The sequence below is a fragment of the Streptomyces misionensis genome (assembly GCF_900104815.1).
Lineage (GTDB): Bacteria > Actinomycetota > Actinomycetes > Streptomycetales > Streptomycetaceae > Streptomyces > Streptomyces misionensis.
Genome location: NZ_FNTD01000004.1, coordinates 3,822,355 through 3,878,573, shown reverse-complemented (window position 1 = coordinate 3,878,573; position 56,219 = coordinate 3,822,355). Strand labels below are relative to the sequence as shown.

At 72.2% G+C, this 56,219-nt stretch carries 52 protein-coding genes and 1 tRNA gene (1 of these 53 running past the window's edge); 34 read left to right on the top strand and 19 right to left on the bottom strand.

Going from position 1 to position 56,219, the window contains the following annotated elements; genetic code table 11:
• On the top strand, positions 1-650 hold the 3' portion of the coding sequence (locus BLW85_RS19210; RefSeq protein WP_074992693.1) for a lysozyme family protein. 31 nt of this gene lie to the left of the window's left edge; the window shows 650 of its 681 coding nt (coding positions 32-681); its start codon lies beyond the left edge, outside the window; the stop codon is at positions 648-650.
• Between the two features lie 124 nt (positions 651-774).
• Complete coding sequence (locus tag BLW85_RS19205; protein WP_244174884.1) at positions 775-1,041, top strand: hypothetical protein; 267 nt, start codon at positions 775-777, stop codon at positions 1,039-1,041.
• A 143-nt stretch (positions 1,042-1,184) separates the two neighbouring features.
• Here BLW85_RS19205 and BLW85_RS19200 read toward each other — a convergent pair whose 3' ends face one another.
• Positions 1,185-1,565 carry a MerR family transcriptional regulator gene (locus BLW85_RS19200; protein WP_070024269.1) on the bottom strand — a complete coding sequence of 127 codons (381 nt, stop codon included), beginning with the start codon at positions 1,563-1,565 and terminating at the stop codon, positions 1,185-1,187.
• A 64-nt stretch (positions 1,566-1,629) separates the two neighbouring features.
• On the opposite strand from BLW85_RS19200, the gene BLW85_RS19195 reads away from it, so the two are divergent.
• The 4 genes from BLW85_RS19195 (at position 1,630) to BLW85_RS19180 (ending at position 7,162) form a co-directional block, all read left to right on the top strand.
• Positions 1,630-2,757, top strand: a complete 1,128-nt coding sequence (locus BLW85_RS19195; protein ID WP_070024267.1) for an alkene reductase — start codon at positions 1,630-1,632, stop codon at positions 2,755-2,757.
• Positions 2,758-2,846: 89 nt separating this feature from the next.
• Positions 2,847-4,271 carry a hypothetical protein gene (locus BLW85_RS19190; protein ID WP_074992691.1) on the top strand — a complete coding sequence of 475 codons (1,425 nt, stop codon included), beginning with the start codon at positions 2,847-2,849 and terminating at the stop codon, positions 4,269-4,271.
• A gap of 189 nt (positions 4,272-4,460) precedes the next feature.
• Positions 4,461-5,738, top strand: coding sequence for an AAA family ATPase (locus BLW85_RS19185; protein WP_074992690.1), 1,278 nt, complete (start codon positions 4,461-4,463; stop codon positions 5,736-5,738).
• A gap of 191 nt (positions 5,739-5,929) precedes the next feature.
• On the top strand, positions 5,930-7,162 hold the full coding sequence (locus BLW85_RS19180; RefSeq protein WP_074996127.1) for a DUF2201 family putative metallopeptidase: 1,233 nt from the start codon (positions 5,930-5,932) through the stop codon (positions 7,160-7,162).
• A gap of 60 nt (positions 7,163-7,222) precedes the next feature.
• Here BLW85_RS19180 and BLW85_RS19175 read toward each other — a convergent pair whose 3' ends face one another.
• From BLW85_RS19175 to BLW85_RS19165, 3 genes are all read right to left on the bottom strand, one after another.
• Entirely contained in the window at positions 7,223-8,701 is a 1,479-nt protein-coding gene (locus tag BLW85_RS19175; RefSeq protein WP_074992689.1) for a DEAD/DEAH box helicase, read from the bottom strand.
• Positions 8,702-8,914: 213 nt separating this feature from the next.
• Positions 8,915-9,118 carry a cold-shock protein gene (locus BLW85_RS19170; protein ID WP_007383480.1) on the bottom strand — a complete coding sequence of 68 codons (204 nt, stop codon included), beginning with the start codon at positions 9,116-9,118 and terminating at the stop codon, positions 8,915-8,917.
• Positions 9,119-9,843: 725 nt separating this feature from the next.
• Entirely contained in the window at positions 9,844-10,188 is a 345-nt protein-coding gene (locus BLW85_RS19165; RefSeq protein ID WP_074992688.1) for a helix-turn-helix domain-containing protein, read from the bottom strand.
• Between the two features lie 643 nt (positions 10,189-10,831).
• On the opposite strand from BLW85_RS19165, the gene BLW85_RS19160 reads away from it, so the two are divergent.
• Entirely contained in the window at positions 10,832-11,206 is a 375-nt protein-coding gene (locus tag BLW85_RS19160; RefSeq protein WP_070024257.1) for a hypothetical protein, read from the top strand.
• 185 nt (positions 11,207-11,391) lie between these two features.
• Here BLW85_RS19160 and BLW85_RS19155 read toward each other — a convergent pair whose 3' ends face one another.
• From BLW85_RS19155 to BLW85_RS19135, 5 genes are all read right to left on the bottom strand, one after another.
• Entirely contained in the window at positions 11,392-11,739 is a 348-nt protein-coding gene (locus BLW85_RS19155) for a CBS domain-containing protein (protein ID WP_403421782.1), read from the bottom strand.
• Positions 11,740-11,806: 67 nt separating this feature from the next.
• A complete protein-coding gene (locus tag BLW85_RS19150) occupies positions 11,807-13,297 on the bottom strand; it encodes a DEAD/DEAH box helicase (protein ID WP_208624863.1) in 1,491 nt (496 codons plus the stop codon).
• Between the two features lie 190 nt (positions 13,298-13,487).
• A complete protein-coding gene (locus BLW85_RS19145; RefSeq protein WP_070024256.1) occupies positions 13,488-13,691 on the bottom strand; it encodes a cold-shock protein in 204 nt (67 codons plus the stop codon).
• Between the two features lie 457 nt (positions 13,692-14,148).
• Positions 14,149-16,260, bottom strand: coding sequence for a protein kinase domain-containing protein (locus BLW85_RS19140; protein WP_074992687.1), 2,112 nt, complete (start codon positions 16,258-16,260; stop codon positions 14,149-14,151).
• Positions 16,261-16,854: 594 nt separating this feature from the next.
• A complete protein-coding gene (locus tag BLW85_RS19135; protein ID WP_070024253.1) occupies positions 16,855-17,622 on the bottom strand; it encodes an SDR family oxidoreductase in 768 nt (255 codons plus the stop codon).
• Positions 17,623-17,697: 75 nt separating this feature from the next.
• Between BLW85_RS19135 and BLW85_RS19130 the strand changes: the two genes are divergently transcribed.
• The gene (locus tag BLW85_RS19130; RefSeq protein ID WP_074992686.1) at positions 17,698-18,309 is read left to right on the top strand and encodes a TetR/AcrR family transcriptional regulator; all 612 of its coding nucleotides are present in this window, start codon (positions 17,698-17,700) and stop codon (positions 18,307-18,309) included.
• Positions 18,310-18,880: 571 nt separating this feature from the next.
• On the opposite strand, the gene BLW85_RS19120 is transcribed toward BLW85_RS19130, so the two are convergent.
• Positions 18,881-19,219, bottom strand: coding sequence for an ASCH domain-containing protein (locus BLW85_RS19120; RefSeq protein WP_074992684.1), 339 nt, complete (start codon positions 19,217-19,219; stop codon positions 18,881-18,883).
• 184 nt (positions 19,220-19,403) lie between these two features.
• A tRNA-Gly gene (locus BLW85_RS19115) sits at positions 19,404-19,474 on the bottom strand.
• A 282-nt stretch (positions 19,475-19,756) separates the two neighbouring features.
• On the opposite strand from BLW85_RS19115, the gene BLW85_RS39440 reads away from it, so the two are divergent.
• From BLW85_RS39440 to BLW85_RS19105, 3 genes are all read left to right on the top strand, one after another.
• A complete protein-coding gene (locus BLW85_RS39440) occupies positions 19,757-19,918 on the top strand; it encodes a hypothetical protein (protein WP_167381418.1) in 162 nt (53 codons plus the stop codon).
• 100 nt (positions 19,919-20,018) lie between these two features.
• Positions 20,019-20,594 carry a dCTP deaminase gene (gene dcd, locus BLW85_RS19110; RefSeq protein WP_070024243.1) on the top strand — a complete coding sequence of 192 codons (576 nt, stop codon included), beginning with the start codon at positions 20,019-20,021 and terminating at the stop codon, positions 20,592-20,594.
• 13 nt (positions 20,595-20,607) lie between these two features.
• Positions 20,608-21,105, top strand: coding sequence for a phosphoribosyltransferase (locus BLW85_RS19105; RefSeq protein ID WP_070024241.1), 498 nt, complete (start codon positions 20,608-20,610; stop codon positions 21,103-21,105).
• An 83-nt stretch (positions 21,106-21,188) separates the two neighbouring features.
• On the opposite strand, the gene BLW85_RS19100 is transcribed toward BLW85_RS19105, so the two are convergent.
• A complete protein-coding gene (locus BLW85_RS19100) occupies positions 21,189-22,298 on the bottom strand; it encodes a Yip1 family protein (protein WP_208624862.1) in 1,110 nt (369 codons plus the stop codon).
• A 54-nt stretch (positions 22,299-22,352) separates the two neighbouring features.
• On the bottom strand, positions 22,353-23,834 hold the full coding sequence (locus BLW85_RS19095; RefSeq protein ID WP_074992682.1) for an FG-GAP and VCBS repeat-containing protein: 1,482 nt from the start codon (positions 23,832-23,834) through the stop codon (positions 22,353-22,355).
• Between the two features lie 255 nt (positions 23,835-24,089).
• Here BLW85_RS19095 and BLW85_RS19090 point away from each other — a divergent pair, with 255 nt between their 5' ends.
• A complete protein-coding gene (locus BLW85_RS19090) occupies positions 24,090-24,413 on the top strand; it encodes an antibiotic biosynthesis monooxygenase family protein (protein ID WP_070024235.1) in 324 nt (107 codons plus the stop codon).
• A 157-nt stretch (positions 24,414-24,570) separates the two neighbouring features.
• Here the strand turns inward: BLW85_RS19090 and BLW85_RS19085 are convergent, their stop codons facing one another.
• Positions 24,571-26,853, bottom strand: a complete 2,283-nt coding sequence (locus BLW85_RS19085) for a (Fe-S)-binding protein (protein WP_074992681.1) — start codon at positions 26,851-26,853, stop codon at positions 24,571-24,573.
• Positions 26,854-27,072: 219 nt separating this feature from the next.
• Here BLW85_RS19085 and BLW85_RS19080 point away from each other — a divergent pair, with 219 nt between their 5' ends.
• The 7 genes from BLW85_RS19080 to BLW85_RS19050 all read left to right on the top strand — a co-directional run bounded on the left by BLW85_RS19080 (position 27,073) and on the right by BLW85_RS19050 (position 35,040).
• Positions 27,073-28,104, top strand: a complete 1,032-nt coding sequence (locus BLW85_RS19080) for an MraY family glycosyltransferase (protein ID WP_074992680.1) — start codon at positions 27,073-27,075, stop codon at positions 28,102-28,104.
• A 94-nt stretch (positions 28,105-28,198) separates the two neighbouring features.
• Positions 28,199-30,034: a molecular chaperone DnaK gene (dnaK, locus tag BLW85_RS19075; RefSeq protein ID WP_074992679.1), complete on the top strand. Its 1,836-nt coding sequence runs from the start codon at positions 28,199-28,201 to the stop codon at positions 30,032-30,034.
• Complete coding sequence (gene grpE / locus BLW85_RS19070; RefSeq protein ID WP_070024227.1) at positions 30,031-30,705, top strand: nucleotide exchange factor GrpE; 675 nt, start codon at positions 30,031-30,033, stop codon at positions 30,703-30,705. Before dnaK ends, grpE begins: the two co-directional genes overlap by 4 nt.
• A gap of 36 nt (positions 30,706-30,741) precedes the next feature.
• A complete protein-coding gene (dnaJ, locus tag BLW85_RS19065; RefSeq protein WP_070024225.1) occupies positions 30,742-31,914 on the top strand; it encodes a molecular chaperone DnaJ in 1,173 nt (390 codons plus the stop codon).
• 5 nt (positions 31,915-31,919) lie between these two features.
• On the top strand, positions 31,920-32,375 hold the full coding sequence (locus tag BLW85_RS19060) for a heat shock protein transcriptional repressor HspR (protein ID WP_070024515.1): 456 nt from the start codon (positions 31,920-31,922) through the stop codon (positions 32,373-32,375).
• A gap of 292 nt (positions 32,376-32,667) precedes the next feature.
• A complete protein-coding gene (locus BLW85_RS19055; RefSeq protein WP_074992678.1) occupies positions 32,668-33,774 on the top strand; it encodes a sugar ABC transporter substrate-binding protein in 1,107 nt (368 codons plus the stop codon).
• A gap of 246 nt (positions 33,775-34,020) precedes the next feature.
• The gene (locus BLW85_RS19050; RefSeq protein ID WP_070024221.1) at positions 34,021-35,040 is read left to right on the top strand and encodes a helix-turn-helix transcriptional regulator; all 1,020 of its coding nucleotides are present in this window, start codon (positions 34,021-34,023) and stop codon (positions 35,038-35,040) included.
• On the opposite strand, the gene BLW85_RS19045 is transcribed toward BLW85_RS19050, so the two are convergent.
• Positions 35,035-36,045, bottom strand: a complete 1,011-nt coding sequence (locus tag BLW85_RS19045) for a helix-turn-helix transcriptional regulator (protein ID WP_074992677.1) — start codon at positions 36,043-36,045, stop codon at positions 35,035-35,037. The genes BLW85_RS19050 and BLW85_RS19045 overlap by 6 nt on opposite strands.
• Before the next feature lie 4 nt (positions 36,046-36,049).
• Positions 36,050-37,060 (bottom strand): helix-turn-helix domain-containing protein, encoded by a 1,011-nt coding sequence (locus BLW85_RS19040; protein ID WP_071828468.1) that lies wholly within the window; start codon positions 37,058-37,060, stop codon positions 36,050-36,052.
• Between the two features lie 105 nt (positions 37,061-37,165).
• Between BLW85_RS19040 and BLW85_RS19035 the strand changes: the two genes are divergently transcribed.
• Positions 37,166-37,447 carry a hypothetical protein gene (locus tag BLW85_RS19035; protein ID WP_244174882.1) on the top strand — a complete coding sequence of 94 codons (282 nt, stop codon included), beginning with the start codon at positions 37,166-37,168 and terminating at the stop codon, positions 37,445-37,447.
• Position 37,448: 1 nt separating this feature from the next.
• Positions 37,449-37,784, top strand: coding sequence for a Rieske (2Fe-2S) protein (locus BLW85_RS19030; protein ID WP_070024214.1), 336 nt, complete (start codon positions 37,449-37,451; stop codon positions 37,782-37,784).
• Between the two features lie 240 nt (positions 37,785-38,024).
• Here BLW85_RS19030 and BLW85_RS19025 read toward each other — a convergent pair whose 3' ends face one another.
• A complete protein-coding gene (locus BLW85_RS19025) occupies positions 38,025-38,438 on the bottom strand; it encodes a pyridoxamine 5'-phosphate oxidase family protein (RefSeq protein WP_070024212.1) in 414 nt (137 codons plus the stop codon).
• A gap of 121 nt (positions 38,439-38,559) precedes the next feature.
• Between BLW85_RS19025 and clpB the strand changes: the two genes are divergently transcribed.
• The gene (gene clpB / locus BLW85_RS19020; protein WP_070024210.1) at positions 38,560-41,157 is read left to right on the top strand and encodes an ATP-dependent chaperone ClpB; all 2,598 of its coding nucleotides are present in this window, start codon (positions 38,560-38,562) and stop codon (positions 41,155-41,157) included.
• 237 nt (positions 41,158-41,394) lie between these two features.
• Complete coding sequence (locus tag BLW85_RS19015; RefSeq protein ID WP_070024208.1) at positions 41,395-41,937, top strand: YbjN domain-containing protein; 543 nt, start codon at positions 41,395-41,397, stop codon at positions 41,935-41,937.
• A 13-nt stretch (positions 41,938-41,950) separates the two neighbouring features.
• Here BLW85_RS19015 and BLW85_RS19010 read toward each other — a convergent pair whose 3' ends face one another.
• Entirely contained in the window at positions 41,951-43,135 is a 1,185-nt protein-coding gene (locus BLW85_RS19010; protein WP_070024206.1) for a mannosyltransferase family protein, read from the bottom strand.
• A gap of 70 nt (positions 43,136-43,205) precedes the next feature.
• Entirely contained in the window at positions 43,206-44,390 is a 1,185-nt protein-coding gene (locus BLW85_RS19005) for a pyridoxal phosphate-dependent aminotransferase (RefSeq protein WP_074992676.1), read from the bottom strand.
• A gap of 768 nt (positions 44,391-45,158) precedes the next feature.
• Between BLW85_RS19005 and BLW85_RS18995 the strand changes: the two genes are divergently transcribed.
• From BLW85_RS18995 to BLW85_RS18945, 11 genes are all read left to right on the top strand, one after another.
• Positions 45,159-45,713: a DUF2617 family protein gene (locus BLW85_RS18995; protein WP_070024200.1), complete on the top strand. Its 555-nt coding sequence runs from the start codon at positions 45,159-45,161 to the stop codon at positions 45,711-45,713.
• 79 nt (positions 45,714-45,792) lie between these two features.
• Positions 45,793-47,430 carry a polyamine aminopropyltransferase gene (locus BLW85_RS18990; RefSeq protein ID WP_074992675.1) on the top strand — a complete coding sequence of 546 codons (1,638 nt, stop codon included), beginning with the start codon at positions 45,793-45,795 and terminating at the stop codon, positions 47,428-47,430.
• Between the two features lie 70 nt (positions 47,431-47,500).
• Positions 47,501-48,301: an SRPBCC family protein gene (locus BLW85_RS18985; RefSeq protein ID WP_074992674.1), complete on the top strand. Its 801-nt coding sequence runs from the start codon at positions 47,501-47,503 to the stop codon at positions 48,299-48,301.
• A gap of 104 nt (positions 48,302-48,405) precedes the next feature.
• Positions 48,406-49,194: an aldose epimerase family protein gene (locus BLW85_RS18980; protein ID WP_074992673.1), complete on the top strand. Its 789-nt coding sequence runs from the start codon at positions 48,406-48,408 to the stop codon at positions 49,192-49,194.
• 10 nt (positions 49,195-49,204) lie between these two features.
• Positions 49,205-49,753, top strand: a complete 549-nt coding sequence (gene pyrE / locus BLW85_RS18975) for an orotate phosphoribosyltransferase (RefSeq protein WP_070024192.1) — start codon at positions 49,205-49,207, stop codon at positions 49,751-49,753.
• Positions 49,754-49,935: 182 nt separating this feature from the next.
• Positions 49,936-50,958: a class II fructose-bisphosphate aldolase gene (gene fbaA / locus BLW85_RS18970; RefSeq protein WP_070024190.1), complete on the top strand. Its 1,023-nt coding sequence runs from the start codon at positions 49,936-49,938 to the stop codon at positions 50,956-50,958.
• A 70-nt stretch (positions 50,959-51,028) separates the two neighbouring features.
• Complete coding sequence (locus tag BLW85_RS18965; RefSeq protein WP_070024188.1) at positions 51,029-52,519, top strand: MFS transporter; 1,491 nt, start codon at positions 51,029-51,031, stop codon at positions 52,517-52,519.
• A gap of 53 nt (positions 52,520-52,572) precedes the next feature.
• A complete protein-coding gene (locus BLW85_RS18960; RefSeq protein WP_070024186.1) occupies positions 52,573-52,986 on the top strand; it encodes a DUF3151 domain-containing protein in 414 nt (137 codons plus the stop codon).
• Positions 52,987-53,136: 150 nt separating this feature from the next.
• Positions 53,137-53,982 carry a tryptophan 2,3-dioxygenase family protein gene (locus tag BLW85_RS18955; protein ID WP_074992672.1) on the top strand — a complete coding sequence of 282 codons (846 nt, stop codon included), beginning with the start codon at positions 53,137-53,139 and terminating at the stop codon, positions 53,980-53,982.
• Positions 53,975-55,159 (top strand): kynureninase, encoded by a 1,185-nt coding sequence (kynU, locus tag BLW85_RS18950; RefSeq protein WP_074992671.1) that lies wholly within the window; start codon positions 53,975-53,977, stop codon positions 55,157-55,159. Before BLW85_RS18955 ends, kynU begins: the two co-directional genes overlap by 8 nt.
• Before the next feature lie 168 nt (positions 55,160-55,327).
• Positions 55,328-56,209 carry an alpha/beta hydrolase family protein gene (locus BLW85_RS18945; RefSeq protein WP_074992670.1) on the top strand — a complete coding sequence of 294 codons (882 nt, stop codon included), beginning with the start codon at positions 55,328-55,330 and terminating at the stop codon, positions 56,207-56,209.
• Positions 56,210-56,219: the final 10 nt, after the last annotated feature.

Genomic DNA, 56,219 nt, shown 5'->3' with positions numbered 1-56,219 from the left:
GATGGCTGCTCCTGGTGGTCCTCGCGCTGGTGCTGTACGGCATCGTCCGGGCCACGGGCACCCCGTCCACGCCCGAGGCGCCGTCCCGCCCGAAGGCCGGCCCGTCCGCTTCCCGGGCGGCGCCGCGCACCTCGAGCCCGCCGCCCGCACCGGCGTCCGCCGGGTACGACCCCGCCGACTACGCCGCCCAGGTCCGGACCCGGGCCCGCGAGGCGGGCGTCAGCGCCCGGCTGGTGATGGCCATCCTCTACAACGAGTCGTACAAACCGCACGACCCGACCTTCGAGCGGGCCTGGCAGAAGTACAAGCCGGACGCCGCCTTCGGCATCGCCGACATGCACCGTGCCACCTTCGACGAGGTCAAGCGGGGCCGCCCCTTCGCCGGCCGCCGCTGGGAGGAACTGCCCGACGACCGCGACCTGGCGATCGAGGCCGAGGCCTGGTACCTGCGCGACCTGGCGGACCGGCTGCCCGCGCACTGGACGGGCCCCTACACGAAGGACGAGCTGCTGGCGCTCGGCTACAACACGGGCGCGGGCAACATGCTCGCGTTCGCCCGCGGCGCCACACCTGGCGGTCAGGCCCGCTCGTACCTGGACCGGCTGCACGGGAACTGGGCCGAGGCCGGGCGGGCCGTCGGCGCGCGCTGACACCCCCACACCGTCCCCTGCACCCCCGTGACTTGCGAAATTGCGCAATAATCGCAGCCGTCCGGGGTGCGTTCCGTGGCCCGGGGGAGGAAGGGCGTCCATGTCGCGCGGTGACATTCGGCGGGTGCGTGAGGCGAATCTGCGGCTGGGGGCCGCCCTGGCCGAGGTGGAGGGCCTCTACGCGGCACTGCTGAGAGCGGGCGCCTCGGCCCGACGCCGGGAGTTGCAGGCCGAACTGGCGCGCGCCGCCGCCCGTCTCGCCTCGGTGGCGAGCGCGTCGGCACCGGCTCCGTCCCTCGGTGTGCCACGCTCGCGACGGGCGCGGCGCAGGGTGCTGGCGCAGCGTGGTGCCGCCTGGATCATGGCGCGCTACGGTCGGGGCGGTCGCTGAGCGCGGCGTGGCCGAGGGGTCTGTACGGCCCAGGCCCGTGATTGCCGGATTGCGTCATCAGGCAACTGACATTCCTGTGCCGACCGGACCACCGGTGATCCCACCCATGCCCACATGCGGGCCTGGAGCAGCCGGAGCCTCCCTCAGGCGCCCTGCCGGGACAGCGGACCGGTCGACGCGGCCGCTATCGCTTCGTCCAGGACCTCCCGCGAGCGGACCAGGTCGGCGATCAAGCGGTCGATACGGTCGCGCTCCTCGGTCAGCTCGTCCACCAGCCGCGCCGTGGCGAACTCGTTCGGCCCGCCGTCCGCGTCCCGCATACAGGGCAGCAGCCGCGCGATCTTCTTGCTGTGCAGACCGGCCGCGTACAGCGCCTGGATGCGCACGACACGGTCGACGGCCCACTCCCCGAACTCCCGCTGCCCGCCGGGACTCCGCTCGGAGACCAGCAGCCCCTGACTCTCGTAGTACCGCAGGGAACGCTCGCTCACCCCGCTGCGCCGGGCCAGCTCACCGATCCTCATCCCTCACCTCGCATGCCGAAGCGGGCTTGAACCTGACACCGGTGTCAACTTCTACCGTACGGCCATGACGAACGCACCCGCCGATTCCGGCCTCTTCGAGCCTGCCCGCCTGGGCCCCCTGCACCTGTCCAACCGCCTGGTGATGGCCCCCCTGACCCGCAACCGCGCCGCGGCGGACGGGGTCCCCGGACCGCTCATGGCCACCTACTACGCACAGCGCGCGTCCGCCGGGCTGATCATCGCCGAGGCCACCACGCCGAACGCCGTGGGCCGGACGTACCCCAACATCCCCGCCATCCACGACGCGGCCCACGTGGCCGGCTGGCGCCGGGTCACCGACGCGGTACGGGCCGAGGGCGGCCGGATGTTCCTGCAGCTCCAGCACGGCGGCCGGGTCGGCCACCCCGACAACAGCGGGCTGACGCCGATTGCCCCCTCGCCCGTCCCGCTCCCCGAGACGATCCACACCCCCACCGGCCGCCAAGAGGCCGTCGTACCGCGCGAGATGACGCTCGCCGACATCGAGACCACCGTCGCCGACTTCGCCGCGGCCGCCCGCAACGCGATCGAGGCGGGCTTCGAGGGCGTCGAAGTGCACGCGGCCAACGGCCACTTGCTGCACCAGTTCCTGGCGGCGAACACCAACCACCGCACCGACGCGTACGGCGGCCCGGTCTCCGGCCGGATCCGCTTCGTGGTCGAGGTGGTGCGCGCCGTCGCCGCCGCGATCGGCCCCGAACGCGTGGGGCTGCGCATCTCCCCCGGGAACACCGTCAACGGCATCGAGGAAGGGGCCACCGGGGACATCTACCCGGCACTCGTCGAGGCCCTGGCGGACACCGGACTCGCCTATCTGCACCTCGTGTTCGCCGACCCGGACCAGCCCCTCTTCCACGAACTGCGCGGGGCCTGGCCGGGCACGCTGATCGCCAACCCGGCGCTGGGCTGGGGCGAACCGCTTCCGCACGACGGCGGCCGGAGCGCGGGCGAGCGGCTCCTCGCCGCGGGCGCCGACCTGATCGCCCTCGGCCGCGCCTTCCTCGCCAACCCCGACCTCGTCGAACGACTGCGCATCGGCGCACCGCTCAACCAGGTGCGGGACGAGTACGCGATGTACACGGGCGGAGCGACCGGCTACACCGACTACCCCACCCTGGCCGCCGCCGGCTCCCCGGTCGCACAAATGAACTGACAGCACGGCCCGGTGGTGCCTATCATGCCCGCGATGAAGAACTTCTCCTCGCTCGGATTGGGGGACTCGTTCGCGCAAGGTGAGTGCTGATGGCCCACCACGTCGCGAACGACCTTCCGCCCCACCTGTCGATGTGGCAGCGCGTACGCGAGTACGCCGTGCCACCGTCCATGATCGAGACCGCGACCGCCCGCCGCGCGGTCGGTGACTGGGCGGGGGCCTGCGCCGCCGCCCGGATCGACGTCGACCTCGATCTGCGCGCCGTGCGCGACCGCCACGGCACCGGCCTCGTCACCCGCCTCCGCGCGGATCTGCGTCGGCTGGCACCCGACCTGCTCCGCTGGCACATGCCCCGGATCGCCCCCGACGGACGCCTGCGGCCCGGCCTCACCCTCTCCCTCGCCCGGTACGGCGATCCGGGCACCCCCGTGCACCTCGTGGTGCGGACACCACCGGCCTGGGCGGACGCCGGACAGCGCATGTCCCTGTCCCTGTGGACGGGCCCGGGGGACGGCGCTCCCCGCCACCATCCGCACCCGCACCCCGACCGCCGTTTCCGCCTCGACCTGCACCGGCACCTCTGGGACGCCACCCGCAGCGGCGAACTGGCGCGGCGCAGCGGCTGGACCGGCACCCCCGCGGTGTCGTCCGCCGACCCGCCGTGGGCCAAGGACCGCTGGGCCGCCGAGGCGGAGCTGCTGCTGCGCGCCGAGGGCCGGTCCCGAGGGGCCTTCACCGTACGACTGGCCGCGCGCAGCCGCCTCGTACTCGAACTCGTCGCTCCGGACGACGCCCACGTCCCGGTGCTCCGGCAGCCGCGTGCCGCCCCGCCGCCGCAGGAGGCCGCCGCGCTCCCGGTGCTGCCGGAGGCGGCGGCCCGGCTCCTGCCGGACCTGGAACTGCTGCGGGCCGGGCTGATCGCGCCCGAGCGGCTGCACCCGCTCGTCGCCGCGGCCCTGCCGGTGCCCGGGCCGGCACCGGCGGCCGCACCCGCGTCCGAGCCCGGCGATCCGCACCGGGTGGAGTGCCGGGGCGAGGTCCACCGGCTCGCGCTGCGCGACGGCGTGCTCACGGCCGTCGACCACGACCCGGACCAACTGCGCCGCGAGGAACTGCTGGTGGCGCTCGGTGGCCCGCCGCTGCCCTGTCTGCGGGCCATCGACGCGGTGCACCGCAACCCGGAGGCGCTGCCCGCGGTCCGGGAGCGGCTCGGCCACGGTGACGTCACCGGAGCGCTGGCCGTGGTCGAGGGCCTGCTCGGCCCCGGCGCGGTGCTGCGCGACGGACCGCTCCGGGCGGAACTGGAGTCGGCGGCCGCCCGCCGTGTCGACCACGGCCTGTTCCGCTCGGGGCTGGTCGCCGAGCACCCCGGGGCCCGCGCGGCCGGGGGCGGGGGCGTCGCGGACCCCTACCAGGGCCACCGCCCCCGGCTCGACCGCCGTAGCCGCCGTACGCCTCCCGCGCTGCTCGGCAAGCGGAACAGCCGCTCCCGCCCCCGCACCGGCCAGCCCTGAGCCCGACCGGCGCCCCGCCGGAACCCGGCCCCTCGCCGCGCCCGCCGACCGGCGGACCCGCCGGCATCCGTTGTCCGCGCCACCGGCACCTGTTTCCCGCCCCGCCGGCGCCCGTGTGCCGCGCCGCGCGCCCCAAGACGTCCGCGACGGCTCCTCGCCCGTCCCCTCCTCCCACCCCAGGTGATGCCCATGACCCCCAGCGCCCTCCTGCCCGCCCCGCCCGCCACCGGCTCCGCCACCGATGCCCAACTCGCCGTGGCCGACGACCTGTTGTCCCTGCTGCGGACGACCACCACCGAGCCGCGCCCCGACGAGCAGCTCGAAGCGCTCACGCTCGCCGTCGCCGCCGACCTGCCCGTGCTGCTCTGGGGCGAGCCGGGCATCGGCAAGACCGCGGCCCTCACCCAGCTCGCCACCTCCCTCGACCTGCCGCTGACCACCGTGATCGCGAGCGTCCACGAGCCGTCCGACTTCTCCGGGCTGCCCATCCTGGGCGAGGACCCGGCCGTCCAGGGGGTGCCGATGGCGCCACCGCAGTGGGCCGTGGAACTGGTCCGCGCGGGCCGTGGGTTGCTCTTCCTCGACGAACTCTCCACCGCCACCCCCGCCGTCCAGGCCGCGCTGCTCCGGGTCGTCCTGGAACGGCGGGTCGGCGCGCTCCAACTGCCGCCGGGCGTACGGATCGTCGCCGCCGCCAACCCGCGCGCGTCGGCCGCGGACGGGTGGGAGCTGAGCCCGCCGCTGGCCAACCGGTTCGTGCATCTGCACTGGGTGCACGACCGGGAGGTGGTGGTGCGCGGACTCGGCGGGGTCTGGCCCCGGGCGGAGCTGCCCCGGCTGGTGCCGGAGCGGCTGGCGGAGGCGGTGGCGTTCGCCCGGCGGGTGGTGTGCGGGTTCCTGGAGGCCAGGCCGACGCTGATCCACCGGCTGCCGAGCACCGAGGCCCGGCGCGGCGGCGCCTGGCCCTCGCCCCGCAGCTGGGAGGCCGCGCTGACGCTGCTGGCCTTCGGCACGGCCGCCGGTGTCTCCCGGGACGTGCTGGCGCTGCTGGTGCGGGGCGCGGTGGGGGACGGGCCGGGGCTCGAACTCCTCGCCCACATGGACCGGATGGACCTGCCGGACCCGGAGTCGCTGCTGGCCGACCCGCCCACCGCGGAGCTGCCGGTGCGGGGCGATCTGCGGCAGGCGGCGCTGGAGGCGGTGGTCGCAGCCGTCGGTGCGCGGCCCCGGCGGGAGAGGTGGGAGGCGGGCTGGGCGGTGCTGGTCCGCGCCCTGGAGACCGGCGCCCCGGACCTGGTGGTGGCCCCGGCGACGGCACTGGCCGCGCTGCGACGCGATGACTGGGAGGTGCCGGACACCGTGGAACGGCTGGCCGGAGTGATCGACCTCGTCCGGCGGGCGGACCGCTCGGTGGCCCGGGCCAAGACCCCGGCCACCGCCGGGCACCCGACGGGAACGGCCCGATGAACGGCCCCGCGAGTCCCCGGCGCCCGGCGCCGGGCCCCACGGACCAGGCGTCGCCACGCCCGCTGCCCGCACCTGCCAGGCCCCCGCTGCCGCGCCCGGTGCCCCGCCCGATGTCCCGGCCCGCTCCGCCCCGCCCGGTGCGGGCCGCCGCACCGGAGCCGCCGGGCGGCTCGGCCGCGCCGCCCCTGGACATGGAGAAGCTGCTGGCCGCCCGGCTCCACGCGGTCAAGGTCCGCCCCTACCTGGCCGACGCGCTGTTCGCGCTGCACGTCGTGGAGGACCGGTCGGTGCCGACGATGGCGGTGGACCGGTACTGGCGCTGCTACGTGTCACCCGCGTTCGTGGCGCGCACCCCGGTCGAGGACCTGGCGGGCGTGTGGGTGCACGAGGTCTCCCACCTGCTGCGGGACCACCACGGACGCGGCGAGCGCCACGCACGGGCACACGAGGAGCGGGGGCCGGGCGCCGGTGACCGCGCGGCCGAGGACCGGAGCAGGCTGCGCCGCAACATCGCGGCCGACTTCGAGATCAACGACGACATCTACGGCGACGGGCTGCCCCGGCCCGCCGGTGCGGTGCTGCCGTCGCTGCTGCGGCTGCCCCCCGGGCTGCTGATGGAGGAGTACCTGCGGACGGCGTCGATGACCGGGCTCACCGCGGAGCTGGCCTGGCTGGACTGCGGCAGCGGCGCCGACGGGCAGCACCGGCCCTGGGAACTGGGGCCCGAGGGAGCCCACGGACTGACCAGGCAGCAGCGGGACGCCGTCCGCTTCCGGGTCGCGGAGGGCATCAAGGGCCGGCCGGGCGACGCGCCGGAGGGCTGGCGCCGGTGGGCGGATGAGGCGTTCCATCCCCCGCAGCCGTGGCGGCAGCTGCTGGGCGCCGCGGTCCGCTCCGCGGCGGGGGCGCCGGGGGTGGGCGAGAACCACAGCTACCGGCGCCCGTCCCGGCGCTCGGCCGCTGTCCCCGGGGTACTGCTGCCGAGCCTGCGCCGCACGCCGCCCCGGGTCTGCGTGGTGATCGACACCTCCGGCTCGGTCAGCGACGCGGAACTGGGCGGCGCGCTGCTGGAGGTGGCGGCGATCTCGCGGGCGGTCGGCGGGCGGCGGGACCTGGTCTCGGTGGTCTCCTGCGACGCGGCCGCCGGCATCGCCGTCCCCCTCTGCCGCGCCGAGAGCATGACGCTGATCGGCGGCGGCGGAACGGACCTGCGCTCCGGCTTCGCCCAGGCCCTGCGCTCCCGTCCCCGCCCGGACGTCATCGTCGCCTTGACCGACGGCCAGACCCCCTGGCCCTCCGCCCAGCCGCCCTGCCGCACGGTCGTCGGCCTCTTCCCGCGTCCGGCCCGCGCCGTCCACGAGGAAGACCCCGACTACACCCCGGCCGGCCCGCCGCCGTGGGCGCGGGTGGTCACCATCGGCTGACGGGACCCGGCACGGCGGCACCGGCCAGGAGCGGACGGCGCCGGGCGAGGACCGTTTGCGTCAGTTGCTCCGCGGGGCGGAACGACGGGTCCGCGCGCCGGACCGCCCGCTCCCGCCACGGCCGGCGCCGGAGCCGCGCCGCCTGCGCCCGCCGGACCCCCCGCGCCCACCGCGCTCGGCGCCCTCGGCGACCGGTACGGCGATGACGACGGGCACCCCGGACGGGGTCCGGGCGCCGGTGATGCGCTGCAACTCGGCGTCGCCCGGGCGCACCATGGCGGTCCGCGGAGCGATGTCGGCGTCGGCCATCAGCCGGTCCATCGCGCGCCGCTGGTGCGGCAGCACCAGGGTGACGACGGTGCCGGACTCCCCGGCTCGCGCGGTACGGCCGCCCCGGTGCAGATAGTCCTTGTGGTCGCCCGGCGGGTCGACGTTCACCACGAGGTCGAGCCCCTCCACATGGATGCCACGCGCGGCGACATTGGTGGCCACCAGCGCCGTGACCTGCCCGTCCTTGAACTGGGCGAGGGTCCGGTTGCGCTGCGGCTGGGACTTTCCGCCGTGCAGGGCCCCGGCCCGCACCCCGACGGACAGCAGGTGCTTGACCAGCCCGTCCACCGCGTGCTTGGTGTCCAGGAACATGATCACCCGCCCGTCGCGGGCGGCGATCTCGGTGGCGGCGGTGTGCTTGTCGGCGTCCCGCACGTGCAGCAGGTGGTGCTCCATCGTGGTGACCGCCCCGGCGGACGGGTCGACCGAGTGCACGACCGGGTCGTCGAGGTAGCGGCGGACCAGCTGGTCGATGTTGCGGTCCAGGGTGGCCGAGAACAGCAACCGCTGCCCGTCGGCGGGCACTTGGTCGAGCAGCTCGGTGACCTGCGGCATGAAGCCCATGTCGGCCATCTGGTCGGCCTCGTCCAGGACGGTGACGGCGACCTCGTCCAGCCGGCAGGCATCGCGCTCGATCAGGTCCTTGAGCCGGCCGGGTGTCGCGACGACGACCTCCGCGCCGCCGCGCAGCACACCCGCCTGCCGGCCGATGGACACGCCGCCCACCACGGTGGCGAGCCGCAGGCGCAGGGCCTGGGCGTAGGGGGTGAGGGCGTCGGTGACCTGCTGGGCCAGTTCCCGGGTGGGGACGAGGACCAGGGCCAGCGGCTGCCGGGGCTGGGCCCGCTGTCCGTCGAGCCGGGCCAGCACGGGCAGGCCGAAGGCGAGCGTCTTGCCCGAGCCGGTACGGCCCCGGCCCAGGACGTCCCGGCCCGCCAGCGCGTTCGGCAGGGTGGCCGCCTGGATCGGGAAGGGCGTGGTCAGGCCCTGCTGGACGAGGGCCGCGGTCAGCCGGGCGGGCATCTCCAGTTCGGCGAACGTCTCGACCGCGGGGAGCGGCTCGGTGAGGGTGACCGGCAGGGCGAATTCCTGCCGGCGCGGGGCCGGGGACGTGCCCTGGCGGCCCGGCTTGCGGGAGCGGAAGCGGCCACCGCGGTCGGCGCCCGCCGAACGTGTGGGCCTGCCGCCGGTATGACGGGTGCGGTTCATGGAGGAACCCTCCTCGATGCGGCGTATCGAGGAATTCCGTCAGCGGAGGTGACCGCGCGAGATTCGCAAGAATGTGCCGAAGAAAAGTATGGAGAGGCGGCCCGTTCGGGAAACGGGCACAGCAATGGGCTGGGGCCCGCACCCCGAGGGCGCGGGCCCCAGCCGCATGATGCGCGAACCAGCGGCTCGCTAAGACTGGCGTCAGGCGTCAGTTCAGGCGGGAACGATGTTCTCGGCCTGCGGGCCCTTCTGGCCCTGCGTGACGTCGAAGGTAACCTTCTGGCCTTCCTGAAGCTCACGGAAGCCGCTGGTGGCGATGTTCGAGTAGTGGGCGAACACGTCGGCGCCGCCGCCGTCCTGCTCGATGAAGCCGAAGCCCTTTTCCGCGTTGAACCACTTCACGGTGCCAGATGCCATATTGAATCTCCCTTGAGGGGCAGTGCCGGACTCCGCACTTTACGGAGCCGAGTCGCCGCGATGATCACCCCTCCGGAAAGATCCGGAAAGTTTTGCAAAGAAAAAATCTCTGGCAACCAAAACTGCAACTGCTATCACGCTAACACAGGTCGGTTCGCCGCGCCCGGACGTTTTTCCGGGTGTCGCGAAAGTATCCCTCGTCACGGACCGTAATTCTGTACCGGCGAGACCAGATAATCGCGGTGCCCTCGCCCGGTGCCCGGTGCACTACCCGGTCCGGCGGGAGCGTGCCGTCCGGTTGGTCCTGGAGGATGACGATGCGGCACGCGGTCGCGACCGGGGGCTCTGGCCGGTCGGTGCACGGCGCGGGCGGCGATGTGCGGCGGGCTGCGCGCATACCGGCGGTGGACGCCGACCGGGCCACGGCGGGGTGATCGGCCTCACGCCACTGGATCAGAAAACATGCACTGGTCGCGACAGGTTTCCACACCGGTCGGCGAGACCGATGTCTCACCCCGGGGCGGCCGCATGAGAGGTGTCTCTCGTCCCGGACCGCGAGGTCCCGGGCGGAGCCGGCCCGCGCGCCGAGATGAGGGCGGGTCGGGGATCACGGGGGACGCGGCGGACCGTACGGGCGTCGGCGATCACCCGGCCCGGGCGGCCCCTGGCCGCGCACGACTCCGCCGGCCGGCGCGTGGCCACCCGGGGGCCTGCCGCGCGCGGGTTCAGCCGGAGCCGGGGCCGCCCGCCGACTGGCCGGCGGCACGGCGGTACTCGGCGTTGATGCGCTGCGCTTCCTCGAGCTGGTCCTCGAGGATGACGATGCGGCACGCGGCCTCGATCGGGGTCCCCTTGTCGACGAGCTCGCGGGCGCGCGCGGCGATCCGCAGTTGGTAGCGGGAGTACCGGCGATGCCCTCCCTCCGAGCGGAGGGGAGTGATCAGACGGGCCTCACCGATGGCTCGGAGGAACGCCGGGGTGGTCCCGAGCATCTCGGCTGCCCGGCCCATGGTGTACGCGGGGTAGTCGTCGTCGTCCAGACGATCATTCAGAGAGTTGTCCGATGTCATGTCACCTCGCTGTGCAACGCGTCGAGGGGCCCTGGCACCGAACGGCACCAGGGCCCCGAAGGAAATTGAACACCATCTGTCGGCGCCTACTGCCGTGCCGACCTTCTGTTTCCGCTACCCGGCCCGGCAGGGCGGAGCGGGGGATCGCAGCTGCGTGACCGGGGACCACCATCCATTCCGGGGTCTTGCGGTACCCGGGCCGAGTGCCTCTCGGACCGGGCGATCCTGATGGCGTCTGCTCCTCCATTCCTCTCTGAACCGCACCGGCCACCGAATGAGCCGGTGCCGCTGATGGCGGCTCCTCGTCGGACGAGCCGCCCAGTGCGGCTCCCGGTCCCGTCAGCGTGCCGGAACACCGGGCTTCGAGGCTGGGAGCCGCACTGACCTGCGTACTTCTCGTTCAGGCTTCCGCCAGTTCGTGTCTGGCGGATCTCGTTCGACCGTGTCTACGAGAAGAAGCGTACCCACGATGAGAATGAAAAGCTACTCCCACAAGAGTAGATTTCACTCTTCTGATGGAGAAGGAACGCTGGCCTGGGAGGGGGCGGGTCCTCACCGGTTGCCGGGAGCCGCCCGCCGGGGCGCGGCCGCCTCGGCTCCCGCCGGAGGTCGGGGTGCGGCGGGCCGCATAAGCTCTGCTGTCATGTCGAACCCTGATGAGCTGCTTGTCGCCCTCTCGGCCGCGGTGGAGGCCGAGCGAAGCAATCAGATGGTCCTGACGGTGGTTCTCGGCGGCACCGTCATCACCGGCCGGCTGGCTCCCGAGGCCGTGTGGAGGGAGCGGGTGGCGGAGGTCCTGAAGGACTCGGACCGTCTCGGCCCGTTCGCGGACGTCTTCGCCGGCGGTACGCGGGAGGACCGGCCCGGTCGCGGCGAGGCCCCCACGCATCTGCACTTTCATCTCGCCCGGATCGTGCAGGGCAGCATCGGAATCCCGGAGACGGGAGGCATGTACCGGGTCGCGATCAAGGACGTCAGCGCCTGGAGCGTGGGGGACCTGGTCCACTTCGACCGGTGAGACGTCGTCCGCGCCCCTCTCCCGGCCGCGGTTCGTGAACGGGCGGTGACATGGCGGTGGGGGCCCTGCCGACGCGCGTCGGCAGGGCCCCCACCGGGTTCCCGTGGCGGTCCCCCGCCTGTCCTGTTGTCCTCCCGGCCCGCGTCAGGGCGCCGGGGCGGCGGCGGTGGCCGCCGGTCGTGGTCTCAGCCGTGACCGATCGGGGCCCGGCGCCCTTCACCGAGGCGCCCCGCGCCGCCGGGGAAACCGCCGGGCGAGGGCGGCGATCCGGCGAGGACGTCCCGCAGGCGGATCCGGTCGGAGTAGGCGGCACTGGCGCGCAGGACGGCGAGCCGGACCCGGGTGATCGAGCCCGTGCTCTCGTCGTCCCCGTCGCACACGGTCAGGTACTCGACCCCGGCACCCGCCATGACGGCCAGGGCCACCTCGACGGTCATGTCGTCGCATACCCGGGGCCCGTGCCCCGCGCCGTCGTCGGCCATGGAGGCGGGGGCGTGGTCGGGCCTGCGGTACTGCGTCCGTGCCTGCGTCAAGGGTGGCTCCTTCGCTGAGGGTTGGTCGGCCCGACGGCCTGTGCGGTCCCGGTCCGAACGAGAGGACCTAAGCGGCCGAGTCGTTACCGGGCCGCCGCTGCGCCCCACGTCGCACCCCCGCGCCGGCGGTGCGGCCCCGGACGGTGCGGCCCCGGTGGCCGCGGGACGGCGAAGAGGCGCGCCGGGGACGTTCCGGGGCGGGCGCGGTGATGACCACCGGCACGCCGGAGGGCGCCTGGGCTCCGGTGATGCGGCTCAGTTCCGCCTCGCCCGAGCGGACCGGGGTGACGTGCGGGGTGATGCCGGCCGAAGCCATCAGCCGGGTCATGCCGCGGCGCTGGCCGGGCGTCACGAGGGTGACGACGCTGCCGGACTCCCCGGCGCGGGCCGTGCGGCCGCCGCGGTGCAGGTAGTCCTTGTGGTCGCTGGGCGGATCCACGTTGACGACCAGGTCGAGGCTGTCGACGTGGATGCCGCGGGCCGCGACGTTGGTGGCCACCAGGACGGTGACGTGGCCGGCCTTGAACTGCGCCAGGGTCCGGGTGCGCTGCGGCTGGGACCGGCCGCCGTGCAGGGCCGCGGCGCGGACACCGCTCTTCAGCAGGTGCGCGGTGAGCCGGTCCACGGCGTGCTTGGTGTCCAGGAACATGATCACCCTCCCGTCCCGGGCCGCGATCTCCGTGGTCGTGCGGTGCTTGTCCGCGTCGTGCACGTGCAGCACGTGGTGCTCCATCGTGTCGACGGCACCGGCCGACGGGTCGACGGAGTGCACCACCGGGTCGGTCAGATAGCGGCGGACGAGCAGGTCGACATTGCGGTCCAGGGTGGCCGAGAACAACATCCGCTGGCCTCCGGCACGGACCTGGTCGAGCAGGGCGGTGACCTGAGGCATGAAGCCCATGTCGGTCATCTGGTCCGCCTCGTCGAGAACCGTGATGCCGACGTCGGTGAGCCGGCAGTCGCCCCGGTCGATGAGGTCCTTGAGCCGGCCGGGTGTCGCGACGACCACCTCCGCGCCGGCGCGGAGCGCACCGGCCTGCCGGGTGACGGACATCCCGCCGACGACGGTGGCGAGCCGCAGGCTCACGGCGCGGGCGTAGGGCGCGAGCGCGTCGGTGACCTGCTGGGCCAGCTCACGCGTGGGGACGAGGACGAGGGCCAGCGGCCGGCGCGGCTCGGCGCGTCGGCCCGCCGTACGGGCCATCACCGCGAGGCCGAAGGCGAGGGTCTTGCCCGATCCGGTGCGGCCGCGGCCGAGTACGTCACGGCCGGCCAGGGAGTTCGGCAGGGTCGCCGCCTGGATCGGGAACGGCACGCTCACGCCTTCATGGCCGAGCGCGGCCAGCAACGGTGCCGGCAGGGCGAGATCGGCGAACGACTCGACGGCGGGCAGCGCGGGCGTGACCGTCTTCGGCAGGGCGAACTCGCCCCCCGCCTGCTGTCGCTTTCCGTAACCGCCGGAGCGGCGCGGAACACCGGAGCGGCTTGCGGTACCACTTCCCCCGAAGCGTTCGGACGGGCGATCGGCGCGTGTGCGGGTGGTACGTGTGCGGTTCATGCGGAACCTTCCTCGATGCGGGCGCGTATCAAGGAATTTCCGCAGCATGACGAGCGGCGCAGAGAATCGCGAGAACGGGCCGGAAATGACAGGGAACAATCACCCTGGAATGAAGCTGGAATGAAGCAGGCTGGGGCCCGCACCCCAAGGTGCGGGCCCCAGCCGTCAGGTGTGCGTCAGTGCCGGTGCATCAGGCGGGAACGATGTTCTCGGCCGTCGGGCCCTTCTGCCCCTGCGCGATGTCGAACGACACCTTCTGGCCTTCCAGCAGCTCACGGAAGCCGCTGGTGGCGATGTTGGAGTAGTGGGCGAAGACGTCGGCGCCGCCGCCGTCCTGCTCGATGAAGCCGAAGCCCTTTTCCGCGTTGAACCACTTCACGGTGCCAGTAGCCATTTTGTTTCTCCTTCGGAGGCGGTGTCAGGAACCCGCACTGTGCGAATCCTGTGTCGCCGTGATGATTACCCCGTCGGAAATGAACCTGCTGGCAACCACGACTGCAACTGGGATCGACAGTAGCACGGTGCGATCGGCCCTGCGCGGTCCGAAATTCCGATCCGCCCGACGGTCACGGAATACTTTCCGGGCCCCGCGTCTATATCTCATTTCGCGGATGCAGTTATTACTCTCCGTGTGGACCGATTTTCTGTCGCGCACGCCGCTCCCGGCTCCGTGACCTCCGTGAACGGGGAGTCGTGCCGCCGGCGGCGACAGCACGACGGCGACCGCGCGGAGACCCCCGTACGCGAGGAAGGTCACACTCCCCCGCGCTGACCGCGTCGCGCGGGCCCGACCGGTCCTCACCCACGACGCGCACGCCTCCCGGTCCGGCCGCGCCGCCCCGCTTACGGCGTCAGTTGGGTCCGCTCGGGCTCCGGGAGAAGGCCGTGTCGCCGGCCGTCGCCACGATCGCGTCCTTGACCAGCAGCACGCGCGGCGGATAGGCCTGCGTCTTGTCCCCGGGGTCGGCCAGCGCGGAGGTGCGCCAGATCTCCGCTCCGGTGCGGCTGTCGAGTGCCAGCAGACGGCCGAAGCGGTTGGAGAAATAGACCCGCTGGTACGTCGTCGACACGGCGGGCGCGGACAGACTCTCCATGTCCGTCGCCTTCTGCCACAGTCGCCTGCCGCTGTCCGCCGACACCGCGGTGACCGACCCGTCGGACCGGACGAAGTAGACGACGCCGTCGACGAGGGTGGCCGCGCCGGTCAGCGGATGCGCCAGTGGCATCCGGCGGACCCGCCCGGTTTCCGGGACCACGCGCAGCAGCGCGTTGTACGGCCGTTCGTACCCGGCTTCGTACACGTCCTTCGCGGTCTGGGGGGCGAGGAACAGGGGCTGCCCGCCGACCGCGCCGAGCGCTTCCGCCTTCTTGGGCAGCGTGGCGATCGCGGTCGCGTTGCCGGGTTCGAGCCTCATCAGCTCGACCGGGGCCTGGCCGGGCTCGGTGCCCTTCGAGCACAGGCCGTAGGGGACGCCTCCCAGCGCGGACGGAGTGCAGTACTCGGCCGGCGTCGGCGCCCGCCACAGCTCCCGGCCGGACGGCCCGTAGGCCACGAACGACGAGTAGTCAGGTGACAGGGTCAGCAGCCCGCCGTCGTAGAGGACCGCCTCCTCGGACTTGTTGATGTCGCGCTGCCACCGCCGGTGCCCGGTGGCCGCGTCCAGCGCCACCACGCGCCTGGTCGTGTCGTCCGGATCCTCGTACACATAGACCAGACCCCCGCGAACGCCGATCGGCTGCACCCCCTGAGGACGGGTGCCGGTCCGCCACAGGATGCGGCCGGAGGCCGCGTCGATCCGGGCGGCCGTGAAGCCCGTACCGCCGCAGAACAGGGCGCTTCGCTCGGTCACGCATCCAGGGTTGTCGTAGTCGAGCGGAACACCCTTCACGTCGTCCCGCAGCTGTGTGCGCCACGGCCGCCAGCCGTCGGGCAGCGACGCGGCACGGGTGCTTTCGGCGGCGGCGGTGGTGGTGTGCGCGTCGGACGCGAGGACACCCACCCCGACGACCAGCCCCGCAACGGCCAGCGCCGCGCCGAGGCCGGCGAGCAGCATCCGTGCCCGGCGCCGCCTGCCGGTTGCGTCACCTGCCGAGGCGGGGGCCGGGCCCGAAGAGGCGGGACGGCGCCGGGCGTTCGCGGTTTCGGCGGCGTCGGACTCCGGCAGCGCCTGGAGCATGCGGTGCAGCTCCGCCAGGTCCGGCCGCGCGGCCGGGTCCTTGTCCAGACAGCGTTCGACGATGCCCAGGAGCGCCCCGGGCACCCCGTCGAGGTCCGGGGTCCCGTACACCACCTGGTAGCCGGTTATGTACGGGCTGTCGGCGTCGAACGGCCCCGTGCCGACGGCCGCGAACACCAGCAGCGACCCCAGCGAGAACACGTCCGAGGCCGGGGTGACGTCTCGGGGAGCGGCCAGTTGTTCCGGCGACATGAAGGGCGGGGTGCCGATCATCCGCCCGGTCGCGGTGAGGTTCTGGTTGTCGGCGGCGCGCGAAATACCGAAGTCGATGACGCGCGGCCCGTCCTCGGTCATCAGCACGTTGCGCGGTTTGAGGTCCCGGTGCACCAGACCCGCCCGGTGGATGTCGCGCAGCGCCTCGGTGAGCCCGAGCCCCAGCGCGCGCAGTTCCCGCAGGCTCAACGGGCCGTCCCGCTCCACGACTTCGGCCAGGTTGAGCCCCGGCACGTAGAGCGTCGCCATCCACGGCCGTTCGGCGTCCGGGTCGGCGTCCACGACCGGCGCGGTGAAGGCACCGCTCACTCGGCGTGCCGCCGCGACCTCCTGCCGGAAGCGCGTCCGGAACTCCTCTTCCTGGGAGAGGGGCCCGTGCGCGAGCTTGACGGCGACCTGCCGCCCCGAGGCGGACACCCCCAGATAGACGACTCCCATGCCGCCCGCGCCGAGTCGGCCGAGAAGGGTGTACCCGCCGATGGCCTCCGGATCCCCGGTGCTCAGGGGCGTCATCGCCGATCGTCCTTCCGAGCGCCTGTCTGCCTGACGGGGATCAGCCTAGGGCCTGCGAGCGACGGGCCCCGCGCGGATCCGCCGGGAGCCTTCCGCTCCGCTCGAGTCCCGGTGCCGCCAGTGGATTCCGGTGACCGCCGCCCGCTCCGGCAGGAACCCGCGGAAGCGGTCACGACGAAAACGGGGACATCGGACGGCTTTTCTCCGGAGAGACGGGGGCCGGGTTCCGGCGATCACGGAGACGACGTCAGTGCTCGCGGCGGCCGCACTCGGCGGGACACAGGGCCGACCCCGGAAGGAACTCCGCAGACCCCGGCCTGAGTTGGACGCACGCGGCGCCCGAGGCGTCGACGGTCAACGCGTCGATCCGGACACCGGTTGCGGGACCTTCCAAGAGCCGGCTGTGCAGCTCGGCCTCGACCGGTGTCCCGAAGGGCGCGCCTTTGAGTTGGGTATCGCCGACCAGTCCACGGCGTTGACGGCGTCGAGTGACACGCGCGCATCGTGCCGGAGCGTGCGACGGGCACGGCCGGCGCGCCGGAAGCGAGCGCCGGCCGGGCGACGTCGTCGGAGTACAGGCAGAGGGGCTCCGGATCAGAGCTGCGAGCCGCCCGTGGCGTCGATGACCTGCCCCGTCACCCAGCGGGCGTCGTCCGAGGCCAGGAAAGCGACGACATCGGCCACGTCCTCCGGGCGGCCCACCCGGCCGAGTGCCGAGAGCTGCGCGGCGGACTGCTCGGCGGCCGCGTTGCCCCGGAGCCAGGAGGCGTTCATGTCGGTGTCGATGATGCCGGGTGCCACCGAGTTGACGGTGATGCCCCGATTGCCCAAGGCCTTGGCCAGGGTGAGGCTGAAGGTGTCGATGGCACCCTTGGTCATGCCGTAGGCGATGATGTCGATCAGGGCGATGCGCGTTGCCCCGGACGAGACGTTGATGATCCGGCCGCCGTCCCGAAGCCGCTCGAGCCCCTGCTGCACAAGGAAGAACGGGGCCCGCACATTGACGGCGAACACCTCGTCGAAGGCCGCGGGGGTGACCTCCTCGATGTGGCCGCGGGGCGTGATGCCGGCATTGTTCACGAGGATGTCGAGACCGGTTCCGTCGCCGTGCTCGGCGATCTGGCGGTCGAACTCGGCCCACAGGGCCTCCACGTCGCCAACCGCGCCCAGTTCGGCTCGTACGGCGAAGGCCGTGCCGCCCGCCGCGCGGATCGCCGCCACCACCTCGTCCGCGGCACTGGCGTTGCGCCCGTAGTGCACGGCCACGAGGGCGCCTTCCCTGCCGAGCCGCTCGGCGGTCGCACGCCCGATGCCGCGGCTGCCGCCCGTCACCAGAGCCGTCTTGCCCGTGAGTGAACCCATGACGTTCCAATCTGTAGCGGTCGCTATGGAAGACAGCCTAAGGCTATTCCGTAGCGATCGCTTTAAAATTCAGGCATGACAGTGACGAAGCGGGGACGACCGCGGGGTTTCGACCGCGAGGCGGCGCTCGCGCAGGCCACGCGGCTGTTCTGGGAGCACGGCTACGAGGGCACGTCCATCGCCGATCTCACCCGGGTGATGGGGGTCTCGCCGCCCAGCCTGTACGCGGCCTTCGGCGACAAGCGAGCCCTCTTCGCGGAGGTCGTCGACCGCTACGGCGACACCTTCGGGGCCTTCATGAGCAGGGCGCTGGACGAGGAGGGCGATGCCCGGGCGGGGTTCGACAGGATGCTGCGCGAGGCCGCGGTGTCGTACACCGACCCACTGCATCCGGCCGGTTGCCTGGTCATCACGGCGGCGACGAACTACTCGGCGCAGACGGCCGACGTCCAACGGGACCTGCGGGAGCGGAGGGCGGCGAACGTCCGCCGCTTCGAGGAGCGACTGACCGAGGCCGAGCAGGCCGGGGCGCTGCCCGAGGGCGTCGAACCCCGGGCCCTGGCCGTCTACTTCGCGGCCGTGATCCAGGGCATGTCCCAACAGGCACGGGACGGCGCGAGCGCGGCGGAGCTGGAGCGGGTGGCCGAGCTGGCGATGGCGGCGTGGCCGGTGCGAAGAGGAGCATGAGCACAGCCGCTCCCGCCACCCCGACCTGAGGGTTTCTCATGGAGCGGGTGGACGAGAACCGAACCCGCGGAAGCGACGGCGCTTGGAGAGCCGGATAGCTTCTGACCTGTGACACGGTCGCCCATTGTCGGCTGGCTGAGTTAAAGCCTACTGACCCGTCGCGGCGAGTGTTCCGGGAAGGGGTGTGCCGGGGCCTCTAGGTGTGCGTGCCTTGTCCCCTCGAAGTGTCAGTGGTGCGCGGTAAGTTCTCTTGGGGCACGTCACCACGTACGGGGAGGTGACTGATTGCGTCTCTTTACGGCCGGTCTTCCTTCGGCGGCAAGGTGTCGCAACGCGCCCGTCTAGCACGACTCAACGGGGTTACCAACGCGAGGTTGGCTCGCGCGGCGACGAAAAGACCCAAGGCGTAGCGCACTGAAGTCTCTGCGGCAGACGGGGACGGGTAAAGGCGGTCGAACGTTGCCGGGCCTGCCCGCCCGGGGCATGGTGGTCGGCGGTGCGGATGGTCTCCGCCCACCCTTCCGCGCCGGCCTCGGCGGGGAGCACGATGCCCGCGTTGGGACGGCCCTGCTCAATCGCCGGTCTGGGCGAGGTGGAGGGTGAAGACGCCGAAGGTTTCCTTCTCGGGCGGGTAGATGTCACGGAACGCGGCGACGAGCTGGTCGCGGGGCATGTCCGGGCCGCCTATCGCGGCCGGGCCCTCGGCGACGAGCATGGCCTGGAAGGACTCGTACTCGCTGACCTGGGTGACGCGTCGGGTGAGGGTGTCGTCGCCGCAGCTGATCCGCAGGGTGTCTCCCGCACTGATCTTGCGGATCTTGGGGTAGCCGATGCGGACCTCGATGGTCTTCATGCCGTCGGCGATCAGGTCGAAGTAGGGCTTGCGGATGTTCAGCGTGTGCTCGGCCACCGGTCCTCCTTTACGCTCCGGACGGTGTTGTGAGCAGGGCCGGGCGGGCGGCCGCGTCGGCGATGGCGAGCCGTTCGCGCAGTCCCGGCTAGCCGCCGCTTATGGTGCGGATGTGGTGCGCAGCCCGCCCACTGGCCCAGACAACAAAGAACCCCCGGGCCTCTGGCCTGGGGGTTTCTCACAGAGCGGGTGACGAGAATCGAACTCGCGCTCTCAGCTTGGGAAGCTGATGTTCTACCATTAAACTACACCCGCGTAAGTACGGACAAAGCCCCCGAGAGGGGTCCGTGTCCGACGCTCGCTCACTGTACCTCATCGCAGGCCCCCGGTGCTCGGACCCGGGGGCCTGAGTGGGTTTCAGGGTGGGGATCCGGCTGCGGTGGGCGGGAGTTGGGGCGTACGGTGGAGGCGTGGCGGAGGGTCCCGGAGGGGTCGGAGTGCCGCCTGGAGAGTCGTCTCTTTGATCCCGTAATGTGGCTTTTGTCGTCGGGTTGGTCAGCCCGATGAGGCTCTTGGGGAAGGGACTTAAGGGACTTGATGGAACGCACCGTCGTCCGCTGTGCGGACGGGCACGTCTTCAGCACCGCTTCGTTCCCGATGCAGCAGGCCGAGCGGCTCGGCCCCGGCCGGCTCATGAGGTGCCCCCGGTGTGCCCGGCTCCGCAGCGTCGTACCGGTCGCCCTGGAGAAGCAGGGGTAGCGGACAAGCGGACGGGACCGGCTGTAGTCGGCCCGTCACCACCGGCGCGCGGAGTCGTCACGATTGTCATGGCTCCGCGCGCCTTGCGTATCCTCGCTACGTGCTTCTCTCAGACAAGGACATCCGGGCCGAGATCGACGCCGGGCGGGTGCGCATCGATCCTTATGACGAAACCATGGTGCAGCCGTCGAGCATCGATGTCCGGCTGGACCGCTATTTCCGGGTGTTCGAGAATCACCGGTACCCGCACATCGACCCCTCGGTCGAGCAGCCCGACCTGACCCGGCTCGTGGAGCCGGACGGGGACGAGCCGTTCATCCTGCACCCCGGGGAGTTCGTGCTCGCCTCGACGTACGAGGTCATCTCGCTGCCCGACGATCTCGCCTCGCGGCTCGAGGGGAAGAGCTCGCTCGGCCGGCTCGGGCTCGTCACGCACTCCACCGCCGGGTTCATCGACCCGGGGTTCAGCGGACACGTCACCCTGGAGCTGTCCAACCTCGCCACCCTGCCCATCAAGCTCTGGCCCGGGATGAAGATCGGGCAGCTGTGCATGTTCCGGCTGTCCTCGCCCGCCGAGTTCCCGTACGGCAGTGAGCGGTACGGCTCGCGGTACCAGGGCCAGCGTGGGCCGACCGCCTCGCGGTCCTATGTCAATTTCCATCGGACCCAGGTGTGAGGGCATCCAGATCATGAGTGACGTGCGGGAGAACCTGTCCTACGACCAGTTCGGCGGCGCCGTCCGCGAGCTGGCGCAGACCATCGCGGACGACGGCTACCAGCCGGACATCGTGCTCAGCATCGCGCGCGGTGGTGTGTTCGTCGCGGGCGGCCTCGCCTACGCGCTGGACTGCAAGAACATCCACCTGGTGAACGTCGAGTTCTACACGGGCGTGGGCACCACCCTGGAGATGCCGGTCATGCTGGCGCCCGTGCCCAACGTGATCGACTTCTCCGACAAGAAGGTGCTGATCACCGACGACGTCGCCGACACCGGCAAGACGCTGAAGCTCGTCCGCGACTTCTGCCTCGACACCGTCGCCGAGGTCCGCTCCGCGGTGATCTATGAGAAGTCCCACTCCCTCGTGAAGTGCGAGTACGTCTGGAAGCGCACCGACGACTGGATCAACTTCCCGTGGAGCGTGGAGCCGCCCGTGGTGAAGCGCGACGGTCAGGTCCTCGACGCCTGAGGACGACCGGCCACCCGGACATGCGCAAGGGCCCCCGGCATCGAAGCCGGGGGCCCTTGCGCGTGCCAGGAGCCGCTTGGGGACTAGAACGTGCCCAGCTTGACGATCGACAGCAGCGCGATCAGCTGGATCGCCGACGCGCCCAGCGCCCTGGGCCAGGGCAGGTCGTGCGAGCGGGACACCATCAGGGTGAGCAGGGCGCCCGCGCCGAGCCAGGTGGCCCAGCCGAGTATCTGCACGAAGCCGGCGTCGCCGCCGAAGAACATGGCGAAGACCAGGCGGGGCGCGTCCGTGAGGGCCGTGATCAGCATGGACAGGCCCACCGTGGGCTGCCAGGCGCCGTCGCCGCCGAGCTGGCGGGCCAGGGTGTGGGTGACCACGCCCAGCACGAACAGGCCGAGCACCATCACGATCGCCGTGATCAGCACGATCGGCACCGCGTTGGACAACGTGGCCCCGATGGCCTCCTTGCGGGCGTTGTCGAAGCCGAACACGGCGAGCAGGCCGTACAGGAAGGTCACGATCAGGGCCGGGCCCCACATCGTGTAGTCGCGCATCCGCAGGAAGGTCTGGTGGGGGGCGAGGACGACGCCCTTCAGCAGTTCCTTCCAGTGCAGCGGCGGGCCCGTCGGCGCGGCGGGCGCGGCGGCGCCGGCCTGGTAGGTCGCGCCCTGGGTGTACGCGGCGGCCTCGTCGATCGAGAAGGCCTGGGTGTGGCCCGCGTTGTTGGCCGCGTACGGGTCCGGCGCGCCGTGGCCGTGGCCCGCGTAGCCGTCGTCGAAGTACTCCGGGCCGTCGTCCGCCTGGCCCTGGTAGCCGTACGGCGACCGGCCGCCCTGCTGCGGGTACGGCGCGTGTCCGTACGGCTGCGGCGGCTGCGGCGGCGACGGGTAGCCGTGCGGGGCGCCCGAGGGCCGTCCCGCGGGCTGCCCGTACGAGGGGCCCGCGCCCTGCCCGTACGGCTGGCCGTGCTGCCCCTGCTGCCCGTACGGCGACGGCGCCCGCCGCCCGCCCGACGGGCCGGGCCGGCCGTACGACGGGCCCTGCGGCGCCTGCTGTCCCTGGGGGGTGCGGTCGTCCTGGCCCCCACGTCCGATCCTGAATCCAGCCACGTCATCGAACGTACCTGGTCCCGGAGGGCCGCGTGCCGGGCCCGGGTGTCCGGGCCCGGCATTGCGGCCGACCTGTGACATCCCCTAAGGGGTGGTCGGCGGTATCCCCAGGGATCATTGGGGGTTTGGACCGAATCAGTCGGCGAAGACCGAGCCGAACTGGGGGATGCCGCTGGTCGAGACGCCCGCGGCGGACGCGGACACCGCGCGGGAGCCGGTCGCCGTGATCTTCGTGCCGGTCGAGGGCAGGTAGGTGACGGCGCCGTCGCCGCCGTTCTCGTACGAGCCGATCAGCAGGTCGGCCTTGCCGTCGCCGGTGACGTCGTCCAGCTTGACGTCGGTGCCGAACAGGTCGTTCTTCTCGTCGTCGCCGGGGACGCCCGGGGTGCTCTGGGCGAAGGACTGGGCGCCGGAGGAGGTGTTCACGCCGGACTTCGAGCCGTAGAGCACGGTGACCATGCCGGTGTTGCTCACGCCGGAGAGGTCCTCCTGCGGGGTGGTGACGACGAGGTCCTGGTAGCCGTCGCCGTTGATGTCGCCGAGGTCCAGTTCCCAGCCGAAGGCGTCGCCCTTCTCGGAGCTGCCGGGGACGTTTCCGGTGTTCTGGGTGATGGCGGTGGTGCCGGCCGGCCCGGCGGCGGACCCGTAGGTGACGCTGACCTTGCCGCCGTCGGCCGCGTCCGGTATCACCTTGCCGTCGCTGCCGGTGGCGTCCCAGTCGGCGCCGCTGACGATGTCGCCGTAGCCGTCTCCGTTGATGTCGCCGATGGCGGTGATGATGCCGGGCTTGAGCGTCTTGGCGGCCGAGGCGTTGAGGCCGCCGGCGGTGCCCGGCAGCCAGTAGTTGGTGTTCCAGCCGTTGCCGGTCTTCGTCTCGAAGCCGTCGACCACGAGGTCGGTGCGGTGGTCGCCGTTGACGTCGCCCGCGGTCAGGTTGATCGGGCCGTAGGGGCTGCCGCCGGAGCCCGACTGGACCGGCGCCTTGACGGTGGTGCGGCTGCCGGGCTTGCCGGCGGTGGTGAAGCCGCCCCGGTAGAGGTAGAGGGTGCTGGAGCTGCTGCTGACGACCAGGTCGGCCTTGCCGTCGCCGTCGAAGTCGCCGGCGGCCAGGCTCTTGCCCCAGTAGTCGTGGGAGCCGGGCGCCGGGTCGGGGACGTCGGAGGCCTTGCCGGTCAGACCGCTCTTGGAGCCCCACAGGATGGCGACGGCGCCGCCGTCGGTGTCGGTGCCGACCTTCTCGTCGGGGCTGCTCACGGCGAGGTCGTCGTAGCCGTCGTGGTTGAAGTCGGCGTAGGCGAGGTCGTTGCCGAACATGTCGCCGGCCTCCGCGGTGCCGGGGACGCCGCTGGTGTTCTGGGAGATGACCGTGCGCTTGGCGGCGGAGACGCCGGTCTTCGAGCCGTACAGGACGACGACCTGGCCGGCGTCCTTGTGGCCGTTGACGTAGGCGGTGGCGGCGGAGGTGGCGAGGTCGCCGATGCCGTCGCCGTTGAAGTCGGCCTTGGCGACCCTGGTGGAGTCGGCGGCCGTGGCGGGGGCGGAGGCGAAGGTGAGCAGACCGCCCGTCAGCGCGGCCGCGGTGGCCGTCGCGAGGGCGAGTCGGCGGTGCGTGTGCATGCGTTCTCCTGGCATGCGGGGGATGCCCGGTGGGCATCCGCGGTCGATGGGTGCGGACCGTCCGCGGCCCAGGGGCTCCCGCGGTTCGCGGAGCCCTGCTCCCGGGTGCGCGCGGGCGGTCGGCGTTCAGGAGACCCGCCGTGGTGCGCGAGGGTTGTGCGTGGACCGGGTAAGACACCGGTAAGTGTGTGAGGTGTGCGGCGAGTTACCGGGGCCCCTGCGGCGGAGCCGGGCGGGCAGGCGCAGGATGGTGTCATGAGCGTAGTGAAGATCAATGTGCTGACCGTGCCCGCCGAGCAGCGGGAGGTCCTGGAGAAGCGGTTCGCCTCGCGGGCCCACGCCGTGGAGAACTCCGACGGCTTCGAGTGGTTCGAGCTGCTGCGGCCGGTCGAGGGCACCGACCAGTACCTCGTCTACACCCGCTGGCGGGACGAGGAGTCCTTCCAGGCGTGGATGGAGGGCCCGATGAAGGCCGCGCACCAGGGCGGCGCGGAGGGCGACCGCCCGAAGCCGGCGGCTTCCGGCTCGACGCTGTGGTCCTTCGACGTGGTCCAGCAGGCGGCTCCGAAGCAGTCCTGACGACACGGGCGTGTCGGGGCGGGCGTGACGCGGGTCCGCCGGGCCTCGCGGCCCGCGCCGGCACGCCGCCCTCCCGGTACGTGACAACGCCCCCTGCCTGTGCGAAGCAGGGGGCGTTGTGGTTCCCGGAAGGGACCGGGAAGGGCCGTGGGGGCCGTTACTTCACCGGCTCCGGCTCCGGCGCCGTCTCGGACTCCGTGGCGTCCGTCGGGTCGGCCGGGGTCTTCACCGAGTCCAGCAGGAGCTGGGCGACGTCGACGACCTGGATGGACTCCTTGGCCTTGCCGTCGTTCTTCTTGCCGTTCACGGAGTCGGTGAGCATGACGAGGCAGAACGGGCAGGCGGTGGAGACGATGTCCGGGTTGAGGGACAGCGCCTCGTCCACGCGCTCGTTGTTGATGCGCTTGCCGATGCGCTCTTCCATCCACATCCGCGCGCCGCCGGCGCCGCAGCAGAAGCCGCGCTCCTTGTGGCGGTGCATCTCCTCGTTGCGCAGGCCCGGGACCTTGCCGATGATCTCGCGCGGAGGCGTGTAGATCTTGTTGTGGCGGCCCAGGTAGCACGGGTCGTGGTAGGTGATGATGCCCTCGACCGGGGTGACCGGGATCAGCTTGCCCTCGTCCACCAGGTGCTGGAGCAGCTGGGTGTGGTGGATGACCTCGTAGTCGCCGCCGAGCTGCGGGTACTCGTTGCCGAGCGTGTTGAGGCAGTGCGGGCAGGTGGCGACGATCTTCTTCGCCGACTTCGGCTTCCTGGACTCCGCGGTGACCTTGCCGTCGTCGTCCAGCTCCTCGCCGAACGCCGTGTTCAGGGCCATCACGTTCTCCATGCCGAGCTCCTGGAACAGGGGCTCGTTGCCCAGGCGGCGGGCGGAGTCACCGGTGCACTTCTCGTCGCCGCCCATGATCGCGAACTTGACGCCCGCGATGTGCAGCAGCTCGGCGAAGGCCTTGGTGGTCTTCTTGGCGCGGTCTTCCAGGGCGCCGGCGCAGCCGACCCAGTACAGGTACTCGACCTCGGTGAGGTCCTCGATGTCCTTGCCGACGACCGGGACCTCGAAGTCGACCTCCTTGGTCCACTCCAGGCGCTGCTTCTTGGCCAGGCCCCAGGGGTTGCCCTTCTTCTCCAGGTTCTTGAGCATCGTGCCCGCCTCGGACGGGAACGCCGACTCGATCATGACCTGGTAGCGGCGCATGTCGACGATGTGGTCGACGTGCTCGATGTCGACCGGGCACTGCTCGACGCAGGCGCCGCAGGTGGTGCAGGACCACAGCACGTCCGGGTCGATGACGCCGTTCTCCTCGGCGGTGCCGATCAGCGGGCGCTCGGCCTCGGCCAGGGCGGCGGCCGGGACGTCCTTCAGCTGCTCCTCGGAGGCCTTCTCCTCGCCCTCCATGGTCTTGCCGCCGCCGGCCAGCAGGTACGGCGCCTTGGCGTGCGCGTGGTCGCGCAGCGACATGATCAGCAGCTTCGGGGAGAGCGGCTTGCCGGTGTTCCAGGCGGGGCACTGCGACTGGCAGCGGCCGCACTCGGTGCAGGTGGAGAAGTCCAGCAGGCCCTTCCAGGAGAACTGCTCGACCTGGGAGACGCCGAAGACGTCGTCCTCGCCGGGGTCGGTGAAGTCGATCGGCTTGCCGCCCGAGGTCATCGGGAGCAGCGCGCCGAGCGAGGTCTCGCCGTCGGCGTTGCGCTTGAACCAGATGTTCGGGAAGGCGAGGAAGCGGTGCCAGGCCACGCCCATGTCGGTCTTCAGGGCGACCGTGATCATCCAGATGAAGGAGGTCGCGATCTTCAGGCCGGCGAAGAAGTAGGTGAGGTTCTGGAGCGTGCCGACGCTCATGCCCTTCAGCCAGGCGACGACCGGGTACGAGATGAAGAAGGAGGCCTCGTAGCCGTCGACGTGGTGCTGGGCGCCCTCCAGGGCGTGCAGCATGAAGATGCAGATGCCGACGATCAGGATGACGGCCTCGACGAAGTACGCCTGGCCGAAGTTGGAGCCGGCGAAGCGGGACTTGCGGCCCGGCTTGTCCGGCTTGCTCAGCTGGCGGATGGCGATCAGCACCAGGATGCCGAGCGTCGTCATCGTGCCGAGGAATTCGACGAAGACGTTGTACGGCGCCCAGTCGCCGATGACCGGCAGGAGCCAGTCCGCCTTGAAGAGTTGCCCGATCGCGTTGACGATCGTCAGCAGCAGGGAGAAGAAGCCCACCGCCACGAACCAGTGCGCCACGCCCACGACGCCCCAGCGGTTCATCCGGGTGTGGCCGAGGAACTCCTTGGCCACGGTGATGGTGCGCTGTCCGGGTTCGTTGGTCCTGGTCCCGGCCGGTACCGGCTGGCCGAGACGCATGAAGTTGTAGATCTGGAGGAGGGCGCGGCCGAACAGTGCCACGCCGACCACGATCAGGACCAGCGACACGATGATCGCGGCGAGTTGCATTGGGGCTCCTGAGGGCGGCCTCGAATTAACCGAGCAACATTACTAAGCGGTAACTTATGTAGTCCTCTGAGACTACCCCTATCTTCCGTCGCGATGCAGGGGAGCGCGGGGTGATATGGGTCGCTGAGGGGTCGCCCATCGTGTCCCGCCGATCACCCCTCGGGCAATCTGATCGTGTTATTCATCCCGAATTGCTACTTTCACCCCTACCTTAGAGCCGTGCTCTACGGGATCGCCGCGGCCACCGCCGCCCTGCTGCTCACCGCCGTACTGGCGGCACTGCTCCGGGTGCCCGCGCTGCGGGCGGGGGTCGTCGACCGGCGCTGCCGGCGTCCCCTCCCGCTGCTCGGCGGCCTCGCCGTCGTCGTCGTCACCTGCCTGGTCGCCTGGACGGGTGAGTGGACCCGGGTCGCCCCCCTGGGTGACGGGGTGGGCAGGCTCCTGCTGGCCGCCGCCGGGGTCGCCGCGCTCGGGCTGGTCGCCGACGTCTGGCGGCTGCGCGGCCGGGTGGTCGTCGCCGGTACGGCGGTGGCGGCGGCCTGCGTGGTGCCGTACGACGAGACCGGGGTGGCCGGGGGCGCGCTCGCCGTCGGCTGGATCGTCGTCGCCTCCCTCGTCTTCCGGGGGCTCGACCACGCCGACGGGCTGGCCGGGACGGTCGGCGTGGTCACGGCCTTCGGCGCCGGGGCCTGTGCCGCCATCGAGGTGATGGACGGCCTCGCCGTGGTGCTCAGCGTGTTCGCCGCCGCCCTCACCGGCTTCCTGATGCACAACTGGCACCCCGCGCGGATCGGCCTCGGCGCCTGCGGCTCGCTGTTCTCCGGATTCCTGCTGTCCGCCTCGGTTGTCTTCACGCGCGCGGGGTACGCGATCGGGCCGAGCGCGGCGGTGGCGTTCTGCCTGGTCGCCGTCGCCGTCGCGGACGCCGCCCTGGTGGTGCTCGTACGGCTGCTCGGCCGGCGCCCCGTGCTGCGGCGCGGGCCGGACCATCTCGCGCACCGGCTGCGGCGGCTCGGGCTCACCCCGCCCGGGGCGGTGGTGCTGCTCGGGTTCTGCTCCTTCGTCACGGTGGTCGCGGGAGTGCTCGTGCACATGGGGTGGGTGGGGGAGAAGCCCGCCCTGTGGGTGGCGGGAGGGGCCGTCCTCCTGGTGCTCGTGCTGCTCAGGGTGCCGGTTCGCATCCCTGTCCAGCAGCCCCGCCGTATGGCGTCGACGCAGGTCAGAAGCCAGTTGCGTGTAAGGAACGGATAAGACTTGAGCCTGGTTGACTCAGGTCTGTTGACCCAGAGGGCCCGCTCGTGCACACTTGAGCCTGTTCCACTCAAGTCAGCTGGAGGAATCAACCATGGCACGTGCGGTCGGCATCGACCTGGGCACGACTAACTCCGTCGTCAGCGTTCTGGAAGGCGGCGAGCCCACCGTCATCACCAACGCCGAGGGCGCCAGGACCACGCCGTCCGTCGTCGCCTTCGCGAAGAACGGCGAGGTGCTCGTCGGTGAGGTCGCCAAGCGGCAGGCCGTCACCAACGTGGACCGGACCATCCGGTCCGTGAAGCGCCACATGGGCACCGACTGGAAGATCGCGCTGGACGGGAAGGACTTCAACCCGCAGCAGATCTCCGCCTTCATCCTGCAGAAGCTGAAGCGGGACGCCGAGGCCTACCTGGGCGAGAAGGTGACCGACGCGGTCATCACCGTCCCGGCGTACTTCAACGACTCCGAGCGCCAGGCGACCAAGGAGGCCGGCGAGATCGCCGGCCTGAACGTGCTGCGCATCGTCAACGAGCCGACCGCCGCCGCGCTGGCCTACGGCCTCGACAAGGACGACCAGACCATCCTCGTCTTCGACCTCGGCGGCGGCACCTTCGACGTGTCCCTGCTGGAGATCGGCGACGGCGTCGTCGAGGTGAAGGCCACCAACGGCGACAACCACCTCGGTGGTGACGACTGGGACCAGCGCGTCGTCGACTACCTGGTCAAGCAGTTCCAGTCCGGCCACGGCGTGGACCTGTCCAAGGACAAGATGGCCCTCCAGCGCCTCCGCGAGGCCGCCGAGAAGGCCAAGATCGAGCTGTCCTCCTCCACCGAGACCTCGATCAACCTGCCCTACATCACGGCGTCCGCCGAGGGCCCGCTGCACCTGGACGAGAAGCTCACCCGCGCCCAGTTCCAGCAGCTGACGGCCGACCTGCTGGAGCGCTGCAAGACGCCGTTCCACAACGTCATCAAGGACGCCGGCATCTCCATCAACGACATCGACCACGTCGTGCTCGTCGGTGGCTCCACCCGTATGCCCGCCGTGGCCGAGCTCGTCAAGGAGCTGACCGGCGGCAAGGAGGCCAACAAGGGCGTCAACCCGGACGAGGTCGTCGCCATCGGCGCCTCGCTCCAGGCCGGTGTCCTCAAGGGCGAGGTCAAGGACGTCCTGCTGCTCGACGTCACCCCGCTGTCCCTCGGCATCGAGACCAAGGGCGGCATCATGACCAAGCTGATCGAGCGCAACACCACGATCCCGACCAAGCGCTCCGAGATCTTCACCACGGCCGAGGACAACCAGCCGTCCGTGCAGATCCAGGTCTACCAGGGCGAGCGCGAGATCGCGGCCTACAACAAGAAGCTCGGCATGTTCGAGCTGACCGGTCTGCCGCCGGCGCCGCGCGGCGTCCCGCAGATCGAGGTCTCCTTCGACATCGACGCCAACGGCATCATGCACGTCACGGCGAAGGACCTCGGCACCGGCAAGGAGCAGAAGATGACCGTCACCGGCGGCTCCTCGCTGCCGAAGGACGAGGTCGACCGCATGCGCGAGGAGGCCGAGCGCTACGCGGAGGAGGACCACAAGCGCCGCGAGGCCGCCGAGACCCGCAACCAGGGCGAGCAGCTCGTCTACCAGACCGAGAAGTTCCTCAAGGACAACGAGGACAAGGTCCCCGGCGAGGTCAAGACCGAGGTGGAGTCCGCCGTCGCCGAGCTGAAGGAGAAGCTCAAGGGCGAGGACACCGCCGAGATCCGCACCGCCACCGAGAAGGTCGCGGCCGTGTCGCAGAAGCTGGGCCAGGCCATGTACGCCGACGCCCAGGCCGCGCAGGGTGCCGCCGCCGGTGCCGGTGAGGCCAAGGCCGACGACGACGTCGTCGACGCCGAGATCGTGGACGACGAGCGCAAGGACGGTGCCGCGTGACGGAGGAGACCCCGGGCTTCGAGGAGAAGCCCGACGTCCCCTCCGGCGCCACCCCTGACGACGCCGAGCCGAAGGCCGCCCCCGAGGAGGGGGCGGCCCCGGCCGGGGACGCGAACGCAGACGCCGGTCTGGTCGCCCAGCTGGACCAGGTGCGCACCGCGCTCAACGAGCGCACCGCGGACCTCCAGCGCCTCCAGGCCGAGTACCAGAACTACCGCCGCCGGGTCGAGCGGGACCGGGCCACGGTCAAGGAGATCGCCGTCGCGAACCTCCTGTCCGAGCTGCTGCCCGTGCTCGACGACATCGGCCGCGCGCGGGAACACGGCGAACTGGTCGGCGGCTTCAAGTCGGTGGCCGAGTCGACGGAGACCGTGGCGGCCAAGCTGGGCCTCCAGCAGTTCGGCAAGGAGGGCGAGCCCTTCGACCCGACCATCCACGAGGCCCTGATGCACAGCTACGCGCCGGACGTCACCGAGACGACCTGCGTGGCGATCCTGCAGCCCGGGTATCGCATCGGCGAGCGCACCATCCGCCCCGCGCGGGTGGCCGTGGCCGAGCCGCAGCCGGGCGCGCAGGGCGCGAAGCCGGAGAAGGCGGGCAAGGCCGAGGGCGCCGAGGAGAAGTCCGAGGCGGCCGACGACAAGGAGAACGGTGGCCCGGAGGAGGGCTGACGTAATCACTTCAGACGGGAAGGAGGGACGTCGGGGATGAGCACCAAGGACTTCATCGAGAAGGACTACTACAAGGTCCTCGGCGTCCCCAAGGACGCCACCGAGGCCGAGATCAAGAAGGCGTACCGGAAGCTCGCCCGCGAGTTCCACCCGGACGCCAACAAGGGCAACGCCAAGGCCGAGGAGCGCTTCAAGGAGATCTCCGAGGCGAACGACATCCTCGGCGACCCCAAGAAGCGCAAGGAGTACGACGAGGCACGCGCCCTGTTCGGCAACGGCGGGTTCCGCCCCGGGCCGGGCGCCGGCGGCTCCTTCAACTTCGACCTGGGCGACCTCTTCGGCGGTGCCGGAGGCGCCCAGGGCGGCGGCTTCGGCGGCGGACTCGGTGACGTCTTCGGGGGCCTGTTCAACCGGGGCGGGGCCGGCGGGGCGACCCGTACCCAGCCGCGCCGCGGCCAGGACGTGGACACCGAGGTCACCCTCAGCTTCACGGAGGCGATCGAGGGGGCCACGGTGCCGCTGCGGATGACCTCCCAGCAGCCCTGCAAGGCCTGCTCCGGCACCGGCGACAAGAACGGCACACCGCGCGTGTGCCCGACCTGCGTCGGCACCGGCCAGGTCGCCCGGGGCTCGGGCGGCGGATTCTCGCTGACCGACCCCTGCCCCGACTGCAAGGGGCGCGGCCTGATCGCGGAGAACCCCTGCCCGGACTGCAAGGGCAGCGGCCGTGCCAAGTCCTCGCGCACCATGCAGGTCCGCATCCCGGCGGGCGTCACCGACGGGCAGCGGATCCGGCTGCGCGGCAAGGGCGCGCCCGGCGAGCGGGGCGGCCCGGCGGGCGACCTGTACGTCACCGTGCACGTGGGCGAGCACCCGGTGTTCGGCCGCAAGGGCGACAACCTCACGGTGACCGTCCCGGTCACCTTCGCCGAGGCGGCCCTCGGCGGCGAGGTGCGGGTGCCGACCCTCGGTGGCCCGGCGGTCACCCTGAAACTGCCGCCCGGCACGCCGAACGGCCGCACCATGCGGGCGCGCGGCAAGGGCGCGGTCCGCAAGGACGGCACCCGCGGCGACCTCCTGGTCACCGTCGAGGTGAGTGTCCCGGGCGATCTGTCGGGGAAGGCTCGTGACGCACTGGAGGCGTATCGCGAGGCGACCGCGGGCGAGGACCCGCGGGCGGAGCTGTTCGAGGCCGCGAAGGGAGCTTGAGAGTGATGGACGGCCGTCGGCGCAACCCGTATGAACTGACCGAGGAGACCCCGGTCTACGTCATCTCGGTGGCGGCCCAGCTCTCCGGACTCCACCCGCAGACGCTGCGCCAGTACGACCGGCTCGGCCTGGTCTCCCCGGACCGCACCGCGGGCCGGGGCCGGCGCTACTCGGCCCGCGACATCGAACTGCTCCGCCAGGTGCAGCAGTTGTCGCAGGACGAGGGCATCAACCTGGCCGGAATCAAGCGCATCATCGAACTGGAGAACCAGGTCGCCGCGCTCCAGTCCCGCGTGGCGGAACTGGAGGCGGCCCTGGACGGCGCGGCGGCCGCCATGCGCCAGCGCGAGGCCGCCGTGCACGCCTCCTACCGCCGGGACCTGGTCCCCTATCAGGAGGTCCAGCAGACCAGCGCGCTGGTCGTCTGGCGGCCCAAGAGGCAGCAACAGCAGGGCGACTGACCGCCGCGGGCGGTACGGCGCGCGGGGCCCGCGGACACATCCGTCCACGGGCCCCTCGCCGTGGCCGCACGACCCGTTCTTTGCCGCCTCGTGAACTCCCCTTGGGTGGAGGGTCCGTAAAGGGTGTTTGGAGAGGTTTCCGCATTGCCTTCACGGGATCGACGGCGTGTGGTGTTGCGCAGTCGTTAAGTAAGTCTCCTTGACGACGGCTGTCGGGTCCGCGTTGTCTTTTCAGACACCTGGGTCGTATAGCAGCACCCACGTCCGGAACGCACCTGAAGTGAGCCCCTGTATGCGCCGTATCGCCCTGTCCGTGGCCCTGACCACGGTGACCTTCTCACTGGCCGGATGCGGCGTGCTGAACGCGACCGGGGACAGCGCGAGCGCCGGCCCGACCAAGGGCAACGACCTGACGGTGGGCCTGCTGCTGCCGGAGAAGGCCAACACGCGTTACGACAAGTTCGACTACCCCATCATCAAGAGCAAGGTCGCCGACCTCACCGGGAAGCGGGGCAAGGTCGAGTACGCCAACGCGGACGCGGACGCGGGCCGGCAGGCGACCCAGATGCGGAAGATGATCGACGACAAGGTCGACGTCATCCTGCTGGACGCCGTCGACTCGCACGCGATCGCCGGCGAGGTGAAGAAGGCCCAGGACGCGGGCATCCCGGTCATCGCCTACGACCGCCTCGCCGAGGGCCCGATCGCCGCGTACGTCTCCTTCGACAACGAACTCGTCGGCGAGGTCCAGGGCCGCTCGCTGCTGGAGGCGCTCGGCTCCAAGGCCGGCAGCGCCGCCAAGATCGTCATGATGAACGGCTCGCCCACCGACCCGAACGCCCGTCAGTTCAAGGAGGGCGCGCTCTCCGAGCTGAACGGCAAGGTGACCATCGCCGCCAGCTACGACACCGAGGGCTGGAAGCCGGAGAACGCGCAGGCCAACATGGCGAAGGCGATCAGCCAGATCGGCGCCGCCAACATCGCGGCCGTCTACTCCGCCAACGACGGCATGGCGGGCGGCGTCATCAAGGCGCTGAAGGCGGCGGGCGTCACCAGCCTGCCCCCGATCACCGGTCAGGACGCCGACCTCGACGCCGTGCAGCGGGTGGTGGCCGGCGAGCAGTACATGAGCGTCTACAAGTCCTACCCGGACGAGGCCGAGGCCGCGGCGCAGATGGCCGTCGCCAAGGTCCAGGGCAAGGACATCCAGTTCGACGCGCTGACCCAGGACCGCGTCAACAGCCCCACCACCAAGAACATCCCGTCCAAGCTGGTCCAGGTGAGCGCCCTGACCAGGAAGAACATCAACGACACGGTCATCGCGGACGGCATCTACTCCGTCGGCGACATCTGCACCGCCAAGTACAAGGCCGAGTGCGGCGCGATCGGCCTGAAGTGACGCCGAGGTGACCGGGGCCGTACCGCGCCACCCCCGTGAGCGCGGTACGGCCCGGTCAACGATGCCCCGGCCCGACGGGCGCCACCACCGTCATCTTGTTGCAATGCGAGGGGCGGAGCCTGGGAGATACCCGGACACAGCAGTGGTTAACGACCGCCGCGCCGTGGGGAGCCGTGTTGCGGAGCGGGTCGGCGCCACGCATAGTTGCGCTGCGGAAGAGGCAGCACACCGGGGGTGGAATGCGCGATGGCCGGGCGGAGGGCGGAGCAGCATCCTCACGGTGCCGACCGGCTGTGCGAGGCCGGGGACCGCGTGTACTCGCGGGCCGTGCGCCGCGGCCGGGTGCCGCGCACCGACGCCGAAGCGGTGCCCTGTCTGCTGGAACTCGCCCTGCTGCACCCCGACCCCGACGACATGGACTGGCTGGTGCCCACCTCCCCGCAGGAGGTGATGACCCGGCTGCTGCGCGGGGTCTACGACGAGGTGAGCGAGAGTCAGCGCCGGGTGGGCTCGGCGGTGGCCGCCGCCGAGTGGTACGCCGGTCTGGGGCGGCTGGACGCGCTCGCGGCGCCGGCCGGCGGCAGCGCCGTACGGGTGCTGGACGGACTGGCCCGGATCCAGGCCGCGATGGACGAGGCGACCCAGGCGTGCACCACCGAGGTGCTGACCGTGCAGCCGGGCGGCATCCGCCGGGAGGACGAGCTGACCGAGGGGCTGCACCGGGCGCTGGCGCTGCGCGGCCGGGGCGTGCGCATGCGCGACCTGTACACGCATGTGGCCCGGCACGGCCAGGGCCTGCTCAACTACCTGGAGCTGATGGGGGACGCGGTCGAGGCCCGCACCCTGGACGAGGTCATCGACCGGCTCATCCTCTTCGACCGCACGGTGGCCTTCATACCGGCCAACACCGAGCGCACCATGGCCCTGGAGGTGCGCCAGCCGGCGCTGGTGGAGTACCTGGTGACCGTCTTCGAGCGGCTGTGGCGCCTCGCCATCCCGCTCACTGCGCCGCTGCCGGACACCGGCATCGAGGGGATCTCGCACCGGGAGCAGTCCATCGCGGCGCTGCTCGCCGAGGGGCACCAGGACGCGGTGATCGCCGAGCGCCTCGGCATCAGCGTGCGCACCTGCCGCGCGCACATCGCGCGCCTCTCGGAGACGCTGGGCGCGGCGAGCCGTACCCAGCTCGGGGTGCGCATCGCGCAGGCGGGGCTGGACGGCAGCGGCCGGGGCCTGCCGGCGCCCGCGCGGGACGCCTCGCTATGACGGCCGGGCCTCGTCCGTGCCGCGCAGGATCTCCGACCGGCCGATGAGGTAGCCGAGTTGGGCGCGGCTGACGCTGCCGAGGGCGGCGGACAGCTTGGCGATGTGCAGGCGTACGGTGCGTACGTTCATGCCCAGCCGGTCGGCTATGGCGGCGTCGGTGTGGCCCTCCACCAGGAGGGCGGCGATGGCCCGCTGGCGCGGGGTGGCGCCGTCCGCGGAGGGGCGCGCCGGGAGCCGCGGGTGCAGCGGCGTGGCCAGGTGCCAGAGCCGGTCGAACACCGTCGCCAGGTACTGCACGATGGCCGGCTGGCGCACCTCCAGGGCCATGGCGCGGTCCCGGCTCGCCGGGATGAAGGCCACCGCCCGGTCGAGCACGAGCAGGCGCTCGGTGACCTCGTTCAGGGTGCGGGCCTGCACATCGCCGCGCAGTCGCTCGTAGCGGGCCTGGACGCTGGGGGCGTGGCGCATCGTGTGCTGGTAGAGGGTGCGGATCCGGCCGCCGCGGTCGAGCAGCGCCTGGTCGCGGTCGAAGGCGAGGGCGTGTAGTTCGGGGGGCGTGCGGGTGTGGGTGACGTGCGGCTGGATGGCGAGGAACTCCTCGCCGGCCTCGGCCATCGCCCGGCTGATGGCCTGGTTGATCCGGTCGATGCCGCTGTGCACCCGGACCACCGCGGGGCCGTCGGCCCCGGTGCCGGGCAGGTCCCGGGCCAGTCGCAGCAGTGGTTCGAGGCTCTGGGCGACACGGGCCTCACGGCGGCGTTCGGCGGCCACCCGCTCGGCGGAGGCGTGCAGCAGCTCCCGCAGCGCCACCGCGGCCGCCACGGGCTCCAGCAGGCTGGTGTCGGCGGCGGTCGGCTGGAGCAGGCCCAACCGCAGCAGACAGGGCGCCGCTTCGGCCTCGGCGGCACCGATCCGGCCCTCGCGCACGGCGTGTTCGTACAGCGCGCGGCCCTGTGCGCACAGTTCCTCGACGCCGTGTTCCGGGTGCGGCGCGCTCGTGGTCATCGGCTCACAGGTCCCGGTCCAGCATTCCGGACTGGGCGATCAGGAAGCCGAGTTGGGCCCGGCTGCCGCTGCCCAGGGCCTGCGCCAGCTTGGCGATGTGGGCGCGGCAGGTGCGTACGTTCATCCCGAGCCGGCGCGCGATGGCCTCGTCCACATGGCCCTCGACCAGGAGTTTGGCGATGGAGTGCTGGACCTCGGTGATGCCGTCGGGCGCGGTCTCGTAGGGGGTGCCGGCGGTCAGCGGGACGGCGCGGTTCCACATGAACTCGAAGACCTTGATGAGGTACCGGATGAGTCCGGGGTTGCGCAGCTCCAGGGCCACCTGCTGGTCGTCGCGGGTGGGGATGAAGGCGACGGACTCGTCGCAGATGATGAGCCGTTCGACCAGCTCGTCGATGGTGCGGTACTCCACCTTGCCGCTGGCGAGCTGGGAGACGTAGCCGATCTGCTTGAGGTTGTAGCGGACCGTGTGCTGGTAGAGGGTGCGGATGTGCACGCCCCGCTCCACCAGGGCGGTGTCCCGCTCCAGGCCCTGGCGTACGTTGCGTTCGGTGAAGTGGTTGCTCGGCTGCACGGTGAGCACCGAGGAACGGCATTCGGTGGTGGCCAGGTCGAGCGCGGCGTTGATGCGGTCGTTGCCCTCCAGGACGGTGATCGAGTCGGTCGCCGAGGCCGTCTGGGTGCTCAGCGCGAGGAACGGCTCGAAGACGTCGGAGAGTTCGACGGCCCACCGCCTGCGGTCGGCGATCTCCCGCTCCAGGGGGGACAGCCGCTGGGCCAGGGCCACGGCCGGCGGCACGGGGCGCAGCCAGTCGGGGTCGTCCGGGTCGGGATGGAGCAGGGCGAACTCCATCAGGCACGGGGCCGCCGCCACGTCGGCACGCGAGACACGCCCGGCGCGCAGCGCGTTGGCGTAAAGTCGGCCCCCTTCGTCGCACAGCTCGGTGACCGCATGGGGATGTGCGGCGTTGTTCCGATTTGGTGTCAAATCTCCACCCCCCAGGGTCCTGAACATGCAGGAACATGATGCACTGATTGTGTGGTCATGATGTGCCTGAATGAGCCATCGTCTTATCCGACGGGGGAAGAAGGGGACCTTCAAGTGAGGACGAAGTCGACCATGGGCAAGAAGATGATTCGCTCGGTGCTGGTCGCCACCTTCTCCGCCGTTGTGGCCCTTGGAGTGCTGAGTGGCCCCTTCGGCGCGAAGAGCGACGTGCGCGCGGACACGAAGTGGCCTTCGGTGGCGACGCTCGACGCGAACAGCGTGGTGCGTGCGGACACCAAGTGGCCCACCGACACGAAGTGGCCTTCGGCGTCGACGCTCGGCGCGGAGAACGTCGTGCCCGCGGACACCAAGTGGCCGACGGACACCAAGTGGCCTTCGGTAGCGGGGAGCTGATGTGACCACGCCACCCGACGACCGTTCCTTCCGCCGTGAGATGGCCACCGCCTACCGCTCCGGCTGGCACTTCATCGATCTGGTGACCGCGATTCCCCACCCCGGGGACTCGCTGATGGTGACCGTCTTCGGTGAGCCGGTCGTCGTCACGCGCGACGAGGAGGAGGACGTCCGGGCCTACCGGTGCCTGCGCAAGCCGCGTGGGGCGCCACAGCCGGTGCGGTGTGCCATACGGTACGGAATGATCTTTGTGAATCTGGACCAGCGGGACCACCGGCTCACCGACCCGGTGGAGCCCGACCTCCGGACAATCTCAGCCACCCCCCGCAGTGCCTGACGCGATTCCCCCGTCGTAAAAGATCGCTCAGGTGCTTCCCCCCGCAGCGGCGTCACCGTGACCTGAACACGGTGACGCCGCTGTTGTTTGTGCCGACATTTCGGTGTCTGCCCCGGTCCTCACAGTGGCCGAAACTAATCGAACAGACCGGACGCCCGGTTCGTTCCATGGAGCGGCCACGATCGGGGGATTGCGCCCTCGCCGTCCGGTGTGGTGGGGCAGCCGCCCGCCCCTGGTCCCTCACCCCCGCCCCAGTGCCCGTTCCACCGTGATCTCGATCACCACGCGGGAGGGGTTGGGGGAAGGGGTGCGGCCGTAGCGTTCCGCGTAGCGGCGTTCGGCTTCGGCGACGCGGGCCGGGTCCGCGGAGACGTGGGCGCGGCCCTCCAGGGTGGCCCAGCGGCGCCCGTCCACCTGGCAGACCGCGGCGCGGGCGCCCTCGGGGCCGGCGGCCCGGGTGTAGGCCGCCTTCGCGCTGGAGCCGTTGCAGATCACCCGGGCGAGCCGGGCCTCGGGGTCGTACGTGACCCCGACCGGCACCACGTGCGGGCCCCCGTCGGGGCGGATCGTCGTCAGGGTGCACAGATGCCGTTCCTGCCAGAAGCCGAGATACGCGGCGTCCGGGGAACCCGGATCCACGGAGTAGGTCGCCATGCCAGGAAACCTAGCCCCGGGGCCGTGCGCGACCAGCCTTGAGTGGAATAGACTCAACTTTGGTTACGCTGGTTAAGTCAGCAGAGGGTTGCAGAGGCACGCCTAGGAGGAGAACGCGAACGTGGACGCCGAGCTGACCAACAAGAGCCGGGACGCGATCAACGCGGCCAGCAACCGCGCCGTGACCGAGGGACATCCGGACCTCACCCCCGCTCACCTGCTGCTGGCTCTGCTCCAGGGGCAGGACAACGAGAACATCACCGATCTGCTCGCCGCCGTCGACGCCGACCAGGCCGCCGTACGCGCCGGCGCGGAGAAGCTGCTCGCCTCGCTGCCGAGCGTGACGGGCTCCACCGTCGCGCCCCCGCAGCCCAACCGCGACCTGCTGGCCGTGATCGCCGACGCGGGCGAGCGCGCGAAGGACCTCGGGGACGAGTACCTGTCCACCGAGCACCTGCTCATCGGCATCGCCGCCAAGGGCGGGGCCGCCGGCGAGCTGCTGCGGGCGCAGGGCGCCGAGGCGAAGAAGCTGCTGGAGGCCTTCAAGAAGGCCAGGGGAGGACGTCGCGTGACCACCGCCGACCCGGAGGGCCAGTACAAGGCCCTGGAGAAGTTCGGCACCGATTTCACCGCCGCCGCCCGCGAGGGCCGGCTCGACCCGGTCATCGGGCGGGACCAGGAGATCCGGCGCGTGGTGCAGGTGCTGAGCCGCCGGACGAAGAACAACCCCGTGCTCATCGGCGAGCCGGGCGTGGGCAAGACCGCCGTCGTGGAAGGGCTCGCGCAGCGCATCGTCAAGGGGGACGTGCCCGAGTCGCTCAAGGACAAGCGGCTGGTCGCGCTCGACCTCGGCGCGATGGTCGCCGGCGCGAAGTACCGGGGTGAGTTCGAGGAGCGGCTCAAGGCCGTGCTCGCCGAGATCAAGGACTCGGACGGGCAGATCATCACCTTCATCGACGAGCTGCACACCGTCGTGGGCGCCGGGGCCGGCGGCGACTCCGCCATGGACGCCGGCAACATGCTCAAGCCGATGCTGGCCCGCGGCGAGCTGCGCATGGTGGGTGCCACCACCCTGGACGAGTACCGGGAGCGGATCGAGAAGGACCCCGCCCTGGAGCGCCGCTTCCAGCAGGTGCTGGTCGCCGAGCCGACCGTCGAGGACAGCATCGCCATCCTGCGCGGTCTCAAGGGCCGCTACGAGGCCCACCACAAGGTGCAGATCGCGGACAGCGCCCTGGTCGCCGCCGCGACCCTCTCCGACCGCTACATCACCTCCCGCTTCCTGCCGGACAAGGCCATCGACCTGGTGGACGAGGCGGCCTCCCGGCTGCGCATGGAGATCGACTCCTCTCCCGTGGAGATCGACGAACTCCAGCGTTCCGTCGACCGGTTGAAGATGGAGGAGCTGGCGATCGGCAAGGAGACCGACCCCGCCTCCCTCGCCCGCCTGGAGAAGCTGCGCCGTGACCTCGCCGACAAGGAGGAGGAGCTGCGGGGGCTGACCGCCCGCTGGGAGAAGGAGAAGCAGTCCCTCAACCGGGTCGGTGAGCTGAAGGAGCGCCTGGACGACCTGCGCGGCCAGGCCGAACGCGCCCAGCGCGACGGCGACTTCGACACCGCCGCCAAGCTGCTCTACGGCGAGATCCCGCAGCTGGAGAAGGAACTGGAGGCCGCCTCCGAGGCCGAGGAGGAGGCCGCCAAGGACACCATGGTCAAGGAGGAGGTCGGCTCCGACGACATCGCGGACGTCGTCGCCGCCTGGACCGGCATCCCGGCCGGCCGCCTGCTGGAGGGCGAGACGCAGAAGCTGCTGCGCATGGAGGAGGAGCTGGGCAAGCGGCTCATCGGCCAGGGCGAGGCCGTGCGCGCCGTGAGCGACGCGGTACGGCGCTCCCGGGCCGGCATCGCCGACCCAGACCGGCCCACCGGCTCGTTCCTCTTCCTCGGCCCGACCGGTGTCGGCAAGACCGAACTCGCCAAGGCGCTCGCCGACTTCCTCTTCGACGACGAGCGGGCCATGGTCCGCATCGACATGTCGGAGTACGGCGAGAAGCACAGTGTGGCCCGGCTGGTCGGCGCGCCCCCCGGGTACATCGGCTACGAGGAGGGCGGCCAGCTGACCGAGGCGGTACGGCGGCGCCCGTACAGCGTGGTGCTGCTGGACGAGGTGGAGAAGGCCCACCCGGAGGTCTTCGACATCCTGCTCCAGGTGCTGGACGACGGCCGGCTGACGGACGGCCAGGGCCGTACCGTCGACTTCCGCAACACCATCCTGGTGCTCACCTCCAACCTGGGCAGCCAGTACCTGGTCGACCCGGTCACGAGCGAGGTGGAGAAGCGGGAGCAGGTGCTGGAGGTCGTACGGGCGTCCTTCAAGCCGGAGTTCCTCAACCGCCTGGACGACCTGGTGGTCTTCTCCGCGCTGACCAAGCCCGAGCTGGAGCGGATCGCGAAGCTCCAGATCGACCGGCTCGGCAGGCGCCTCGCCGAGCGCCGGCTCGCCCTGGAGATCACCCCGGAGGCGCTGGCCTGGCTGGCCGAGGAGGGCCTGGACCCGGCGTACGGCGCCCGCCCGCTGCGCCGCCTGGTGCAGTCCGCGATCGGCGACCGGCTCGCCCGGGAGATCCTCTCCGGCGAGATCAAGGACGGCGACACCGTCCGCGTGGACCGCTTCGGCGAGGGGCTGCTGGTCGGCCCGGCCACCGGGAAGACGCTGTGACGCCCACCCGGTGAACGCGGCGGACCGTACGGGGGCCCGGTCCGGGCCCCCGTACGGCACGTTCGCCGGCGTCGGCCGGTTCCCCCCGTCCCGCCACACCGACCCCCCGTTCGTCCACCGGCCCGCCGCCCGGGCACTGGATCATGTCAGCCAAAGACCGACAGGCCCCGTCAGGGCTTGCCAGGCCCCTCCCCGCATGGGGGAGGATGGCGGAATCCGTACGAAGGGAAAAACACGGTGAGCATCGACCCGTCCTCGATTCCGAACTTCGGGGGCCAGCCCGAGCCGCAGCCCCAGGGACCGGCCGGCCCCGTCCTCCCGGATCAGGACCTCGTGAAGCAGCTCCTCGACCAGATGGAGCTGAAGTACGTCGTCGACGAGGAGGGTGACCTCGCGGCGCCGTGGGAGCAGTTCCGCACCTACTTCATGTTCCGCGGGGAGGCCGACCAGTCGGTCTTCTCGGTGCGGACCTTCTACGACCGCCCGCACCAGATCGAGGACAAGGCGCGGCTCCTGGAGTCCGTGGACGACTGGAACCGCCGCACCCTGTGGCCGAAGGTGTACACCCACACCCACGACGACGGCACCGTCCGCCTCATCGGCGAGGCGCAGATGCTGATCGGCACCGGCGTCGACCTCAACCACTTCGTCTCCTCCACGGTCAGCTGGGTGCGGGCCGCGATCGAGTTCGACAAGTGGCTGGTCGAGCAGCTGGGCCTGGAGCAGGACGTCGAAGGGACCGACAAGCCCGAGGACGGCGAGGCCGGCTCCGGGGAGTGAACCCCGGCGACCGCTACAGCGGCGCGTGCCCCAGCACCAGCAGGTACGCGCCGTAGAGATACGACAGCCCGGCCAGGGCCGCGACCACCACGGCCGCGTGCCAGGGCCGGGCTTTCGCCGTGCGGACCAGCGCGCGGGCGGGCGGCAGCAGCAGCGGGAAGGCCGGCAGCAGGAAGCGCGGCTTGGACTCGAAGGTCCCGGACCCGGCGAGCACCACCAGCAGCAGCACCGCGCTGTAGACCAGCAGCGGCAGCGGGGGCCGCTCCAGGAGGAGCAGCGCGAACAGCACCACGCCCACGCCGACCAGCAGCAGCGCCACCGGGAACACCACCCGGCCGCCGTGCAGCAGCAGGACGCGCACGAACTGGAGCGAGCGGTACCCGAGGTCGAACCGCGAGCCCCAGTCCGCCTGGACGTCGAAGTAGCCGTGCAGCAGATCGCCCCGGCGGTGGCCGACCCACAGCAGGTACCCGGCCCAGCCCAGCGGGGCGAGCGCCGCGCCCGTCCACAGCCTGTGGACGACCCGGCCGCGCCGCCGCCACAGCTCCCAGCCGGCCGCGGCGAGCACGGCGGCGGCCACCGCGAACCCGTTCGGCCGGGCGAGCCCCGCGAACGCGGCCAGCGCCCCCGCCCACACCCAGCGCCCGGTCAGCACCGCGTACAGCGACCAGGCGGCGAACGCGGTCAGCACCGGCTCGGTGTACGCCATCGACAGCACCACCGAGTGCGGCAGCAGCCCCCACAGCAGCACCAGCGCGGTCCCCACGGCCCGCCCGTACACAGCGGTCCCCACGGCGTACAGCCCGGCCGCGGCCACCAGCGCCGCCGTCCAGGACACCAGCAGCCCGGCCGCGCCCCCGCCGAGCGGGCTCACCTCCGTCACCGCCCGCACCAGAGCGGGGTACAGCGGGAAGAACGCCATGTCGCTGTACCCGTGCCGGCCCAGGGCGTGGCCGTAGCCGTGGGCCGCGATGCCGAGGTACCAGACCGAGTCCCAGGAGCGGCCCAGCAGCGCCATGACGGGCCGTCCGGCGGCGTCGGCGAGCAGGGTGAGGACGGCGGCGCCGGCGAGCCGCGCGCCGAGGAACAGTCCTACGGCGACGCCGCTCGCCCGCAGCAGCGAGGCACGGGCGCGCGCGCCGGGCGAGGGTCCGGGTGCGGTGACGGGCGGGGCGAGAACGGTGCTGGCGTGTGTCACACCTCCGCACTGTGCAAGGCCCCGGCCCCGGAAGCGAGCAGGGCACGGCCGACCGGCGGTGCCCCGTCCCTCACATGGCCCGCAACCGCGCCGCCGCCTCCCGCAGGACGTCCTCCTTCTTGCAGAACGCGAAGCGCACGAACGGGGCGCCCGCCTCGCGGTCGTCGTAGAAGACCGCGTTGGGGATGGCGACCACGCCGGCGCGCTCCGGCAGGGCGCGGCAGAAGGCGAAGCCGTCCTTCTCGCCGAGCGGGCGGATGTCGGTGGTGACGAAGTAGGTGCCGGCCGGGCGGAACACCTCGAAGCCCGCCTCCGCGAGCCCCGTGGCCAGGATGTCTCGGCGCTCGCGCAGGGAGCGGCGCAGGTCGTCGTAGTAGGAGTCGGGCAGGGCGAGTGCCTCGGCCACCGCGTACTGGAACGGGCCGGCGGAGACGTACGTCAGGAACTGCTTGGCCGAGCGGACCGCGCTGACCAGAGCGGGCGCGGCCGTCACCCAGCCGACCTTCCAGCCGGTGAAGGAGTACGTCTTGCCGGCCGAGCCGATGGTCACCGTGCGCTCGCGCATGCCCGGGAAGGTGGCGAGCGGGAGGTGCTCGGCGTCGTCGAAGACGAGGTGCTCGTACACCTCGTCGGTCACCACCAGCAGGTCCCGCTCCACGGCCAGTTCGGCGATCGCGGCCAGTTCGGCGCGGGTGAGGACCGTGCCGGTGGGGTTGTGCGGGGTGTTGATCAGCAGCAGGCGGGTCCGCTCGGTGACGGCGGCGCGCAGTTCGTCCAGGTCGAGGCGGAAGCGGCCCTCGTGCGGGCGCAGGGTCACCGGGACGCGCCGGCCGCCGGCCAGCGCGATGCTCGCCGCGTAGGAGTCGTAGTACGGCTCCAGGGCCACGACCTCGTCGCCCGGCTCCAGCAGCGCCAGCAGCGAGGCCGCGATGGCCTCCGTGGCGCCCGCCGTCACCAGCACCTCGGTGTCGGGGTCGTACGACAGCCCGTAGCGGCGCCGCTGGTGCGCGGCGATCGCGGTGCGCAGCTCGGGGACGCCGGGACCCGGCGGGTACTGGTTGCCGCGCCCGTCGCGCAGCGCCCGCACCGCCGCCTCCCTGATCTCCTCGGGTCCGTCGGTGTCGGGGAAGCCCTGGCCCAGGTTGATCGAGCCGGTGGCCGCGGCGAGGGCGGACATCTCCGCGAAGATGGTGGTGCCGAACTCGGCGAGCCGGCGGTTGAGCAGGGGGCGCGCGGTGGAGGTCATGCCGGTCATCCTGCGCCCAAGCTCTGGAGTTCCTCAACCCGGCTTTGACGGTTGCGCCGCGTGGGCATCCCAGGGGCACCGCGCGCGGCGCGGGAAGGAACGAGGCGCCCACGGGGGTGGCTTCGGGGGACCGGGAGAGGGTGGCGCCATGGATCCGTTCGTGATCGGGCTGGTGGCAGTGTTCGTCCTGTTCATCGTCATCGCGCGGGTGTCCGGCAAGGGCGGCAGGCGGGGCGGGGGCAAGGGCGCGGTCCGGGGCAGGGGCGGTGCGGCCGGCACCGCGGGCGGCAGCTGGTGGGCCGGGGACTCCGGCTCCTCGTCCGGCGGGCACCACGGGCACCACGGGGGCCACGGGGGCACCACGGCGGGCACTCCTGCGGTGGCGGCCACTCCTCGTGCGGCGGGGGCTCCTCGTGCGGCGGGGGTTCCTCGTGCGGCGGCGGGTCGTCCTGCGGGGGCGGTGGAGGCTGCGGGAGCAGCTGAGGCGGGCGGGCCGGACGGCGGTGCGGAGAGGCCACTGGGACGAGGGGTGCGGGCCCTCCGCGCCCGCGCCGGGCGTGCGCCGTGGTGGAACAGATGAGCTGTGAGCCCCCCGGGGATGGAATGCCCCCGAAGTTGGGTAAAAACGCTGTGGCAGCGCCTCTGTTCATGATTCCCTCTAAAACGCCAATGCAGCCAACGCAGCCCCCAGGACGTCTCGCGGACGCCTCGTACCGGCCGGGCCGGCTGGGCTGACACGGCCGATCTCCCTCATTTGCGTGTTAGCGGAGCCGATCCATGCTCACGACCCTGAACACCAGTTACACCGATACGCGCGCTGCCGACCTCGCCTGGGCCCTGGGGCGCGAACCGCTCCCCGCTCTGGCCACCCTGGACCTCGAACTCACGGGCGCCAAACTGCAGTTGAGACTTCTCGGCGCCTCGCACCAAGTCCTCCTGGAGGAGGAGCGGGGCCTGTGCTCGGAGACGGTGGCCTGCATCCCCGGCTCCAGCACCCCGCTGCCGCTCGGCGTCGCCAAGCGCGTCGGCGACTGGGAGTACGAGTTCGCGGCGCGCGTCGAGATGCTCACCCCCGGCTCCTTCGCGGGCCGCGCCCAGGAGTTGCTCGCCCTGGTCGCCGACCATCCGCACGGCCTGGCCGGCGTCTTCCCCGGCAGCCCGCACGCCTTCACCGCGATGCTGGCCCAGCGGCACGACGACCATGTGCACTGGCGGACCTGGCACGCCTATCCGCAGGACGGCCAACTCGTCGCCACCCGCACCCGGGTGGGGGCGCGGGCGCGCACCCCCGAGCGGTCCGGGCAGCCCGGCGAGGACGCCTGGGCGGCATAAACCCGGACCGGGACAACTGCTCCCGGATCCACACCTTCGGGTGACGAAGGGTGCCCGTGAAGTAACGTAACGTCGCAGCGTGATCGAACCGCACGCTCCCGCGCCCCCGGGTGCCCCGCCCTCCTGGAGGGGCCCGGCACGGCTGCCCGTCCGGCCCGGCACCGGGCGGTTCCTGGTGCTCGCGTGCGTCTTCGTCTGCGCGGCCTGCGGGCTCGTGTACGAACTCGAACTCCTCGCCTTCGCCTCGTACTTGATCGGCGACTCCGTCACCCAGTCCTCCGTCGTGCTGTCCGTGATGGTCTTCGCGATGGGCATCGGCTCGCTGGGCGCCAAACGGCTGCGCCGGCACACGGCCGCCGCGTTCGGCGCCGTCGAGATCCTCCTCGCCCTGGTCGGCGGGTGCAGCGCGATGGCGCTGTACGCCGTCTTCGCCTGGACCGGCGGGTGGGGCGGCCCCTGGACCGAGGGCCCCCGCTGCCTGCTGGTCGCCTTCTCGCTCGCCATCGGTCTGCTCATCGGCGTCGAGGTGCCGCTGCTGATGGAGCTGATCCAGCGCATCCGCCACCAGGACGCGGGCTGCGCGGTGGCCGACCTGTTCGCCGCGGACTACGTCGGCGCCCTGGTCGGCGGCCTCGCCTTCCCCTTCGTACTGCTGCCGTTCTGCGGTCAGCTGACCGGTGCGCTGCTCACCGGCACGGTCAACGTGGTGGCCGGCGGCGCCCTCGTCCTCGGCCTGTTCCGGCGCGACCTCGGCCGGCGCGCCCGCTGGACCCTGCCCCTCCTCGGCGTCGCCGTCCTCGGCGTGCTCGCCTCGGCCGCCGCCCTCTCCGGCGCCTTCGAACGCGCCGCGCGCGAGGCGGTGTACGGCCCGGACGTGCGGGTCGCCGTGCAGACCGGGGTGCAGGAGGTCGTCCTCGCGGGCGGCACCGACGGCCGCCCCCTCGACCTCTACCTCGACGGACGGCTGCGCGTCGGCGGCCAGGACGCCCGCCGCTACCACGAGGCCCTGGTCGACCCCGCCCTCGCCGGACCGCACGCCCGGGTGCTGATCCTCGGCGGCGGCGACGGCCTCGCCGCCCGCGCGGTGCTGCGCCACCCCGGCGTACACCGCGTGGACATCGTCGAACTCGACGGACGGCTCGCGGAGTTGGCCCGTCGTGATCCCGGACTCGCCGCCGCCAACGGGCACGCCTACGCCGACCCCCGCGTCCGCCTCGTCGTCGCCGACGCCCTCGCCCGGCTGCGCACCACGCCGGCCGCCTCGTACGACGTGGTGATCGCCGACCTCCCCGACCCCGGCATCAGCGCCAGCACCAAGCTGTACTCCGAGGAGTTCTACGGGCTGGCCCGCCGCGTGCTCGCCCCCGGCGGCCGGCTCGTCGTGCACGCCGGACCGCTCACCGGCCGCCCCCGCGGCTTCTGGACCGTCGCCGCGACCCTGCGCGCCGCCGGCCTCGCCGCCACCCCCTACCGGGTCCTCGGCCACGACCCCGGCTTCCCGTCCGGGCCCGACCGCTCGGCCGGCGCCCCCGGGGCGCCGCCCGACTGGGGCTTCCTGCTGGCCGCGCCCGGCCGCACCGCCCCGCCCCTGCGCCTGGACCCGGCCGCCCCCGCCGGCACCCTCACCCCCGCGGCCCTCGCCGCGGACCGGCGGGCCGCCGAGCGGACCCGGATCGGCGCACTGCCCGCCTCCACGCTGATCCATCCGCGGTACTGAACGGCCGCGCCCGCATGTGCCGGTTCCCGCGAGGGTACGACCCGGCCGCTCGTGGGTAGGCTCAGCCGACATGGAGCACCAGGTCTTCGTCCCGGTCCCGGCCGGCCGTCTCACCGCGGCACTCGCCGATCCCGCGCGTGTCGCCCGAGCCGTTCCCGGTCTCCAGCAGGACGCCGGCGCCCCGCCCGTCGCCGGCCGCCTGAAGCTGCGCGTCGGCGGACATTCCGTCACCTATCGCGGCACGGCGCGGGTGCACGCCCGCGAGGACGGCGGCTACGCCGTCGAGGGCGACGCCACCGAGGCCCGCGGCAGCGGCTCGGTCAAGCTCGCCCTCACCCTCCGCCTCACCGGGACCGACGACGGCACCACCGTCACCGTCTCGGGCGCGGCCGACGCGACCGGACGCCTCGCGGAACTGCCCGCGGACGCGGTGGCCTCGGCGGCGACCCGGCTGCTGAACCGGTTCCTGGAGGCGCTCGGGGAGCGGACGGAGGAGGCGCGGGAGACGGGAGAGGCCCCGGAGGCGGAGAGCGGGCACACCTCCGTCTTCGACACCGAGATTCCGCCATCCTCGCTCGACGCGGACAGCGACGACGAGGAGGAGGCGGAGGACGGGGAGGACGCGGAGGCGTCCGCGGGCGACTTCGCGGACACCGGCGTACCGCCCGCCGAGGCCGCGCACGCCCGGCGCACGATGATCGGCCGCAGCGCCGAGGAGGTCGACCACGCGCCGCCGCGGGGCCGTTACGCCCCGGTTCCGGCGCCGCAGACGGTCACCGCGAACCAGGCCCTGCGGTGGGCCGCGCCGGCCGCCGCGCTGGCGGTCGCCTCGGCGATCGTGGTGGGCAGAGCGCTGCGGAAGCGTCGTTGACGCCGTAGTCCGTCCGCGGCGCCGCCGGCCCCGTCCGCGCGGCTCAGCCGCGTATCGGACACGTCCCGGACCCGCCCGGGGCGGCTGCCCAGTACTGTCGCCTTGTGAGTGACGAAGACATCACGCTGACCGCGGGCGACGCGGAGGTGATCGTGCGGCCCGGGAACGGCGGCCGCATCGGCGGGCTGCGGATCGGCGGCACGGAACTGCTGCGCCAGGGCCCCAAGTTCGGCTGTTTCCCGATGGTGCCTTGGTGCGGGCGCATCCGCGACGGCCGGTTCCTCGACGGCGGCACCGTCCGCCAGATGCCGCTGAACTCCCCGCCGCACGCCATCCACGGCACCGCCCGCGACGGCGCCTGGCGCACCGCGCGCGTCACGGAGAACGAGGCGGTGATCACGCACGAGCTGACCGATCCCTGGCCGCACTCCGGCCGCGTCACCCAGGTCGTCACGCTCACCGAGGACAGCGTGACGCTGACGATGTCGGTGGAGACGTACGAGGACTCCTACCCGGCGCAGATCGGCTGGCACCCCTGGTTCCGCCGCAACCTCGGCGGCGCGGACGTGACCCTGGACTTCAAGCCCGCCTGGCAGGAGGAGCGCGGCGCCGACCACCTGCCCACCGGCAACCGCATCGACCCCGCGCCCGGCCCGTGGGACGACTGCTTCGGCATGCCCGGCGGCGTCGACGTCACCCTCACCTGGCCGCAGCGGCTGGAGCTGACGGTGGCCAGCCGCGAGGAGTGGGTGGTGGTCTACGACGAGCAGGCCGAGGCGGTCTGCGTGGAGCCGCAGACCGGCCCGCCCAACGGGCTGAACACCCAGCCGCGCCTGGTCACGCCCCTGGAGCCGCTGGAGGCGGCCACGACCTGGAGCTGGCGTCGCCTTTAAGCTGGGCGGCATGACGGACGTGCGTGCTGAGCTCCTTCAGCAGATCAAGGACAAGGCCGTGGTGCACGGCAAGGTGACCCTCTCCTCGGGTCTGGAAGCCGACTACTACGTGGACCTGCGCCGTATCACCCTCGACGGCGAGGCCGCCCCGCTGGTCGGCCAGGTGCTCCTGGATCTGACCGCGGACCTGGAGTTCGACGCGGTGGGCGGACTCACCATGGGCGCCGACCCGGTCGCGGCCGCCATGCTGCACGCCGCCGCCGCGCGCGGGCGGCGGCTGGACGCCTTCGTGGTGCGCAAGGCGGCCAAGGCGCACGGGCTGCAGCGCCGGGTCGAGGGTCCGGACATCGCGGGCCGTCGGGTGCTGGTGGTCGAGGACACCTCCACCACCGGTGGTTCGCCGCTGACCGCCGTGGAGGCCGTGCGGGAGGCCGGTGCCGAGGTCGTCGCCGTCGCGACCATCGTGGACCGGGCGACCGGGGCCGCCGAGAAGATCGAGGCCGGCGCGGGTGTTCCGTACCGATTCGCCTTCTCGAAGGATGAACTGGGTCTGGACTGACACGCCCCTTTGACCTGGACTTGGGGGGCGCCGTCCGGTACCCCCCGTCCGGTTGACCTGGATTCGGGGGGCGCCGTCCGGTACCCCCCGTCTGGAAAGATGGGGCCGACGACGACGTCACCCATCAGGTCTAGGTCAGGGCCGTACGCAGAACACGAACCCGCAACACAAGGAGCGGACAGATGCCCATCGCAACCCCCGAGGTCTACGCCGAGATGCTCGACCGGGCGAAGGCAGGCAAGTTCGCCTACCCGGCCATCAACGTGACCTCCAGCCAGACCCTGCACGCGGCGCTGCGCGGCTTCGCGGAGGCGGAGAGCGACGGCATCGTCCAGATCTCCACGGGTGGCGCCGAGTTCCTCGGCGGCCAGTACAGCAAGGACATGGTGACCGGCGCGGTCGCGCTCGCCGAGTTCGCGCACATCGTCGCGGAGAAGTACCCGGTCAACATCGCGCTGCACACCGACCACTGCCCGAAGGACAAGCTCGACGGGTACGTCCGTCCGCTGATCGCCCTGTCGAGGAAGCGCGTCGACTCCGGTCTCCCCCCGCTGTTCCAGTCGCACATGTGGGACGGCTCCGCCGAGACCCTCGCCGACAACCTGGAGATCGCGCAGGAGCTGCTGGAGCAGGCCCGCGCCGCCAAGATCATCCTGGAGGTGGAGATCACCCCGACCGGCGGTGAGGAGGACGGCGTCTCGCACGAGATCAACGACTCGCTGTACACCACGGTCGACGACGCGATCCGCACGGCGGAGGCGCTGGGCCTCGGCGAGAAGGGCCGCTACCTGCTGGCCGCGTCCTTCGGCAACGTGCACGGCGTGTACAAGCCGGGCAACGTGGTCCTGCGTCCCGAGCTGCTCAAGGAGCTGAACGAGGGCGTGGCCGCGCGGTTCGGCAAGGAGTCCCCGTTCGACTTCGTCTTCCACGGCGGCTCCGGCTCCACCGAGCAGGAGATCCAGACCGCGCTGGAGAACGGCGTGGTGAAGATGAACCTCGACACCGACACCCAGTACGCGTTCACCCGCCCGGTCGCCGGCCACATGTTCGCGAACTACGACGGTGTCCTGAAGGTGGACGGCGAGGTCGGCAACAAGAAGGCCTACGACCCGCGCACCTGGGGCAAGCTGGCCGAGGCGGGCATGGCCGCCCGCGTCGTCGAGGCCACGCAGCACCTGCGCTCGGCGGGCAACAAGATCAAGTAAGCGGTACGGCCACGGCGGGTCCGGCGTCCTCATGGCGCCGGGTCCGCCGTATCGCTGTATATGTGGGGGCATGCCCGATGTCCGGCTGGGTTCGTCCCAGGGCACCTGGATCCTGCTCACCACGGTGCTCGGCTCCAGCATGGCCATGCTGGACTCGACCGTCGTCAACGTGGCGCTGCCCCGCATCGGCCGCGACCTGAACGCGAGCCTGGGCGCCCTGCAGTGGACCGTCAACGCGTACATGGTCACGCTGGCCGGGCTGATCCTGCTCGGCGGTTCGCTCGGCGACCGCTACGGCCGCCGGAAGGTGTTCGTGATCGGGGTGGTCTGGTTCGCCACCGCCTCCCTGCTGTGCGGCATCGCGCCGACCTCGGGTCTGCTGATCGCCGCGCGGGCCCTTCAGGGCATCGGCGGGGCGCTGCTCACCCCCGGCTCGCTGGCCCTGATCCAGGCGTCCTTCCATCCCGACGACCGGAGCCGGGCCGTCGGCCTGTGGTCCGGGTTCGGCGGGATCGGCGCGGCCGTAGGACCCTTCCTGGGCGGCTGGCTGGTCTCCGGGCCCGGCTGGCGCTGGGTCTTCCTGCTGAACGTGCCGCTCGCCCTGCTGTGCGTGCCGGTGGCCCTGCGGCACGTGCCCGAGTCCGCCGACGAGGGCGCCCACGGCCGCTTCGACGTCCTCGGCGCGGTGCTCGGGGCCCTCGCCCTCGCGCTGCTGACCTACGCTCTCATCGAGGCGCGCGGCGGTACGGCGGCGGTGGTGGCCGGCGCGGTCGCCGGGCTGGCCGCGGCGGTCGCCTTCGTGTACGTCGAACGGCACCACCCCGACCCCATGCTGCCGCCGGACCTGTTCGCCTCCCGCCAGTTCACGGCGGTCAACCTGGTCACGCTGTGCGTGTACGCGGCCTTCGGCGGCTTCTTCTTCCTCACCGCGCTCCAGTTGCAGGTGGCGGTCGGCTGGTCCCCGCTGGTCGCGGGCACGGCGCTGCTGCCGACCACCGCCTTGATGCTGCTGTTCTCCTCCGGCTCGGGCGCGCTGTCCGACCGCACCGGGCCCCGCCTGCCGCTGACCGTGGGGCCGCTGCTGTGCGCGGCGGCGATGCTGCTGATGCTGCGGGTCGGGCCGGGGGCGAGCTACCCGGTGGACGTGCTGCCCGCGCTGCTGGTGATGGGCGCGGGGATGGTCGTCCTGGTCGCGCCGCTGACCGCGACGGTCCTCGCCTCCGTCGACACCGCGCGGGCGGGCGTGGCCAGCGGCATCAACAACGCGGCGGCGCGGGCGGCGGGCCTGGTCGCGGTCGCCGCGCTGCCGCTGCTGGCGGGGATGGGGGCGGACGCGTACCGCTCCGCGACGGCGTTCGACGCGGCCTTCCGGCGGGCGATGCCGATCTGCGCGGGGGTGCTGGTGGTGGGCGCGGGTCTGGCGTTCTTCCTGGTCAAGGGCAGGCCGACGCCGGACTGCCGGCACCCGCAGCGGCACACGCACTGCGCGCTCACGGCCCCGCCGCTGGAGCCGGACGGCGGCACCGGCCGCCGCCTCGGCACCGGGACCCGCGGGACCTGAGCGAAGGACGACGCGCCCCGCCGCGACGACAGCGCATACGCGAGACTGAACCCATGACCATTCACGAGAACCTGCTCGGCGGACCGCCCCCGACCCATCTGCCCGACGACCCGGAGCCCCGGGAGCAGCTCGCCGGGGGCACCGCCCCCGCGGAGGTCGCCGCCGCGCACCCCACCTCCTCCCTCGCCTGGGCCCAGCTGGCCGACGACGCCTTCGAGCGCGGCGCGGTCGTGGAGTCGTACGCCTACGCCCGCACCGGCTACCACCGGGGTCTGGACGCGCTGCGCCGCAGCGGCTGGAAGGGCCACGGCCCCGTGCCCTGGGAGCACGAGCCCAACCGCGGCTTCCTGCGCGCCCTGCACGCCCTCGCCCGCGCCGCCCAGGCCATCGGCGAGCAGGAGGAGTACGAGCGCTGCACCCAGTTCCTGAAGGACTCCTCGCCCACCGCGGCGCAGACCCTCGGCTGATACACCCCGTGTCACCTGTGTGGCCCGTCTGGCAGCAGGCGGGCCTTGCCGTACCCGGGGTGATTGCGGAGGATGCGAGTGGGGACCGGGGCCCCCGTGCCGGCATCGGCAGGGGCGGACCGCTACCCGGAGTAACAACAGGAGACAGCGATGTCCCAACAGGCTCACCCCCACGAGGCCGCTGAGCCCGAGACCCCGCATCTCGACTTCGCCGGTACCACGCCGTACGAGGACTACGTGCGCGCGGACCTGCTCACCCACCTCCAGCACACCCTCTCCGACGATCCCGGAGAGATGGTCTTCCTGGTCACCACCCAGGTGATGGAGCTGTGGTTCACGGTGCTCGTGCACGAGTGGGAGACCGCCGCGAAGGCGCTCCGCTCGGACGACGTGCCGACCGCGATCGCCGCGCTGAAGCGTTCCGTGCGCGAACTGGAGGCCCTGAACGCCTCCTGGACCCCGCTCGCCGCCCTCACGCCCGCCCAGTTCAACTCCTACCGCGGCGCGCTCGGCGAGGGGTCCGGCTTCCAGTCCGCGATGTACCGGCGCCTGGAGTTCCTGCTCGGCGACAAGTCCGCCTCCATGCTCGTTCCGCACCGCGGCGCGCCCCGCGCGCACGCGGAGCTGGAGAAGGCGCTGCACGAGCCCAGCCTCTACGACGAGGTGCTGCGGCTGCTGGCCCGCCGCGGCCACGCCGTCCCGGACGCCGTCCTGGAGCGCGACGTCGCCCAGCGCTACGAGCCTTCGGAGGCCGTCGAACAGGTCTGGGCGCGGGTCTACTCCGGCGACCAGGACGGCGAACTGGTCCGGCTCGGCGAGGCGTTGACCGACGTGGCCGAACTGGTGTGGCGCTGGCGCAACGACCATCTCGTCGCCACCCGCCGCGCGATGGGCGCCAAGGCCGGTACCGGCGGCTCCGCCGGGGTCGCCTGGCTGGAGAAGCGCGCCCGCAAGAACGTGTTCCCCGAGCTGTGGACGGCGAGGTCCCATGTCTGAACTCAACCTGCGGGCCGAGCGGTTGGACGCGGCGGACGCACTGGCGCCGCTGCGCTCCCGGTTCGCCCTGGACGACGTGGTCTACCTCGACGGCAACTCCCTCGGCGCGCTGCCCGCGCACGTGCCCGACCGGGTGGCGGACGTCGTGCGCCGCGAGTGGGGCGAGCTGCGCATCCGCTCCTGGACGGAGAGCGGCTGGTGGACGGCGCCGGAGCGGATCGGCGACCGGATCGCCCCGCTGGTCGGCGCGGCACCGGGACAGGTCGTGGTGGGCGACTCCACGAGCGTCAACGTGTTCAAGGCGCTCGTGGGCGCGGTGCGGCTGGCCGGCGACGACCGCACCGAGATCCTGGTGGACGCCACCACCTTCCCCACGGACGGCTACATCGCCGAGTCGGCGGCCCGGCTGACCGGCCGTACGCTGCGCGCCCTGACGCCCGACGAGGTGCCGGGCGCGCTCGGTCCGCGTACCGCGGCGGTGCTGCTCAACCACGTCGACTACCGCACCGGCCGGCTGCACGACCTGCCCTCGCTGACGGCCGCGATCCACGCCGCGGGTGCCCTCGCGGTCTGGGACCTGTGCCACAGCGCGGGCGCGCTGCCGGTGGGGCTGGACGAGCACGGCGTCGACCTCGCGGTCGGCTGCACCTACAAGTACCTGAACGGCGGCCCGGGCGCACCGGCGTTCCTGTACGTGCGCCGCGAGCTGCAACCGCGCTTCGACTCCCCGCTGCCCGGCTGGAACTCCCATGCCGAACCCTTCGGCATGAGCCCGCGGTACGCCCCGGCGCCGGGCGCGGCGCGCGGGCGCGTCGGCACCCCGGACATCCTGTCCATGCTGGCCCTGGAGGCGGCGCTGGACGTCTGGGACGGCGTGGACATCGACGCCGTGCGCGCCAAGTCCCTCGCGCTGACCGACTTCTTCCTGGAGTGCGTGGCCGCGTACACCGAGCCGGGCCGGGTGGAGCCGGTGACGCCCGCGGAGCACGGGCGGCGCGGCAGCCAGGTCTCGCTGCGCTGCGACGACGCCGGTGAGGTGATGAAGCGGCTGATCGAGGCGGGCGTCGTGGGCGACTTCCGGCAGCCGGACGTGCTGCGCTTCGGTTTCACGCCGCTGTACACGACGTTCGCGGACGCGGAGCGGGCGGCGCGGATCCTGGGCTCCCTGCTGAGGTAGTCCCGGTGGGCGCCGGGGGGCGGCTTCCCGAAGGCCCCCGGCGCCGCCGCGCGTTCCCGCCCCCGCCCCCGTACCCGCACGTCATCCGCCTGATACCGTCCCGCCAACGGCCGCCGTGATCATCCCGCCCGGTCGCCGAACGCCGCCCCGTCGATGAGAGGTTGGAGCATGCCGGACGCAGCCGCAGCAGCCCGTGCCGCCGCCGAGGAAGAGTCCGCGTTCTCGCACGCCCCCGTCGCGCCCGACGCCACCGCGGCCTACGGCACCCACCCCGACCAGGTGATCGACTTCTACGCGCCGCGCACGGCGGGGGACACCCCGGCGCCGCTGGTCGTCGTCCTGCACGGCGGTGCCTGGCGTGCCCGCTTCGACCGTCGACACGCCACGCCCTTCGCGGACTTCCTGGCCCGCAGGGGCTTCGCGGTGGCCAACGTCGAGTACCGGCGCGGCGGTGACACCGAGGGCGAGGGCGAGGGCGCCACCCCGCCCGCCGGCCGCTGGCCGGACACCTTCGCGGACGTGGCCGCCGCCCTGGACGCCCTGCCGGACCTGGTCCGCGAGGCGCTGCCGGGCGCCGATCGGCGCCGTACCGTCCTCACCGGTCACTCGGCGGGCGGCCACCTCGCCCTGTGGGCCGCGGCCCGGCACGTCCTGCCCGCCGACTCGCCCTGGCGCACCCCCGGACCCGCCCCGCTGCGCGGCGTCGTCGCCCTCGCCCCGCTCGCCGACCTGGCGGTGGCCGAGGAACTGGGCTCCTGCGAGCACGCGTCCCTGCAACTCCTCGGCGGACCCGAGCACTTCGAGGCACGCCGGCCGTACGCCGACCCCGTCCTCCTCCTGCCGACGGGCATCGCCACCACCGTCGTCCAGGGCCGCGCCGACCTGGTCGTGCCACAGGAGGTGGCCGAGTCGTACGCGGACGCCGCGGCCAAGGCGGGGGAGGTGGTGGGCCTGACGCTGCTGGCGGACGTCGGCCACTTCCCGCTGATCGACCCGGCGGCGGACGCCTGCGCGGTCGTCGCGGAGGAGATAGCCCAGCTCGCCTGGTGAGCCCCGGGCG

Bases quoted from the DNA above. Each gene is read 5' to 3' on its own strand.
- BLW85_RS19200 (WP_070024269.1), bottom strand. From the start codon at position 1,565: ATGAGGATCGGTGAGCTGGCCCGGCGCAGCGGGGTGAGCGAGCGTTCC.
- BLW85_RS19195 (WP_070024267.1), top strand. From the start codon at position 1,630: ATGACGAACGCACCCGCCGATTCCGGCCTCTTCGAGCCTGCCCGCCTG.
- BLW85_RS19190 (WP_074992691.1), top strand. From the start codon at position 2,847: ATGGCCCACCACGTCGCGAACGACCTTCCGCCCCACCTGTCGATGTGG.
- BLW85_RS19185 (WP_074992690.1), top strand. From the start codon at position 4,461: ATGACCCCCAGCGCCCTCCTGCCCGCCCCGCCCGCCACCGGCTCCGCC.
- BLW85_RS19180 (WP_074996127.1), top strand. From the start codon at position 5,930: ATGGAGAAGCTGCTGGCCGCCCGGCTCCACGCGGTCAAGGTCCGCCCC.
- BLW85_RS19175 (WP_074992689.1), bottom strand. From the start codon at position 8,701: ATGAACCGCACCCGTCATACCGGCGGCAGGCCCACACGTTCGGCGGGC.
- BLW85_RS19170 (WP_007383480.1), bottom strand. From the start codon at position 9,118: ATGGCATCTGGCACCGTGAAGTGGTTCAACGCGGAAAAGGGCTTCGGC.
- BLW85_RS19165 (WP_074992688.1), bottom strand. From the start codon at position 10,188: ATGACATCGGACAACTCTCTGAATGATCGTCTGGACGACGACGACTAC.
- BLW85_RS19160 (WP_070024257.1), top strand. From the start codon at position 10,832: ATGTCGAACCCTGATGAGCTGCTTGTCGCCCTCTCGGCCGCGGTGGAG.
- BLW85_RS19150 (WP_208624863.1), bottom strand. From the start codon at position 13,297: ATGAACCGCACACGTACCACCCGCACACGCGCCGATCGCCCGTCCGAA.
- BLW85_RS19145 (WP_070024256.1), bottom strand. From the start codon at position 13,691: ATGGCTACTGGCACCGTGAAGTGGTTCAACGCGGAAAAGGGCTTCGGC.
- BLW85_RS19140 (WP_074992687.1), bottom strand. From the start codon at position 16,260: ATGACGCCCCTGAGCACCGGGGATCCGGAGGCCATCGGCGGGTACACC.
- BLW85_RS19135 (WP_070024253.1), bottom strand. From the start codon at position 17,622: ATGGGTTCACTCACGGGCAAGACGGCTCTGGTGACGGGCGGCAGCCGC.
- BLW85_RS19130 (WP_074992686.1), top strand. From the start codon at position 17,698: ATGACAGTGACGAAGCGGGGACGACCGCGGGGTTTCGACCGCGAGGCG.
- BLW85_RS39440 (WP_167381418.1), top strand. From the start codon at position 19,757: ATGGAACGCACCGTCGTCCGCTGTGCGGACGGGCACGTCTTCAGCACC.
- BLW85_RS19105 (WP_070024241.1), top strand. From the start codon at position 20,608: ATGAGTGACGTGCGGGAGAACCTGTCCTACGACCAGTTCGGCGGCGCC.
- BLW85_RS19100 (WP_208624862.1), bottom strand. From the start codon at position 22,298: ATGTCACAGGTCGGCCGCAATGCCGGGCCCGGACACCCGGGCCCGGCA.
- BLW85_RS19095 (WP_074992682.1), bottom strand. From the start codon at position 23,834: ATGCACACGCACCGCCGACTCGCCCTCGCGACGGCCACCGCGGCCGCG.
- BLW85_RS19090 (WP_070024235.1), top strand. From the start codon at position 24,090: ATGAGCGTAGTGAAGATCAATGTGCTGACCGTGCCCGCCGAGCAGCGG.
- BLW85_RS19085 (WP_074992681.1), bottom strand. From the start codon at position 26,853: ATGCAACTCGCCGCGATCATCGTGTCGCTGGTCCTGATCGTGGTCGGC.
- dnaK (WP_074992679.1), top strand. From the start codon at position 28,199: ATGGCACGTGCGGTCGGCATCGACCTGGGCACGACTAACTCCGTCGTC.
- dnaJ (WP_070024225.1), top strand. From the start codon at position 30,742: ATGAGCACCAAGGACTTCATCGAGAAGGACTACTACAAGGTCCTCGGC.
- BLW85_RS19060 (WP_070024515.1), top strand. From the start codon at position 31,920: ATGGACGGCCGTCGGCGCAACCCGTATGAACTGACCGAGGAGACCCCG.
- BLW85_RS19055 (WP_074992678.1), top strand. From the start codon at position 32,668: ATGCGCCGTATCGCCCTGTCCGTGGCCCTGACCACGGTGACCTTCTCA.
- BLW85_RS19050 (WP_070024221.1), top strand. From the start codon at position 34,021: ATGGCCGGGCGGAGGGCGGAGCAGCATCCTCACGGTGCCGACCGGCTG.
- BLW85_RS19045 (WP_074992677.1), bottom strand. From the start codon at position 36,045: ATGACCACGAGCGCGCCGCACCCGGAACACGGCGTCGAGGAACTGTGC.
- BLW85_RS19040 (WP_071828468.1), bottom strand. From the start codon at position 37,060: ATGTTCAGGACCCTGGGGGGTGGAGATTTGACACCAAATCGGAACAAC.
- BLW85_RS19035 (WP_244174882.1), top strand. From the start codon at position 37,166: ATGGGCAAGAAGATGATTCGCTCGGTGCTGGTCGCCACCTTCTCCGCC.
- BLW85_RS19025 (WP_070024212.1), bottom strand. From the start codon at position 38,438: ATGGCGACCTACTCCGTGGATCCGGGTTCCCCGGACGCCGCGTATCTC.
- BLW85_RS19005 (WP_074992676.1), bottom strand. From the start codon at position 44,390: ATGACCGGCATGACCTCCACCGCGCGCCCCCTGCTCAACCGCCGGCTC.
- BLW85_RS18995 (WP_070024200.1), top strand. From the start codon at position 45,159: ATGCTCACGACCCTGAACACCAGTTACACCGATACGCGCGCTGCCGAC.
- BLW85_RS18985 (WP_074992674.1), top strand. From the start codon at position 47,501: ATGGAGCACCAGGTCTTCGTCCCGGTCCCGGCCGGCCGTCTCACCGCG.
- pyrE (WP_070024192.1), top strand. From the start codon at position 49,205: ATGACGGACGTGCGTGCTGAGCTCCTTCAGCAGATCAAGGACAAGGCC.
- fbaA (WP_070024190.1), top strand. From the start codon at position 49,936: ATGCCCATCGCAACCCCCGAGGTCTACGCCGAGATGCTCGACCGGGCG.
- BLW85_RS18965 (WP_070024188.1), top strand. From the start codon at position 51,029: ATGCCCGATGTCCGGCTGGGTTCGTCCCAGGGCACCTGGATCCTGCTC.
- BLW85_RS18960 (WP_070024186.1), top strand. From the start codon at position 52,573: ATGACCATTCACGAGAACCTGCTCGGCGGACCGCCCCCGACCCATCTG.
- BLW85_RS18955 (WP_074992672.1), top strand. From the start codon at position 53,137: ATGTCCCAACAGGCTCACCCCCACGAGGCCGCTGAGCCCGAGACCCCG.
- kynU (WP_074992671.1), top strand. From the start codon at position 53,975: ATGTCTGAACTCAACCTGCGGGCCGAGCGGTTGGACGCGGCGGACGCA.
- BLW85_RS18945 (WP_074992670.1), top strand. From the start codon at position 55,328: ATGCCGGACGCAGCCGCAGCAGCCCGTGCCGCCGCCGAGGAAGAGTCC.